The organism is Pseudomonas sp. (assembly GCF_030147005.1).
In the GTDB taxonomy this organism is placed as follows: Bacteria; Pseudomonadota; Gammaproteobacteria; order Pseudomonadales; family Pseudomonadaceae; genus Aquipseudomonas.
This window is the reverse complement of sequence record NZ_JASLAW010000169.1, coordinates 1-55387: the sequence shown is the minus strand read 5'-3', so window position 1 is coordinate 55387 and position 55387 is coordinate 1. Positions and strand designations below refer to the sequence as shown.

Below are 55387 nucleotides of genomic sequence, written 5' to 3'. Positions count from 1 at the left end.
CTTATTTCTGGTTCATTGAGCGAGGATTTAATGCGATGAGATCGCGCGCCAGCAGCATCAAACGATCGTAATTCAGCATCAGCGTTGTCAGGGTCACAGCCACAAGCATGCCGATATGCCATTGCCCGCTGACCACGGACTGCATCACGAAGGCCAGCATCGGTATCAACGAATTCATAAAGGTAAACACGGTGACGCCGACCCATTGCAGGCAGGTTTGCGACAAAAAAGAAGGCAAAACCATATTGGCCACGATGAGGATAAGCAGGTTGCGCAGGGTTTCCGGGGCTACCCATAACGCGCCGAACTCGTTATGGGCGAACAGATAGGCGGCGCTGCAGGCCAGCAACATATAACAGCGCAAAGAAACGACCGAGACGGGGCCAAGCCCGCTCTGCAGACTGAAACGCAACGAGCTGACGTAATAAAAATACATCATGGCTCCCGCCAGCATCGAGGTGTACAGCACCTTTAGCGAGAAGGCAGACAGCGCATGAATACACAGGATCGCCATCAGGATAAACAGCGACTTCAGCCAGCGTTTTTCTCGTAAGCAACTGCACAGTGCCGAGGAAAGGAAAAATACGCCGATGAAAAAATCCGCTGAGGCGTGGGTCACGCTGTAGTAGGAAAATATCCAGTTCAGTACAAAGGTGACGGAAAGCGTGAGCCACATACGCCAATGGCGGAGCAGCGCGCTGTGGTTGCGCCGCAGGCGACGGAACTCCCACAGGTTAAACACCACGCATGCCGCCAGAGCCATATAGAAGAGGCTGATCTGGATCGGTATACCGCCGCCGACATGGCTTAAAAACACCTGTGAGGCCGAGGTGAGGGCGATATAGAGCAAGGTCAATAATTGCCCGCGCGCCAACTGTGTCGAGGGTTTCTCAAGGGGCGGGACGGCAGGGGACACCGGCATGTCAAGCCACCTCCGATGAGTACAGGGCCGAATACAACGGCTGGGATTGGCAACCCAAACGCGTTTTGATCCGGGCATTGGTCCGGCCCGCTTCAATCCGACGGATACCTTGCGCGAACGCATATTGCACGCTGGCCGCGATCATGACCGTGTAAGGGCTGAAGCTGGTAAGCCCATAGTCGACGCCGCCGGCCCAGAGATGCAGACATTGCGGGTCGTTCAGGCAGATGATGGCAGCCACCAATTGGCCTTCGTATTCAACCTGGACCACCGTCACCAGATCGCCGCAGGTTTCCAGGAAATGTATAAACGTTTCTATCGGATAATAGTGAGGCGTGCCGTTTCGGGCACTGGTGGCGTGGCACAGTTTGACCGCCGCGGCAAGGTCGGCATCTCGGCCTGAGAGCACGCGGTAAGTACCGTGGTCGTTATCGAATTTGCGCAACTGGCGCTTCATTTCTTGTCGACCGTCGCGTGGGAGAGCTGCCAGGTAATCATCGAACCGGTCGAACGGCATCAGATCGATAAAGAAGCGCTCATGCATGAAATTACAGCGGTAACCCGCCATTTCCGCAGCGATCAATGATGGCCCGGCGCTTAGGTTGAGCAGGCCGCAGCCTGGAATGCCCTGTCGACCGGCAAGCGCTACGAGTTCGGTCATCAAGCACTGCGCGGCATCTTCTGAACCCGGCCGATGCAGGATTTGGGTGTCGTAGCAATGCGCTATGTGCCCCAATAGTCCGCCGGTGGGTGCGCAAAAATGAACGCCGGTACTTTTCGCCAACGTACCAAAGGGATCAGGTTGCGATTGCTGATAGACCACTAACAAAGCGTCAAGCCGCTCGCCTTGCCATGCTCCCAGGTAATGAGTGGCTAAAATCGGCAGCAGGGGGTGACGTTCGGCAGCCGTCAGCAGGGCGGGATGATAAAAGGCCGGTTGCGCGCACGCCGCCCACAAATCGGCATAGGCCTGGGCGTTGAGTTGTGCCAATTGTTGATGGCAAGACAGGTCGTAACTCATTGCATAAGCCTTAGCGAAAGGATGTTCGGAGGGGCGCGGCGGCGGCCTGGGCGGTAAATTCAGCGAATGCCGCCAGCAAATCATCGATATCCTGGAGGCTGAGCTCTCCCATGACCCCAATGCGGAATGAATTTACCGCCCAGTGTTTGGTGGGATAAATCACCAATCCGCGCTGGTATAAAAAGTCGTTCAGCTGGTCAATTTCGCATTGCGTTCCTGGGTTGGGCGCCAGCGTGACAATCAAGGGCGCGCAGAACTGCGGTTCAATCATCGGGCTGAAACCCAAACGCGCCATACCGCTGAGCAAGTGCGCCATACGTTGGGAATACGCATGGTGACGCGCATGCCTTCCGCCCTGTTGACGGTACTCGTCAATAGCTTGTTTGAGCGCAAGCATGATCTGTAGCGGCGGCGTGAAACGCCATTGGCCATTGTCATCCAGCGCTTTTGCATGCGCCTTGATATCCAGGCTGAGCGTGCGTGGGGTGACGTGGCTTGCAAGCGCGTCCTTGCGTGCCAACACGAAGGCGAGGCCAGGCAGCCCGTGCAGGCACTTGTTTGCCGAAAGCGCGACGGCGCAAAGCGAGGGGGCGCTGTAGTCCAACGGTAGTACGCCAAAGGTGCTGACAGCGTCAATCAGCAACAGGCAACCGTACCCCTCGGCCAGTTGCGTCAGGCCGTCAATATCATTGAGCACACCTAACGCGGTTTCGAAATGCACGGCGGCGATATGGGTTACCAAAGGCGTTTGTTTCAGGGCTAGTTCTACCTGCGCCAGGTCAAAACTCTGATCCGACGGCAACCTCAATACTGAATGCGAAATACCGTGGATGCGGCAGATGTCCAGCATACGAGCGCTATAGACGCCATTTTCGATGATCAGCAAATGGTCATCGTCTCCAAGCAGAGAACAAAGCATCGCTTCGACGGCAAAAGTGCCACTGCCCGATAGCGGCACAGCGCTCCAGTTCGCGTCGCATTCTGCGATATCCACTATGTCCTCACGCAACTGCGCGCTCAAGTGAACGGCGATCGGGCTGCGCGACCCTAGATCTTTGCCCGCGGCCTGGCGCACCGTTGCCGAGGTATTCAGCGGGCCAGGCGTGAATAAGCGAAATTCCTTTGATTGCATCGTTGTCACCCTTCAACCGGATTGGGGCACTGGGCCGGCGCAGGTTGCCGGGCGCTATGCAATGTCGGAGTGGAAACGTGAAAGATGGGATTGTCCGGCGTGGCCCATTTGGTACGGTAGTAGTGATGATAAAAATCGCCCTCACAAGCCAGATTGAACGTAAAGAACAGAATGCGCCGGGTCGAGGACGAGCGGTTTTCGCTGGAGCGGTGGGGGACATAGGAATCGAACAGGATCACGTCGCCGGGCGCGGCATCGATTCTTTGCCAGCGCATGCCTGCGCAGAGGAGATCGTCGATATCCCCATTGCGCGTCCCTCCCTGGTAGCTGGGCAACTGGGGCAGGGGCCCCCGCGGAGTTTCCACCAACTGCGCGCCTTCTGGCGCCAGGTCCCAGTGAGTGGCAACTTCCAGCGCCCCGTTTTCTTTCACGGCGGCATCGAGCAGCACGGCGGCGGTCACTTGGTAATTCGAGCCGAAATGACGATAGGCCGTAATGTCCTGGTGAGGCGTGAATGCGCCACCGCCAGGGTGTTTAAAGTTGCATTTGTCTTTGAACAGGTTCACGGGGTGGCCCAGATGCTGCTCTATCAATTGCGCTAGAGAGGGCACCAGCTCTTGCGCGTAATAAGGCGAGCTACCCGTAAGGTACTCGAGACGGCAGAGTTGTTCGGCGTTGCTGGCTTCGGTGACCACCACCAGGCCTGGCACGTTGTCGGCTCTGTGCGATAGCGCACGTTGGCTGATCTCGGCCAATGCGGACTCAATACGGCTCAGATCGAGATTGGCCCGCGTTTTGTCCAGATGGGCAAAGCCCTGCTGTTGAAACTGAGTACGTGAAGTGTCCATCACAGCCTCCTTCTGCGTTGGTGGTCACCGCGCGCGGCGGTTTACACCATGCGTTCCATCGCAAGGTTGAAAACGTCGTCCGGCATGCAGAGCACCAGCCGGATATGGCTATTGCCTTGAGGGCCATAAACAGAGCCGGGAACAACGGCAACGCCACGCTCTTCAAGAAGGTAATTGGCCACAGCGTCACCGACAGGCTGGCCCGGTTGCCGGTATTTCTCAGGCATCTGTTGGTAAACGCCGCTCACTTCCGGAAAAAGGAACATCGCACCGAGCGGCTTACGAGGCCAGCGGTATCCACGTTCTTCCGTCAGCGTATTCAGCGCAGTGTCGCAGCGCTGGGCGATGGTCGAGGACATGTTCTCCAGCCAGTCAAATTTGCGCTCATCGCTAAGCAAACGGTGTGCGATGCGCTCGTACTGGATGTTGACGCCCAGGTAGAGGTAGTCATGCGCTTTGGCGGCCTGTTCGATCACCTGCGGCGGGGCTATCATCCAGCCGATGCGCAGGCCAGGCAGGCCGAATTTTTTTGAGAAGCTGTTGATAATAATGGAGTTGTCAGCAAGCGATTCGATGGCCCGCGCCGGTTGATGTGAGCGTTTAAAGTGCATGGCGTCGTACACTTCGTCATGGATGATCCAGCAACCGCTGCGTGCAGCGCGTTCGCCAATTACCACCCAATCCTCTGGGCTGGCCACATAGCCGGTCGGGTTTTCCGGGGAGTTGACAATCATCGCCTTGACCCCTTCCAGCGCGCCGTCCTGAGCCAGCATTTGCGCATATTCATGGTTGCCGGCAGGGCGCGCGATTCGGAGCGGAGTGCGCTCAAGCGTCTTCAACGTGCGCGCATAGAGCATATAAGAGGGATCGCTGATGGCGACTTTATCGTGTGCGGACGTTGTCACAAGCAGAGCCAGCGTGATGGCTTCCACGCCACCATGCGTCACCATGATTTCACGCTCGGGATCGAAATTCAGGTCGTAGCGGTCGCGATACCAGGCGGCAATCGCTTGACGCAGCGCCAGGCTCCCTCTGGGGTCTTCGTAGCGTTTCGAACCGTCCATAAACGCCGATAATGACAAATCCTGCTCTTCTATCGCCTGCAACAGATGTTCCGGCGGGCCGAAAACCGGCTCGCCAAAACTCAGATTTGCAATGGAGGGGTCGGCCTTTGCTTTGAGCGAAATGGCTTTTGAAGCATAAATATCCATGTCCGTCAGAACAGCATTGAGGGCGTTCGGTTGGGTCGTTTCATGAATGTTCATGAGTCTGTTCTCGGTTGCAGGCAGTGAGTGAGAAGTGCGCCCGACGGCAAGTTGCGGGCGAGTTGTCATGACGTTATCCAGCGGTGAAGCGGACGCTATCGTCCCGAGATGGGTTCGCAGGCGGCGCGCGACGTCATACGGCGAAAGCGTCGGACGGCCCAATTGCGCCATCGAACCGATGCGGATCGGAACGTGCAACAGCCGGGGGCCAGCTAGATCCGTTTGGCACAGCGCTTTGGCGAAGCTGTCCGCATCGTTGCAATGCTGGGCATGGGCATAACCCGCGGCGTAGGCAATGGCGACAAAATCCACGCCGGGAGACGCGGTGGGTTGGGCTCCCGTTGAGTCATAGCTCCCGTTATCCAAAATAATATGGATCAGGTTGTCAGGCTTGCTGGCCCCAATACCGGCGAAATTTCCCAGATGCATCAGTGCGGCGCCGTCCCCGTCGACCACGTAGACCGGCAGCCCAGCGCAGCCCAAAGCAATACCGTGAGCGATTGCGCTGGCATAGCCCATCGAACCGACGCAATAAAAATGCTCGGGGCGGTCAGACAACGTAAACAGTTCCCGGCCGGTTTTACCCGTTGTAGCGATGATCACCCCGGCGGGGTCAGCGTGAGCCAGCAGCGTCGCCAGCGCTTCTTCGCGGCTTGCAAACACCGATTGCGGTGCAGGCATTTGAGGCTGCGCGGCGCAAAATTGATTGCCTGTCAGCACCAGTGCATAAGGGCGTTGCTCCGAACGAATATAGTTGCAGGCATGCTGAAGGCTGGCTAACGCTTCGGTTTCGTCGTCGGGAAGCAGCGCCCACTCGACCCCCGCAAGACTCAGCAATTGAGGCGTGATTTCACCCATTAGCCGGTGCTGTGGTTCATCGCTGGTGCCGGGCTGACCGCGCCAGGTTACCAACAGCAAGACCGGAATCGAGAAAGGCTCGTTAAGCGAAGTCAGTGGGTTTATCAGGTTACCCAACCCTGAATTTTGACACAGGACCACGGCCGTTTTATTGGCAAGCCAAAGCCCGGAGGCCAGAGACAGCGCCTCCCCCTCGTTGGAAGCCAATACGTAGTGGGTTTCCTCACGAGCAATTACTTCATTGATCAAGGGGGTTAAATAAGAGCAGGGGACCCCGGTAAAATAATGCGTGCCTTGCTCAATCAGTTCATCAACAAAATCGCGGACATTAATCATCTAACCGTTACCTTACGAATGAATAGATACGCTGGCGCTGTCGCACTACAGGCTTAAGTATTTTTGTTCGGCCAGTTGCACTTCATATTCATTGGTGAGTTTGAAAATATCGTCCAGGGAGGCAATGTCGCGCTCAATCTGTGCAACGCTGTTATGTTGCCTGATATTCTGGGTGACGGCACGTATCGCGGCGATGGAAGCACGCAGGCTATGATTAGCCCATATAACCGTGGATATACCGGCCTCACGGAAGGCATCGGTGGCGGTGTTGTAGTATTTCGTCGGCACGATGACTATCGGGCAATCGTTTTTCCACTGGCGGCAAAATTCCATGATTTCAGCGCCGTCTGACTTTTTAGAGTGGATTAATACTGCATCGGCACCCGCACTTGCGTAAGCGTCAGCACGTTTCAACGCTTCTTCCATGGGGCAGCCACTGATAAGTGCTTCCACGCGGGCAACCACGCAAAAATCACTGTCTACCTGGCTGTCCTTCGCCGCTTTTATTTTTCCCGAAAACTCACTGATTGAAGCCAGGTCCTGCCCTGCGCCAATAAAAGAATTTATTTTGGGAAATAATTTATCTTCCAGGCACACCCCGGCGACGCCACGTTGCGACAACTTCTTGACCAAACGGCGAACATTATTGAAGTTGCCAAACCCAGTATCCCCATCCAATAAAATAGGCACAGCGGTGTTATCGACCATGAAATCCACAACGTCCATAACCTGAGTCCAGGACGCTTCATTTCTGTCGCTAAGTCCCATAGAGGCGGAAATAGACAATCCGGAAGCCCACAGTGCCTCAAAGCCGCTTTCTTCAGCTATTTTTGCGCTCATGGCATTATGGGCCTCCATCAGGAAAGAGAGTTCTTTCTTCTGGAGTATGTTTTTCAAAGCTGATGTCTTTCTCATGGCGCTACCTCAATGAGTATTGATGCGTTGATGAATCAATGATGCTTCATAGGAGTGTTACCTAGTACAAACAAAGCAAGCATAAGACGCATTGACTACATCTGTCATAATCAAGGATGCCTGCTACAGCAGAGTAATCATTTACCTTTAGGCTGAGGACACGGACTGGTTTTCTGGCGTTTAATTATTCCCTTGAAAATAATGACATTACTTAATGCGTGGCAGGATGATTATCCAGCGTATTAAAAACGAAAGTTTGCGCCCCCTAATAGTGTGTCATTGGGAGTGGCTGTTCTTTCATAACGGTAGTGTTGAACTGCGGTAATAGCCTGCTGCAGCGAGCACATTAACTTCGGATGTGCCCACGGTAGAAGCTTATTCCAGCAGACAATGCCGATAATGGCTGGGTTGAAGTGCTGGGCAAAAACTTGATGAGTTTTTCGCGCAGCTTTTTCGGCCGTCATCAATAAGCGTGATGCGATGGGCCGAGATCAGTTCAGCCACTGCCGCGGGTCGGAACTTTGCCGACTGGGTTGGATGAAGATTAAGAAATGCGCCCCAACCCTTTATGCGCAACAGTCTTGCCAGATACCCGTACAGCGTGGTGGGCACTAGACTGCGTTGCGTGATTTTTTTATTGGTTGACTCTAAGTGATCCATCACTTGTCTCCTACATATCCTGATACAAATCTAAGATCAAGAACGTCGATATTTCAAGAAAAATTCATATTATTTTTCTATTTTTTTTAACTCTTTGATTTTTTTGTGTTTTTGGCTTCAGTGCGTCGAGCTTCTGACCGCTGTTATGTCGGCCTGCCCAGTGGGGGCGGTGGCTGTCAGTAAGCGATTTGACCACCGGGATACTCTACGCGTCCCAATGCAAAGCCTCGCGACGTTCGAACATGCCCTATTCAGGTCGGCGTGTGATCCGCCGATGGCCTGCTGTTCAATGAACGCATGGGGGAATTGTTCGCGTCACTTGTGTGCAATCCCAGGGTTGTGTCCGGCTTACCGCCGGGCAATATCCGAAAAATAAAACTTATCCAACGTATGCCGCGACTCGGTGTACTCGAACTGCCGCCCGTCCTGCAAAAACGTCTGATTACTCACCACGATCACATGGCTTTGGCCGTCAAGGTCCAGATGCGCCTGGTCGTCCTTGCTGCGCGGGCGGGCTTCGATGGTGCGTTGTGCATAGCTGATCTGCAGCTGCAACGTCTGCTCGATAAACGCGTAAATCGACTGTTCGGCAATCGAGCGGTCCAGCCCGGGGATCAGGTCGGCGACGAAGTGGTTGATGTCGAGGATCACCCGTTTGCCGCCGATGCGCCGTACCCGTTTGATACGGGTGATCTGCGTGCCGGGTTCGGCCTCGATGTGCTGCAGCAATGACCCTTCCAACGGCAATTGGGTGAACTCGACCACTTCGGTGTGTATGTCATCGCCCAGGTCGGCGTGGGTTTCATGGAAGCTCACGATGCCACCCAATTGAAACTCAATCGGGTTCGGCGACAACACAAAGGTGCCCTTGCCGTGGATCTTTTGTGCGAAGCCGCGTTCCTGCAACTGCTCGATGGCCCGGCGCACGGTGCCACGGCTGGCCTGGTAGCTGTCCATCAGTTCGGTTTCGGAGGGAAGGCGCGTGCCGCGCTGCAGGCGTTCGGTGGTGATGCTGGCAAGCAGATCGGTATAGATCTGGTTGTATTTGCTCATGGGATGGCTCTATGCCCGGCTTTATGAAGGTGAACGGCGCTTTCAAGGCAGGAACCATAGTGGCAGAGGTGGGGTTTGTCCATGCGCTACCGGTGCGTGGGTGGAAATGTCTGACGGACAACTTCCAAAAGGTAAACAAATGTAACTCGTCTATACGAGCTGTTGATTTCACTCGTACAGACGAGTACGTTTGCCTTCTCGGCGTGCTGTCGATGACTGCCACCCATAAAAACAATCAAAGTGGAAAACGAGCATGAGCCACGACTATTCGATGATTGCCCGCGAGATTCTCGAGAACCTCGGGGGCAGCGACAACCTTGAGCAAGCTGCCCACTGCGTTACCCGTCTGCGCTTGGCGCTCAAGGACCCGAGCCGGGTCAACGGCAGCGCGTTGAATCAGGTCGATCTGGTCAAGGGGTCGTTCTTTACCGGCGGTTTGTTCCAGGTAGTGATCGGCCCCGGAGAGGTGGAGAAGGTCTACGCCGCCTTGCGCGAAGTCACGGGCCTTGCGGCATCGACGATTGCCGATGTGAAGCGCAAGGGCGCCGACAAGACCAACCCCATGCAACGTCTGGTGCGGGTGTTCTCCGACGTGTTCATGCCCATCCTGCCGGCGCTGATCATTGCCGGCCTGCTCATGGGCATCAACAACCTGATGGGCGCCAAGGGCATGTTCATCGAGGGCCAGACGTTGCTGGAGGCGTATCCGAACCTGGATGGCCTGTGGAGCCTGATCAACCTGATGGCCAATACCTCATTCGTGTTCCTGCCGGCGCTGGTGGGTTGGTCGGCGGCCAAACGGTTTGGCGGCAGTGAGATCCTCGGCATCGTGCTGGGCCTGATGCTGGTTCATCCGGATCTGCTCAACGCCTGGAACTATGGCAAGGCGGTCGCCGGGCTCGACGGCCAGAGCCTGCCGTACTTCGATATTCTCGGCTGGTTCCAGATCGAGAAAGTGGGCTATCAGGGCCAGATCCTGCCGATCCTGATGGCGGCCTACGTCATGAGCGTGATCGAGAAGTGGCTGCGGGCACGGGTGCCCAACGCAATCCAGCTACTCGTGGTGCCTATCACCACCATCGTCGTCACCGGCGTCCTGGCGTTGGCCATCATTGGTCCGGTTACCCGGCACCTCGGCATCCTGATTACCGAGGGCGTGGTCACGTTGTTCGACCTGGCGCCGATGGTCGGCGGCGCGATTTTTGGCCTGCTCTATGCGCCACTGGTCATCACCGGCATGCACCACATGTTCCTTGCCGTGGACCTGCAGTTGATCTCGACCCAGGGTGGCACCTTTATCTGGCCGATGATCGTCATGTCCAACCTGGCCCAGGGCAGCGCCGCGCTGGCTGTGTTCTACATGACCCGCAATGCGCGGGATAAAAGCATGGCCTCGACATCGGCGATTTCCGCCTACTTCGGTATCACTGAGCCGGCGATGTTCGGCGTGAACCTGCGCTTCAAATTCCCTTTCTACGCCGCGTTGCTGGGGTCGGCCCTGGGCAGCATTTTCCTGTCGCTGAGCAAGGTGCAGGCCTCGGCCATAGGTGTCGGTGGGTTGCCCGGTTTTATCTCGATCATCCCGCAGTTCATCCCCAGTTTTGTGATCGGGATGGTCATCGCGATTGTCGTGCCCTTCGTTGTGACCTGTGTGTTGAGCATGAAAATCGTGCGGCCTGGATATCGGGTTGCCTGAGCTAATGCTTTCGCGAGCAAGCCCGCTTCCACCTTTGAAATGCATTGCAACCTGTGGGAGCGGGCTCGCTCGCGTAGAGGCCCTGAAGGTCGACCCAGAATTAACTGAAGGAACCCACCATGCAAACCTGGCAACGCTCGGTGATCTACCAGATCTATCCCAAAAGCTTCCACTGCCACGCAGGCAATGCCACCGGTGACCTGCTGGGCATCGTGGACAAGCTCGACTATCTGCAATGGTTGGGTATCGATTGCCTGTGGATCACCCCGTTCCTGCGCTCACCGCAACGCGACAACGGCTATGACATCAGCGACTACTACGCCATCGATCCCAGCTACGGGACCATGGCCGATTGCGACCTGCTGATCAGCGAAGCGGCCAAGCGCGGTATCAAGTTGATGCTCGACATCGTGGTCAACCACACCTCTGTCGAGCATGAGTGGTTTCAGCAGGCGCGCAGCAGCCTCGACAACCCCTACCGCGATTTCTATATCTGGCGCGACCAGCCGAACAACTGGGAATCCAAGTTCGGCGGCTCGGCCTGGGAGTACGAGGCGCAAACCGGCCAGTACTACCTGCACCTGTTCGACCACACCCAGGCCGACCTCAACTGGGATAACCCCAAGGTGCGCGCCGAAGTATTCAAGATGATGCGCTTCTGGCGTGACAAGGGCGTGGGCGGCTTCCGCCTGGACGTGATCAACCTGATCTCCAAGCCCGCAGATTTCCCCGACGACAATACCGATGGCCGGCGCTTCTACACCGACGGCCCGAACGTGCACGAATACCTGCAGGAAATGCACTGCGAAGTCTTCGAGGGCCATGACCTGATCAATGTCGGCGAAATGTCCTCCACCAGCCTGGAACACTGCATCCGCTACTCGAATCCGGCGTCGAAAGAACTGTCGATGACCTTCAATTTTCATCACCTGAAAGTCGATTACCCGAACCTGCAGAAGTGGGTGAAGGCCGAGTTCGATTTCCTGCAACTCAAGCAGATTTTCTCCGACTGGCAGTCGGGCATGCAGGCCGGCGGCGGTTGGAACGCGCTGTTCTGGTGTAACCACGACCAGCCCCGGGTGGTCTCGCGGTTTGGGGATGACGGCGAATACCGCGTGGTCTCGGCCAAGATGCTCGCCACCGCATTGCACTTCCTCCAGGGCACTCCCTATGTGTACCAGGGCGAAGAGCTGGGCATGACCAATCCGGGTTTCAACAGGATCGACCAATACCGTGACGTGGAGACCTTGAATATCTTCCGTCTCAAGCGCGATGCCGGTGAGTCCGAGACGTCCAGCATGGCGGCGATCATGCAGAAATCCCGTGACAACGGCCGTACACCGATGCAGTGGAACAACCAGGCCAATGCCGGCTTCAGCAGCGGCGAGCCGTGGATTGGCATCCCCGCCAACGCGGCGCAGATCAATGTCGAGCGCCAACTGGATGATCCCGATTCGGTGCTGCATCACTACCGCGCGTTGATCGCCTTGCGTCGCCTTGAACCCCTGATCCAGGAAGGCGTTTATCGCCAGTTGCTGCAAGACCATCCCCAGGTCTGGGCGTACCTGCGCGAAGGCCGTGGCGAACGATTGCTGGTGCTCAACAACTTCTACGGCACGCCGTGTGAAATCCAGTTGCCCGAGCACGTCATCAACGCGGCGAGCGAGCAACGCCTGCTGATCAGCAACTACCCCGACTGCCCGGTGCGTACGAGCGCGGTAGCGCTGCGCCCTTATGAATCGTTTGTGCTGCACCTCAAGGACTGAGACCCGTTGTAACCCCCGCATAGGAGTGCGGGGGCGCTTTACAAAAACATAATAAAAATATCGGAGTGCTTTATGAAAACAACAATAAAGCTGGGCCTCGTTGCATCGTGTCTTAGCCTGCCCTTTGGTGCTCAAGCCTTGGAGTTTGCCGGTTACCTGCGCAGCGGCGCCGGGACTTCTACCGGCAGTGGCAAGCAACAGTGTTTCCAGTTGCCAGGCGCGCAAACCAAATACCGCCTGGGCAACGAATGCGAGCAGTACGGCGAACTTGAATTGCGCCAGGACCTGCTGACGTTCGACGATGGCTCGGTGCTCAGCGTCGATGCCATGGCGTCCCTCTATAACCAGTACGACCGCGCCCTGAAGTTCCAGGGCGAGAACAACGGCTCTGCGCGTATGCCGCAGATGTACGCGCAATGGTCCAACCTGCCCAGCCTCAATGGCGGTTCGCTGTGGGCCGGGCGGCGTTACTACAAACGTAACGACATCCATATCTCCGACTTCTACTACTGGAACCAGAGCGCCACCGGCGGGGGTATCGAGGACGTGTTGATCGGCGGCTTGAAATACAGCTACGCACTGTCACGCAAAGACAACCTGTACCAGAAGGAATACGCCACCCGTCACGACTTCAATGTGGCCGGTTTCAACACCAACCCTGGCGGCGAGCTGGAGCTTGGCTTGAGCTACATCCAAAAGGCTGGCGGGCGTGACACCAACAGCGGTTGGGCGCTGACCGCGCAGCACGTGCAAACCTCCTTCCTGGGCGGCAAGAACAAGTTCGCCCTCCAGTACGGCGAAGGCCCCGGCACCGGCCTGGGTTACACCGGCAATACCCGGTTGGACAAGAGCAGCAAAAGCTACCGTGCCGTGGAATTTTTCGACTGGCAGGTCACCCCGCGTTTTGGTGGGCAGGTTCAGGCGGTGTACCAGAAGGATGTGCGTCCGGGGCGTCAGGACCAGAACTGGCTATCGCTCGGCGTGCGCCCAGCGTATGCCATCAGCGAGCAATTCAAGCTGGTCACCGAGCTGGGGCACGATCAGGTCGAGGCCACCGGGGGTACACGCAAGCTGAGCAAATTTACCTTCGCCCCGACCTGGTCGCCCAAGGGCCCGGAATTCTGGGCGCGGCCGGAAGTGCGCTTGTACTACACCTATGCCAGCTGGAACCAGGCAGCCAAGCGCGCAGCCAATGAGCTGGCGGCAGGTTCGGCGTTGTCCGACACCGGTGCCTACGGCACGGCGCGGCATGGGTCGAATATGGGTGTGCAGGTCGAATACTGGTGGAAATAGCCCTTGGGTATGTGGAAGCGGGCTTGCTCGTGAATGCGGTGTGCCGTCAGCACAAGTGTCGTCTGATGCAGCGCGTTCGCGAGCAAGCCCGCTCTCACATGTTTGATCTTCGTCACCCCGCACATTTGCATCCACCCACGACTTTTAAAGAACAACACAACAGGTGAAGCCATGAACCCCTCTCAACCCCTGGAATTGCTGGCGCCCCTGTCCGGGATGCTGCTGGCGTTGGACCAGGTTCCAGACCCGGTATTTTCCAGCCGCATGATCGGTGATGGCGTGTGTATCGATCCCACTTCGCAAACCCTTTGCGCGCCGCTGGCCGGGGTGATCAGCAATATTCAGGACTCCGGCCATGCCGTCAGCGTCACCGACGACAACGGCGTGCAGGTGCTGATGCATATCGGCCTGGACACCGTGACCCTGGCAGGCAAGGGCTTCACCCGTCTGGTCGAAGAAGGCCAGCGCGTGACGGCCGGGCAACCGTTGATCGAGTTCGACGCCGACTATGTGGCGCTCAATGCGCGCAGTCTGCTGACCTTGATGCTGGTGGTCAGTGGCGAGCCGTTTGTGGTGCTGGCGGCGCAACGCGGGATGATTGAAGAAGGTCGGCCAGTGTTGCGACTATCGCCCGGCGAGACGGCAACAGAATCCGATGAGCAGCAAGGCTCGGCGCTGTTCTCCAAACCGGTGACCTTGCTCAATGCCCATGGCTTGCACGCTCGCCCTGCTGCGGTGTTCGCCCAGGCGGCGAAAGGCTTCAGTTCAAGCATTTACCTGCACAAGCAAACCGAGAGCGCCAATGCCAAGTCGTTGGTGGCGATCATGGCGCTGCAAACCGTGCAGGGCGATAGCTTGCAGGTGAGTGCGGCGGGTGAAGACGCCGAGGCCGCGATCCGGGCACTGGCGGCGTTGTTGGCCGAGGGCTGTGGCGAAGCGGTGGTGGCAGCGGCTGAGCGGCTTGAGCCCGTCGCGCCGGTGTCGTCGGCTACGCTGCTGCGCGGCGTGTGTGCGTCACCGGGCACGGCGTTCGGCCAGGTGGTCCAAGTGGCCGAGCCTGCGCTGATCATCCCTGAAACCGGCATGGGCGGAGCTGCCGAGCGTGATGCACTGACGCGTGGCCTGCTGGCGGCCAACGAGGCGTTGCGAGACTTGCAATCGAGCGCCGTCGGCAGTGCCCAGGCTGATATCTTCCGCGCCCATCAGGAGTTGCTTGAAGACCCGACATTGCTCGAGCAGGCCCACCTGTTGCTGGCCAAAGGCAAGAGCGCGGCATTTGCCTGGAACAGCGCCACCGCTGCCACCGCTAAATTGTTCCAGGGCCTGGGCACCACGTTGCTCGCCGAGCGTGCGGCAGACCTGGCCGATGTCGGCCAGCGCGTGCTTAAGCTGATTCTCGGTGTTGAGGATCGCGCCTGGGTTCTGCCGGAGCGGGCGATCCTGATCGCCGAGCAACTGACCCCCTCGCAAACTGCGAGCCTCGATACCAGCAAGGTGCTGGGGTTTGTCACGGTCGGCGGTGGGGCCACCAGTCACGTCGCCATCCTTGCTCGCGCGCTGGGCTTGCCGGCCCTGTGTGGTGCGCCTGCTGAAGTAATGGCATTGGCCGATGGCAAACACGTGCTGCTCGATGCCGACAGGGGAGAACTGCACCTGGAGCCGGACCCGGTCGACATTAAGCATTCGCAGGCTGCCCGTGAGCAGCAAGGGCTGCGACGTCAGCGCGAAGTGGCCGACGCCGCCCAGCCCGCCGTCACCCGCGACGGTCATCACGTCGAGGTCACGGCCAACGTCGCCTCGTTGCAGGAAGTGGAGCAATCCCTGACCCTGGGTGGCGAAGGCGTCGGCCTGTTGCGTTCGGAATTCCTCTATTTGGATCGCAACCGCGCTCCGAGCCCCGCCGAGCAGGCCAGCACTTATCGCGCCATTGCCCGTGCCCTGGGCACCGAGCGCAATCTGGTGGTGCGTACCCTGGATGTCGGCGGCGACAAACCGCTGGCCTATGTACCGATGGACGCCGAGACCAACCCATTCTTGGGCTTGCGCGGTATTCGCCTGTGCCTGGAGCGGCCGGAACTGTTGCGCGAACAGTTGCGCGCGATCCTTGCCAGTGCCGGGCTGGCGCGGCTGCACATCATGTTGCCGATGGTCAGCTTGCTTTCGGAACTGCATCTGGCGCGCAAGGTGCTTGAAGAGGAGGCGCAGGCGCTCGGGCTCAGCGAGTTGCCCAAGCTGGGCATCATGATTGAAGTGCCGTCCGCAGCGTTGATGGCGGATGTGTTCGCGCCCCATGTGGATTTCTTTTCCATCGGCACCAATGACCTGACCCAATACACCCTGGCCATGGATCGCGATCACCCCCGGCTGGCCAGCCAGGCCGACAGTTTTCACCCGGCGGTACTGCGCCTGATCGCCACCACGGTCAAGGCCGCCCATGCCCACGGCAAGTGGGTGGGCGTATGCGGTGCGCTGGCCTCCGAACCCCTCGCGGTACCGGTGTTGATCGGGCTGGGGGTGGATGAACTCTCGGTCAGCGTACCGTTGATCCCGAGCATCAAGGCCACCGTACGTGAACTGGACCTGGCCGACTGCCAGATCATCGCCCGCCAAGTGCTGGGCCTGGAAGAAGCCGGCCAAGTGCGTGAGGCCTTGCGCCTGTACCACGCCGCCACCGTTGAAACCTCATCTGTCGTGGAGCTCTGAGCATGTTCGAGAAATTGCAGCGCGCGTTCTGGAAAGCCCTGACGCCGGATTTGATTGCGGAGACGGTCGCCGCGCCGGCGGGGGAGAGCCTGTTACCGGTCGATGTGCTGAGTGCATTGGGCGGGGAGGAGAACCTCACGTCGCAACAGCGCGTGGCATTGACGCGGGTACGGGTGCAACTGAAGGATGCGGGGCGGTTGGATGAGTCAGCGCTGAAAGCGGCGGGCGTGCCGGGCGTCATGGTGTTGGCGGGTGGCGTCGTCCATCTGCTCACAGGCCTCCAGGCCGGGTAGAGATGAAAATGTGGAAGGGGCTTGGCCCTCCCACATTTATTTTGTGGTGTTTGGATAAACGGGTTTACAACTGCGGGCTATTTTCCGGCGGCTTGGTCTTGTCCACGCCCGGCACATGCAGGTTGCCTTCCACCACTTGGTTACCTTCCAGCTGCGGCTGGGTCACCCAGGTCAGAATGTCGTAGTAACGCCGGATGTTCGCCACAAAATGTACCGGCTCGCCGCCCCTGGCATAACCGTAGCGCGTCTTGCTGTACCACTGCTTCTGCGACAGGCGCGGCAGCATTTTCTTCACGTCCAGCCACTTGTTCGGGTTCAGGCCTTCCTTCCTGGCCAGAAGGCGCGCGTCCTCCAAGTGGCCGGTGCCGACGTTGTAGGCGGCGAGGGCAAACCAGGTGCGGTCGGGCTCGGCGATCTTGTCGTCCAGCTCGTCCTTGATCTTGGCCAGGTACTTGGCGCCGCCCATGATGCTTTGCTTGGCGTCCAGGCGGTTGGACACGCCCATCGCCTGGGCGGTGTTCTGGGTCAGCATCATCAAGCCGCGCACGCCGGTCTTGGAGGTGACCGCCGGTTGCCACAGCGATTCCTGATAGCCGATGGCTGCCAATAGTCGCCAGTCGACCTTTTCTTCCTTGGCGTAGGCGCGAAAGTGCTTCTCGTACTTGGGCAGGCGCTGTTGCAAATGCTGGGCGAAGGTATAGGCGCCGACGTACCCAAGTACATCGACGTGCCCGTAATAGCGATCTTTCAGACGCTGGAGGGTGCCGTTCTTCTCGACCTTGTCCAGGTAGCTATTGATTTCGTTGAGCAGACTGTTGTCTTCGCCTGCGGCGACCGCCCAGCTCTGGTTGCTGGCATTGCCCAGGTCGAACGCTACCCGCACGTTGGGGAAGTACACCTGGTTCATCGCGACTTCGTTGGAGTCCACCAGGGTCAGGTCAATTTGCCCTTCGTCAACCATGCGCAGCAGATCGACCACCTCAACGGCGTCGGATTCTTCATATTCGATGGCAGGGTTCTGCTTTTTAAGCGCCGCCAACTGCTCGGAGTGGGTGCTGCCCTTGAGCACCATGATCTTCTTGCCGACCAGATCCGCCGCATTGGTTGGCCGCGATTGGCCGTTGCGGTAGATGATCTGCGGCGTAACTTCGAGATACGGGTGGGAAAAACGCACTTGCTGCCGGCGCTGATCGCTGCTGACCAGGCCGGCGGCGGCGAGCACCGGACCGTTGGGTTTGCCCAACTGGCCGAACAAGTCATCGAGGTTGTCGGCGGTTTCGATTTCCAGCTTTACCCCCAGGTCATCGGCAAAACGCTTGACCAACTCGTATTCGAAACCGGTTTCACCGTTGCGGTCCTGGAAATACGTGGCCGGGCTGTTCCGGGTAACCACCCGCAATACGCCATCCTCCTTGATTCGCTCGAGCGTGCTGGGTTTATCAACACAGGCGCTGAGCATCAGGAAGAGTCCGGTGGCGATGAGCCATTTGGCGCATCGCGGGCGCAAAACAGTTGGGGAGAACATCTGCGCAGTATACGCAAACGGCCCACGGCGCCATATCTCGACAGCGGCACACTTGTCTGCTAGTCGCTGCAAAACTGTGCTGCATCCCGCAGAAACGCGGCCTGGCGCGTGATTGTGACGGTTAAAATATCTGCGCCCGATGCCGTGGATTGCCCCTCGACACCGCGCAAACCGTGCCAACTGACGTTCGGCAGCGGCCAACGGTAGCGTTTCGGGTGCCGTTGGCGAAGGTTTACGCTAGAATGCACGGCCTCAAAGCACACCCCCTTCCGAGGCTGTCCCGAAGATGTTGATCCTGCGCGGCGCTCCTGCCCTTTCTGCCTTTCGCCACAGCAAACTCCTTGAACAACTGAGCCAGAAGGTTCCAGCGGTTACAGGCCTGTATGCTGAATTTGCTCACTTCGCCGACGTAACCGGCGTCTTGACCGCCGACGAACAGCAAGTGCTCGCACGCCTTCTGAAGTACGGCCCAAGCGTTCCCGTTCAAGAGCCGACCGGCCGCTTGTTCCTGGTTCTGCCGCGGTTCGGCACCATCTCGCCGTGGTCGAGCAAGGCCAGCGACATCGCCCGCAACTGCGGCCTGGATAAAATCCAGCGCCTGGAACGTGGGATCGCGTTCTACGTCGCCGGCCAGTTCAGCGATGCCGACGCCGAGTTGATCGCCAGCAACCTGCACGACCGCATGACCCAAATCATCGTCAGCCAGCTGGAACAGGCTGCCGGCCTGTTCAGCCACGCCGAGCCCAAGCCGCTTACCGCGATTGACGTGCTCGGCGGTGGCCGCGCCGCCCTCGAGAAGGCCAACACCGAATTGGGCCTGGCTCTGGCCGAAGACGAGATTGACTATCTGGTCAACGCCTTCAACGGCTTGAAGCGTAACCCGCACGACATCGAACTGATGATGTTCGCCCAGGCCAACTCCGAGCACTGCCGTCACAAAATCTTCAACGCCAGTTGGGACATCGACGGCCAAAGCCAGGAAAAAAGCCTGTTCGGCATGATCAAGAACACCTACGTGATGCACAGCGAAGGCGTTCTGTCGGCTTATAAGGACAATGCCTCGGTCATCGTCGGCTCCGTCGCCGGCCGTTTCTTCCCGGACCCGCAAACCCGCCAGTACGGCGCGGTGCAGGAACCGGTGCACATCCTGATGAAGGTCGAGACCCACAACCACCCGACCGCGATTGCCCCGTTCCCGGGCGCAGCCACCGGTTCGGGCGGCGAGATCCGTGATGAAGGTGCAACCGGCCGTGGCGCCAAGCCCAAGGCGGGCCTCACCGGTTTCACCGTGTCCAACCTGCAGATCCCGGGCTTCGAACAACCGTGGGAAGTGCCGTACGGCAAACCCGAGCGCATCGTTACCGCGCTGGACATCATGATCGAAGGCCCGCTCGGCGGCGCCGCGTTCAACAACGAATTCGGGCGCCCGGCACTCACCGGTTACTTCCGTACTTTCGAACAGTCCATCACCACCCCGCGTGGCGATGAAGTGCGCGGTTACCACAAACCGATCATGTTGGCCGGCGGCATGGGCAACATCCGTGAAGAACACGTCAAGAAAGGCGAGATTCTGGTCGGCTCCAAGCTGATCGTCCTCGGCGGCCCGGCCATGTTGATCGGCCTGGGCGGCGGCGCGGCGTCCTCCATGGCCACCGGCACCAGCTCGGCCGACCTGGACTTCGCTTCGGTACAGCGCGAAAACCCGGAGATGGAGCGTCGCTGCCAGGAAGTCATCGACCGTTGCTGGCAACTGGGTGACAAGAACCCGATCAGCTTTATCCACGACGTCGGCGCCGGCGGTTTGTCCAATGCCTTCCCGGAACTGGTCAACGATGGCGAGCGCGGTGGCCGTTTCGAACTGCGCAACATTCCAAACGACGAGCCGGGCATGGCCCCGCACGAAATCTGGAGCAACGAATCCCAGGAACGTTACGTGCTGGCTGTGGGCCCTGAAGACTTTGCGCGCTTCCAGGCCATCTGCGAACGTGAGCGTTGCCCGTTTGCCGTGGTCGGCGAAGCCACTGCCGAGCCGCAGCTGACGGTTACCGACAGCCACTTCGGCAACAGCCCAGTCGACATGCCGCTCGAAGTGCTGCTGGGCAAAGCCCCGCGCATGCACCGTTCGGCGGTACGTGAGGCCGAGCTGGGCGATGATTTCGACCCAAGCACCCTGGAGCTGGCTGACAGCATCGAGCGTGTGCTGCACCACCCGGCTGTGGCGAGCAAAAGCTTTTTGATCACCATCGGCGACCGCACCATCACCGGCCTCGTGGCACGTGACCAAATGGTTGGCCCCTGGCAGGTTCCGGTGGCCGACGTTGCCGTCACCGCCACCAGCTTCGATGTTTACACCGGTGAAGCCATGGCCATGGGCGAGCGCACGCCGCTGGCCTTGCTGGACGCTCCGGCGTCGGGCCGCATGGCCATTGGCGAAACCCTCACCAACATCGCGGCCTCGCGCATCGGCAAGCTGTCCGACATCAAACTGTCGGCCAACTGGATGTCCGCTGCCGGCCACCCCGGTGAAGACGCGCGCCTCTACGACACCGTCAAGGCTGTCGGCATGGAGCTGTGCCCGGAGCTGGGTATCACTATTCCAGTGGGCAAGGACTCCATGTCCATGGCCACCCGTTGGAACGAAGACGGCGCCGACAAGAGCGTCACCTCGCCGCTGTCGCTGATCGTTACCGGTTTCGCGCCGGTCACCGACATCCGCCAGACCCTGACCCCGCAGCTGCGCATGGACAAGGGCACCACCGACCTGATCCTGATCGACCTGGGCCGTGGCCAGAACCGCATGGGCGCCTCGATCCTGGCGCAAACCCACGGCAAACTTGGCAAACACGCGCCGGACGTCGACGACGCTGAGGACCTCAAAGCCTTCTTCGCCGTGATCCAGGGCCTCAACGCCGACGGCCACCTGCTGGCTTACCACGACCGTTCCGACGGCGGCCTGCTGACCAGCGTTGTCGAGATGGCGTTTGCCGGTCACTGCGGCCTGAACATCGTGCTCGACAGCGTTGCCGAGGACGCCGCCGAGATCAACGGCATCCTGTTCAACGAAGAGTTGGGCGCCGTGATCCAGGTGCGCCAGGACGCTACACCGGACGTGCTCGCCCAATTCAGCGCCGCCGGCCTGGACGACTGCGTGGCGGTGATCGGCCAGCCAATCAACAACGGTGAAGTCAATATCTCCTTCAACGGCGACACCGTGTTTGCCGGCCAGCGCCGTCTGCTGCAACGCCAGTGGTCCGAAACCAGCTACCAGATCCAGCGTCTGCGCGACAACGTCGACTGCGCCGAGCAGGAGTTCGACGCGATCCTGGAAGAAGACAACCCGGGCCTGAGCACCATGCTCAGCTTCGACGTCAACCAGGACATCGCTGCGCCTTACATCAAAAAAGGCATTCGCCCACAGGTCGCCGTACTGCGTGAGCAGGGCGTCAACGGCCAGGTGGAAATGGCCGCCGCGTTCGACCGCGCCGGGTTCAATGCGATCGACGTGCACATGAGCGACATTCTCGCCGGTCGCGTTGACCTCAACGAGTTCAAAGGCCTGGTGGCCTGCGGTGGTTTCTCCTACGGCGACGTGCTGGGTGCCGGTGAAGGCTGGGCCAAGTCGGCTCTGTTCAACAGCCGTGCCCGCGATGCGTTCCAGGGCTTCTTCGAACGCAACGACAGCTTTACCCTGGGTGTTTGCAACGGTTGCCAGATGATGTCCAACCTCAGCGAACTGATTCCCGGCAGCGAGTTCTGGCCGCACTTTGTGCGTAACCGTTCCGAGCAGTTCGAAGCCCGTGTCGCCATGGTGCAGGTGCAGGAATCCAACTCGATCTTCCTGCAGGGCATGGCCGGTTCGCGCATGCCGATCGCCATCGCCCACGGTGAAGGCCACGCCGAGTTCGCCAGCGAAGAGGCACTGCTCGAAGCTGACCTGTCCGGCACCGTGGCGCTGCGTTTCGTCGACAACCACGGCAAGGTCACCGAGGGCTACCCGGCCAACCCGAACGGCTCGCCGCGCGGAATCACCGGCCTTACCAGCCGCGACGGTCGCGTGACCATCATGATGCCGCACCCGGAACGCGTTTTCCGCGCCGTGCAGAACTCGTGGCGCCCGGAAGAGTGGAACGAAGACGGCGCCTGGATGCGCATGTTCCGCAACGCCCGCGTTTGGGTGAACTAAGGCCATGTACAAACTCGCCTTCTTCGTTCCCGCCAGCCACGTGGAGACGGTAAAAACCGCCGTCTTCGCAGCCGGCGGCGGGCGCATCGGCAGCTACGACAGCTGCGCCTGGCAAGTGCTGGGCCAGGGCCAATTCCGCGCGTTGGACGGCAGCCAGCCGTTTATCGGGCAGGTGGGTCAGGTTGAAGTGGTTGAAGAGTGCAAGGTTGAGTTGGTGGTGGCGGATGAGCTGATCGTGGCTGTTGTGGCTGCGCTCAAACTCAGTCACCCGTATGAGACACCGGCGTATGAGGTGTGGCAGTTGGCGGATTTTTGATTCGCATACTGCATTAACAAGAAACCCGCTGGGCCAGTATGGTCAGCGGGTTTTTTGTTGGCCGTAAGGACCCATTCGCGAGCAAGCCCGCTCCACATTTGGATAGCGTCGGGCACACCGTCTCTGTTCTACGCAAAATTGCTCACTTATGCACAACGAACCCACTCCACGCTTGACGCGATTTCTTTTACAGTTCACTGTATGAATGTACAGTATTTGAGTCGGCGGTAGTGTCTGACGTGCAGTCGGTTGCTCCGCCACTCATCTCACTGTGCACATGACCAGGACGGTCATGTTTCATTCTTGACCCGAAAACCGGGTCCCATGTTGCAAGAGAGGGAACTCATATGTCTTATCCAGAAAGCAAACTCACCGGCATGGCCGGCTTCGCCAAGGCCGCCAAAGTTACTGGCGGCTGGTCCGGTCCGGTTGTAAGCATCACCAACCTGGATCAGCTCAAAACCAATATTGCCGATTCCACTCCCCGCGTGCTGGTGATCAACAGTAATATCTCGGCGTCCAGTTTGACCAAGGTCTCCATGGGGTCCAACAAAACCCTGGTCGGTTCGTTCCAGAACCGTACGCTTAACAACATCCACTTGCGTGCGACACCCGAGTCGCAAAACATCATTTTTCAAAACATCGTTTTCCAGCATTCGGCCGGCATCAAGGCCAATGATGACATCCAGCTGTACCTCAACTACGGCAGCAAGTACTGGATCGATCACTGCTCTTTTGTCGGCCATGACTGGTCCGCCAACGACGGCAGCCTCGATAAGCTGCTGTACATCGGCGACAAGGCTGACTACGCGACCATCAGCAACTGTTTCTTCGGCAACCACAAATACGGCCTGATCCTCGGCCATCCAAGCGATGACAACAACGCAGCCTTCAATGGCTTTCCACGGCTGACCATTTGCCATAATCGTTTCGAGAATATGGAAGTGCGCGCACCGGGGCTGATGCGTTATGGCTACTTCCATGTCTATAACAACTACATCAACAAGTTTCATCTCGGCTTTACCCTGGCGCAAAACGCCAACATTCTTTCCGAGAGCAACAACTTTGGCGAAGGCAGTGCAAGCAACGGCATGCTGGATGATAAAGGCAACGGTACGTTTACCGATGTCGGCAGCGTGCCTGCTATCACTAATCAGAAATCGCCCAAAGCGCAGTGGACCGCTTCGTCCAATTACAGCTACACCTTGAAAACTCCCGCGCAGGCAAAGGACTTCACCGTTAAGAATGCCGGGGCCCAGTCGGTGAGCTTGGTGTTCGGTGGCTAAAGCCTGTCGAAGGTGCCGGATGTCGGGTTTGTATAAGGTGGCCGAGTGCTAGCGGCTGGATGCTCAGCCATCTCTATCAGACACCGGCGCGAGGTGCGGCAGTTGGCGCACTTTTGAGCGGCTGGCTGCATAAACAGAAAACCCGCTGGGCCAGTTTGGCCGGCGGGTTTTTGTCCCACAATGGACCGAGTTCCAACGTTGGAATGCCGCCCAGTGTGGGAGGGCGCTTGCCCCCGATGGCGTCCACCTTATGGCAGACCTCTGATGTGAAGTAAGAACTACCAGCATCACTTGCAGATGATGGGGGGCAGCTGTGTGCGGGCCTGCAAGCCCGAGAGTCACCAGCAAGTCTCGGTAGACCCGAAGGTCTCCCGCACACAGCCGCCATAAAGCCTGCTTCCACATTGATCTGTGAATACGTGATCGTTCCCACGCTCCTGCGCGAGAGCGATCAATCAAAAACAAGAAATCCGCTGGGCCAGTTTGGTCAGCGGTTTTTTTGGATGACCGTTTGTCGAACTCAGGTGCTTACCTGTTAATACTGACAGTTATGTCGATTGTTTTCATGATGTTTCATAAGCGCTCATTCATGGGCAATTCGAGGATGGAACATCATGGCAATTATAATCGTAAGTGTTGTTGACGGAGGCGGGAATTCAGTCGGCAATGGTGGTGAAACGTCATCTGATCGAGTGACGCTTAAGGGGATAGCGTCCCGTCCTGCTCAACAGCTGCGTATCATTGATGGCGCTAATTTGCTTACCCAGACAACCTCGAATAGTGATGGTCGATGGGAGGCTCTGGTGAGGGGGCTTGTGGCAAAGCGTTATATTATTCAAGCGTCTTCAGAAGATGGACAGGAAGTATCTGAAGAGTGGAAAGTAGTGAAAATTTGACTTGGCTGGTTTCCTTGCATACTCAAAGCCAATTTGCGCGTCTGGATGTTGGCAACTGTCATGAACTCTGTGACTTTGGTCAGCGGGGTTTTTGTTGCCTTTGAAGGCCTCATCGGGGGCAAGCCCCCGATGGCGTCCGCACCGGCACCTCAGAACGTTTTGATCGTTCCCACGCTTCTGCGTGAAAGCATCCCATGACGCTCCGCGTCACCATCGCACAGGGCTTGAATGGTGCGATCGGTCAAGCGCTGATTGGCCGGGCAACGAGACGCTCTAACGCCTCACCCAATCCTGACGCGTTGTCACCAATCAACAAGTGCCAAACACCGCCATCAAGCTGGCTCACACCTTGGCATCCGAGCGCAGTCAGGTCCGCTTCGGACAACACCGAATCATCGCCCAATTCCACCCGCAGCCGGGTCATCGCCACCGCTTTCAGTTGGCGTACATTCGTGCGACCACCCAAAGCGCTCAGCCATTTTTCGGCCTCCTGCACATTCACCGCCACCGGCTTGTCCACAGGCGCTGCGACGGCAGCAGTGGCGACAAATGAAGGCATCGCCAAGCGAATCTCGTCAGCAATGCTGTCCGCCATCGGCCCGACCACCACCTGCAAACTCCCGCCATTACCCGGCCGCACCACGGCCATGGCACCCAGCGCTTTCAACTCCGCGTCCACCGCCTTGTTACGATCAACCATGTCCAAGCGCAGACGCGTGGTGCAGGCGCCGACACTCAGCAGATTCTGCGCGCCTCCCAACGCTTGGATATAAGCCGTCGCACGCTGGTTATCAGTCATCGCTTCGGCCTGCACCACCTGGATATCTTCACGACCCGGCGTCTTCAGATTGAAGCGGCGGATGCAATAGGTGAAGACCGAGTAGTAGATCAGCGCGTAAGCCAGGCCCACCGGGAACACCAGCCAACCATTGGTCGACTTGCCCCAACCGAGCACCATGTCGATAAACCCGCCGGAGAAGGTAAAGCCGAGGTGGATATTCAGCATATTGGTGACAGCCATCGACAGGCCGGTGAGCACCGCGTGAATCAAATACAAAAACGGTGCCAGGAACATAAACGCAAATTCAATCGGCTCAGTCACCCCGGTCAGGAACGAGGTCAGCGCCATCGACAGAAAAATCCCGCCCATCACTTTGCGGCGCTCCGGCAAGGCGTTGCGGTACATCGCCAAGCATGCAGCAGGCAGGCCGAACAGCATCACCGGGAACATACCGGTCATGAACTGGCCGCCCTTCGGATCGCCGGCGAAGTAGCGGGTCAGGTCGCCGGTGACCACCGCGCCGGTTACCGGGTCGGTAAAGCTGCCGAACACGAACCACGCCATGTTGTTAAGGATGTGATGCAGGCCGGTGACGATCAGCAGGCGGTTGAACACACCAAACACGAACGCACCGAGGCTGCCGCTTTCCATCAGCAACACGCCAAAGCTGTTGATGCCATGCTGGATCGGCGGCCAGATCAAACCGAAGATCACGCCCAGCCCAACCGCCGAGAACCCCGTGACAATCGGCACAAACCGCCGCCCGCCAAAGAACGCCAGGTACTCCGGCAGCTTGATGTCCTTGAAGCGGTTGTACAGTCCGCCGGCCATCAGGCCACTGGCGATACCGGCGAGCATGCCCATGTTGATGGAGGTGTCCATCACCTTGAGCGTCGAGATCATCACCAGGTAGCCGATCGCCCCGGCCAGGCCGGCGGTACCGTTATTGTCGCGGGCAAAACCCACGGCAATGCCGATGGCGAAGATCAGTGCCAGGTTGGCGAAGATCGCCTGCCCGGCATCGTGCATCACTGCGATGTTGAGCAAATCGGTGTCGCCCAGGCGCAGCAACAGGCCGGCGATCGGCAAAATCGCAATCGGCAGCATCAGTGCACGGCCCAGGCGTTGCAGGCCTTCGATGAAATGTTGGTACATGGCGTGTCTCCCTATTCTTGTTGTTTTCAGCTCAGCGGCCAGTGGTGTTGACAGGCTTGGCGAACGGCCTTGGCGCTGCTCAGGTCGAGCAGGCTTTGGCTCAGTTGCCGGCATTGCGCCGCGTCCAGGTGGCGGACACGGTCCTTGATTTCGCCGATTTGCGGCGGGCTTACCGACAGCTCGCTGACGCCCAGGCCGACCAGCACGGGCGTGGCCAATGGGTCGGAGGCCAGGGCGCCGCACACGCCGACCCAGCGCCCGTGTTTCGCGGCGCCGGCGCAGGTCTGGGCGATCAGCCGCAGCAACGCCGGGTGCAGTGCATCGACGCGGGCGGCAAGGCCCGCGTGGTCGCGGTCCATCGCCAGGGTGTACTGGGACAGGTCATTGGTGCCGATGGACAAGAAGTCCGCGTGCTCGGCCAATTGCTCAGCCATCAGCGCGGCGGCGGGCACTTCGATCATCACGCCCAGTTCGGGGCGCTGGCTCAAACCCAACTCGGCGCACAGTTCATCCAGGCGCTGGCGGATCTGCAGCAGCTCGTCCACTTCGCTGACCATCGGCAACAGGATGCGACAACGCGCCAGCGGCGAGACTTGCAGCAGGGCGCGCAGTTGATGGTCGAGCAGTTCCGGGCGTACCTGGGCCATGCGAATACCGCGCAGACCCAACACCGGGTTGGCTTCGACAGGCAGTGGCAGGTAGTCCAGTTGCTTGTCGCCGCCCACGTCGATGGTGCGGATGATCACCGACTTGTCGCCCATGGCATCCAGCACCGCTTGATAGGCGTGGCGCTGCTCTTGTTCATCCGGCGCGGTGCGGCGGTCGACGAAGAGGAATTCGGTGCGCAACAGGCCGACGCCATCGGCGCCATTTTCAAACGCCAGCCGGGCTTCGGCGCTGGAGGCGACGTTGGCGGCGATTTCAATGCTCACGCCGTCGCGGGTGCGTGCCGGCAATTGGGCCTGGGCCTGTTGCTGCTGGCGGCGGGCTTTCTGTGCGTCGCGAATCTGGTGGACTTCAGCATGGCGGGCGTCGCTGGGCTGCAGTTCCAGGCGACCATTCACGGCGTCCAGTACCACGCGCTGACCTTGGGGCACATCAAGCACTTCGGCGCCCAGGGCCACCACACAGGGTAAGCCCTTACCCCGCGCAAGAATGGCGACGTGGGACGTGGCGCCGCCTTCGGCCATGCAGATACCCACGGCCTGTTGTTCGCTCAGTTGCAGCAAGTCTGACGGGGTTAATTCATGGGCACTGACGATCGACCCGGCGGGCAGTTCGAAGTGCCAGGCTTCACCCAGCAGCGCCCGCAATACGCGTTGTTGCAGGTCGCGCAGGTCGTTGGCGCGCTCGGCAAACAGCGGCTTGCCCAGCGCCAGCAGCACGGCGCACTGGGCCTGGATCGCATCACGCCAGGCGTGAGTGGCGGCGCTGCCGTGTGCAATGGCGTCGGTTGCCGCGTCCAGCAGCGCCGGGTCTTCCAGCAGCGCAAGGTGGGCGGCGAAGATCTCTTCTTCCTCGACGTTCTTGCGTTGGCGGGCATGGTCCAGGGTGGTGCGGATTTCCTCGCGTACCTGTTCCAGTGCCGTGTCGAGGCGCTGCTTTTGTTCGTCGGCCGAATGCTGGCCGGTGTCTTCCGACAGCTCGATGCCGGTCAGGCGAAACAGCGGCCCGCATACCAGGCCGGGTGCTGCGCAAACGCCTTGCAGCACATCGGCTTGCGCACTGACGCGACGTGGCGCAGCAGCCGCTGCCGGCGCGTGATGGTCTTCACTGACCGCCACCGACAACGCCGCGATCAATGCCTGCAACGCCCCATCGGCATCGCTGCCACGGCAACTCACGCGTACTTCGTCGCCCTCGCCGATACCCAGGCCCATCAAGCCAATCAGGCTGTCGCACGACGCCGACTTGTCACCGAAATGCAGGTGCGCCTGGCTGCTGAAGCCCTGGGCCGTCTTGCGAACCAGTGCGGCGGGGCGTGCATGCAAGCCGCCACGGTGGGTGATGCGCACGCTGGCACTGGCTTCGGCGCTTGAGTTATCCACAGCTGTTTGAGCGGTGGCGGTGGAACGTACCGCCAGTTGTATCAACGGCTCACCGACCTTGACGGTTTTCGATGCGAGCGGCGTCAGTTCGAAGCGATCACTGTTGGTCAGAATGATCAGGCTCACCAGGCTTTTGCACTGGCGCGCGATACGGTCCAGATCAAACTGCACCAGTGGTTGGCCCTGCTTCACGTGTGCGCCTTCCTTGACCAGCAAGGTAAAGCCTTCGCCATTGAGTTCTACGGTATCGATGCCTAAATGCATCAACACCTCGGCACCGTTTTCGGCACGAATGGTCAGCGCATGCGCGGTGCGGGCGACGTGGATGATCACCCCGTCACAGGGCGCGTGCAGGCAATCATTCAGCGGGTCGATGGCAATACCGTCGCCCATGGCGCCGCTGGCGAACACTTCGTCCGGGACGCTGCCCAGGGCCAGCACCGGCCCACTCAAGGGGGCGCTAAGGGTCAGTCGATTATTGTTGTTGGGCATGGGCACGGTACTCATCAGGAAAACGCCACTCAGTGAGTGCGGGTGACTTTGCTTAGGTGACGCGGCTCGTCAGGGTTCATGCCGCGCGCTTGGGCTAAACCTGCCGCCATCACGTAGAAACTCTGGATAGCCAGGATCGGGTCCAGGCTTGGGTGTTCGGCGCGGCTCAGGGTCAGGTCGCGCTCGGCGATATCGTCCGGCGCGGCCAGCAACACGCGGGCGCCGCGCTGGCGCATATCGGCGGCCAGGGTCAGCAGGCCGGCCTGTTCGGCACCGCGCGGGGCGAACACCAGCAAGGGGTAGTCTTCGCCGATCAAGGCCATCGGCCCATGGCGCACTTCGGCGCTGCTGAAGGCCTCGGCCTGGATCGCCGAGGTTTCCTTGAGCTTGAGCGCGGCTTCCTGGGCGATGGCGAAACCGGCGCCACGGCCGATCACCATCAAGCGCTGGCTGCCTTTGAGGGCCTCTATGGCCGCGCGCCAATCCTGTTTGGCGGCGTCACGCAGGCCGTCGGGCAGGGCCTGGCAGGCGTGCAGCAGGTCCGCTTCCTGGTTCCAGTGGCCGACCAGCAACGCGCTGGCGCTGAGCGTGGCGATAAAGCTTTTGGTGGCGGCCACGCTGAGTTCCGGGCCGGCGCACAGCGGTACGTGAAACTCGCAGGCGGCTTCCAGCGGCGAGTCTTCGGCATTGACCATCGAGATGCTCAAGGCGCCGCGCTTGCGCAGCAGGCGCAGGCTGTTGACCAGGTCCGGGCTTTGCCCCGATTGGGAAAAACCAAACACCACCTGGCCGCTGACCTTCATCGGTGCCTGCAACAAGGTCACCACCGACATCGGCAGCGACGCCACCGGAATCCCCACGTGCTGCATGGCCAGGTAGGCGAAGTAGCTGGCGGCATGGTCCGAACTGCCACGGGCAACGGTCATTGCCACTTGCGGCGGCTGGCGGCGCAGGCGACCGGCGACGTCTTCCAGCAGCGGGTCCAGACGTTGCAGTTGCGCCGCGACGGCGTCGCAGGAGGCCAGAGCCTCTTCAAGCATTTTTGAAGTCAATGGTTTCTCCTTCGACCATTACGTCGGTGAGTGTCAGGGAGCGGTCCAGGCGCACGCAGTCGGCAAAGCTGCCGGGCTGCAGGCGACCGCGTTCTTCCAGGCCCAGGTAGTCCGCGGGAAATTGCGACAGGCGTTGTGAGGCTTCGCTGATCGGCAGGCCGATTTTCACCAGGTTGCGCAGCGCCTGATCCATGGTCAGCGTGCTGCCGGCCAGGGTGCCGTCAGCCAGGCGTACGCCGCCCAGGCATTTGGTCACGGTGTGGCTGCCCAGCTTGTATTCGCCATCGGGCATGCCGGCGGCGGCAGTGGAGTCGGTGACGCAGTACAGGCACGGGATCGAGCGCAGGGCCACGCGGATCGCGCCGGGATGTACATGCAGTAGATCCGGGATCAATTCCGCGTACTTGGCATGGGCCAGCGCGGCGCCGACGATGCCCGGCTCGCGGTGATGCAGCGGGCTCATGGCGTTGTATAAATGGGTGAAGCTGGTGGCGCCGGCGGCGAGGGCGGCGACGCCTTCTTCGTAGCTGCCCAGGGTGTGGCCGATCTGCATGCGCACGCCGCGTTCGCTGAGGGCGCGGATCAGGGCGTCGTGGCCGGCGATTTCCGGGGCGATGGTAATGACGCGGATCGGCGCCAGGCGCAGGTAGGCTTCAACTTCGGCCATTAATGCGGTGTGGGCGAAGTTGGGTTGGGCGCCGAGTTTTCCCGGATTGATGTAGGGGCCTTCCAGGTGTACGCCGAGCACGCGGGCACTGCCTGAAGGGCGCTGCTCGCAAAAGCTGCCGAGCTCGCCGAGCACGCGGGAGATTTCATCCACCGGCGCGGTCATGGTGGTGGCCAACAGCGAGGTGGTGCCAAAACGCACGTGGGTACGGGTGATGGTTTCGAAGGCGGCCGCACCTTCCATGATGTCCGCACCGCCACCACCGTGCACATGCAGGTCGATGAAGCCTGGCAGCAGGTAGGGCAGGTCGTTGTCGACCGGGTCGCAGGGCGCGCCTTCGACGGCGACGACCTTGCCGTGCTCGTGCACCAGGCGGCCGCGCATCCAGCCGCTGGGCGTGAGGATATTGTCTTCGGACATGGGCAGTTCTCTAAATTCGCAGTTCGGCGGAGTAGTCATGGCGACGCAGCTCTGCGACAAAGTCGTAGTAGTCGTTGCGGCAGTAGGTGTCGGTGATTTCAATCGGCGTGTTGTCGGCGGTGTAGCCCACGCGGGTCATCAGCAGCATGGCGGTGCCGGGGGCGATGCCCACCAGCTTGGCGAACTCGTCCGACGCGTTGATCGCCTGGATATGCTGCAGGGCGCGCACGATGGGCTTGCCGATACCTTCCAGGTATTCGTACAGCGAATTGCCGATGGCTTGCGGATGGGGCAGCACCGAGGCCGGCATGGCGGTCATTTCAATCGCCATCACCGTGTCGTCGGCTTTGCGCAAACGCTTGAGGCGCGCCACTTTGTCGGTGGGCGACAGGCCCAGGCGGATCAACTCTTCGTGGGTCGGTGGGGTGATGTCGCGCTCCAGCCACTGGGAGGTGGGCACAAAACCCTTGAGCCGGAGCATTTCACTGAACCCCGACAAGCGCGACAACGGTTGCTCCAGACGCGGCGTGATAAAGGTGCCCGAGCCCTGGCTGCGACGAATCAGGCCTTGGGCGAGCAGCACTTCCAGCGCTTTACGGGCGGTGACCCGCGAGATGCTCAGCTGTTCGCTGAGGGCGCGTTCCGAGGGCAGGGCCTGTTCGGATTTCCACTGGCCGGCATGGATCGCTGCTTCAAGGCTGCGAGCCAGTTGCAGGTACAGCGGCGTGGATTGCTTGTCGTCGGGGCGCAGGGCCAGGATGGGATTCATCTGTCGGGTTTCCGATGCGTTATTGGAATGTTGTCGCCCGGTAATGGCCGGAAATTAATACCACTTAAATACCATGTCAATGCTGCCAACACGGTGCGAGCCCCGGTTTCAGGGCTTATTAACAGTGCGTGGTATCAAGTGGTATTAGAAAGGTTTTTGTTGCGCGCACACATGCGCAGCCCGCACGGTGAACTGGTATTCACCGGCAGGCGCTGCTTGGGGCAGGAAATATTTTCGAATTATTTTACGAGTGGTCGACGATCAGGGACGAATCTCGATCAGGGTGCCGTCCTTGACCAGGCTCCAGACCTCCCGCATATCCACATTGCGCATGCCGATGCAGCCGTCGGTCCAGTCCAGGGTGTGGAACAGCTGTTCCGGATAATCTTCGGTGTCCGGGGTGCCGTGGATCATGATCATGCTGCCCGGTTTTACCCCTTCGCGGCGGGCACGTGCGGCGTCGCTGATATTGGGATAGGAGATGTGCATGGCCAGGTTGAAACGCTCGCTGGTCTTGCGCCAGTCGAGCCAGTAGAAGCCCTCGGGCGTGCGGCGGTCGCCCTCGATCAGCTTGTGGCCTTTTGGGTTTTTGCCCAAAGAAATGCGATAGGTCTTGAGGGGCTTGCCGTCGTTGATCAGTTGCAACTGGTGGGCGGATTTGAGCACCAGGACTTTTTCGACGGGCTTGCCGCCGAGGGTTTCCACCGTGGAGGCCGAGGACAGGGCAGCGAACGACAGGCAGATAAGAGCAAGCAACCAACGCATTGAAACGACTTCCCTTTGGCGACGATTGGCCGGCTTGTTATTCGGCGGGCTTGGACATGGGGGGCACGGACTCGCTGCGCACCGGGAACAGCTGCTGTCGACGGTCAGCGAAGAAGCATTCTAAGGTACGCCCGACCGTGCGGAAAGCCAGCTCGGACCAAGGGATATCGGCTTCAGCGAACAGTTTCACCTCCAGGCTTTCGATGCCGGCGGCGAAGTCCAGGTCGACCAGTTCGGCGCGGTAGAAAATATGCACCTGGCTGATGTGCGGCACATCGATCAGGGTATAGATGTTCAGGTTGCGCACGCGGGCGCAGGCTTCTTCCAGCGTCTCGCGCATGGCGGCCTGTTCCACGGTTTCGCCGTTTTCCATAAAGCCTGCGGGCAGGGTCCAGTACCCCAGGCGCGGCTCGATGGCGCGCCGGCACAGCAGCACTTTGTCGCCCCATACCGGCAGGGTGCCGGCAACGATATTGGGGTTCTGATAGTGAACGGTCGAGCAGTGATCGCATACGTAGCGCAGGCGTGCGTCGCCTTCGGGGATGCGTTGGTTAACCGGTTTACCGCACTGGCTGCAGAAGTTCATGCTCGGGTTCCTGGAGAGTGCGCCTATCTTGGCTTGGCAGGCGGGGGCCTGCAAGTTGTCGTTTAGCGACACGCCGGTGGTTTTGGGGTTGGGCGCCCGCCTGCTTTGGTGCATGATGCAAGGTAGCCAACAGACCGAGATGACTCATGCTGGACGAGCTACTTCGCCGGGTAAGCAACCACATCCCCCACACGCTGGAGACCGACGGGCGTTTCCCCGAGGCCGCAGTGCTGGTACCGATTACCCGCAGTGACGAACCCGAACTGATCCTGACCCTGCGCGCCAGTGGACTGTCGACCCACGGTGGCGAAGTGGCCTTTCCCGGCGGGCGCCGCGACCCCGAAGACCCGGACTTGATCTTTACCGCCCTGCGCGAAGCCGAAGAGGAAATCGGCCTGCCGCCGGGGCTGGTGGAAGTCATCGGGCCGTTGAGCCCGTTGATCTCACTGCACGGCATCCGCGTAACGCCGTACGTGGGCGTCATCCCCGATTACGTCGAGTACCTGGCCAACGATGCCGAAATCGCGGCTGTCTTCAGCGTACCGCTGGATTTTTTCCGCCAGGACCCACGCGAGCACACCCACCGCATCGACTATCAGGGCCGCAGTTGGTACGTGCCCAGCTATCGGTTCGGCGAATACAAGATCTGGGGGCTGACGGCAATCATGATCGTCGAGCTGATCAACCTGCTTTATGACGATGCCAAGATCAGCCTGCACCAGCCACCCAAGAGCTTCATCAATATCTGAGCCATCGTTTGAGTGGCGAGCCGTGAGGGATAACCATGAAATACCGCCTGGGCGATGCCCGCGTCGAGACGCATCCACACAGCTGGGTGGCGCCCAATGCCACGCTGGTGGGCAAGGTCAAGCTGGAGGAGGGCGCCAGCGTCTGGTTCAACGCGGTGTTGCGTGGCGACAACGAACTGATCCTGATCGGCAAGAACAGCAACGTGCAGGACGGCAGCGTGATGCACACCGACATGGGCTACCCACTCACCCTCGGCACCGGCGTGACCATCGGCCATAACGCCATGCTGCACGGTTGCACCGTCGGCGACTACAGCCTGATCGGCATCAACGCGGTGATCCTCAATGGCGCCAAAATCGGCAAGCATTGCATCATCGGCGCCAATTCGCTGATCGGCGAAGGCAAGGAAATTCCCGATGGCTCGCTGGTGATGGGTTCGCCGGGCAAGGTGGTGCGCGAGCTGACCGAGGCGCAGAAGCGCATGCTCGAAGCCAGCGCCGCCCACTATGTGCATAACTCGCAGCGGTATGCGCGGGACCTGATCGAGCAGGAAGAATGACGGCAGTTGAACGTCCGGTCGCCTCGCCCTGTGTGAGTATTTGCGCGTTGGACGATGATGATATTTGTACCGGCTGCCAGCGCACGGTGGACGAAATCACGCGCTGGAGCCGCATGGACAATGCCGAGCGCCGGGTGGTGTTGGGGTTGTGTCATGAGCGGGCGGTGGCGGGGGGGATGGTGTTTATGATTGCCGGGAAATCCGGCGTCTGAAATTCCGCTTTTCGCGAGCACGTCCGCGCCCACATTCGACCGCGTTTAACCTATTTGAATACGGTCAAAACATGGGCGTGGGCTTGCTCGCGAAGAGGCCCTCCCAGACGACATATATTTGATTGTGAAGTACCCTGTGCGGCATCACCCACAGGTCCATCCCCACCATGCTCTTCCTGATCGCCTATATCAGCAGCGTCGTGCTGATCAATTTCGCCTTCTCCACCGCCCCGCACCTGGATATCATCTGGTCCGCCTGGGGCGGCCTGGTGTTTATCCTGCGCGACATGGTGCAAACCCGTTTCGGTCACGGCGCGATCATTGCCATGCTGGCGGCGCTGGTGCTGTCGTATATCACCTCCGACCCGTCCATCGCCCTGGCCAGCGCCACGGCCTTTGCGGTGTCCGAATGCATCGACTGGCTGGTGTTCAGCATCACCCGGCGCCCGCTCCACGACCGCCTGTGGATAAGTTCGGCGCTGAGCATTCCCCTCGATACCTTTATCTTCTTCGGCCTCATTGGCGCGCTGACCCCGGCGGTGGCGGGCACCGCGCTGGTATCGAAATTCGCCGGGGTCACCGTGGTGTGGCTGATCATGGCCTGGCGCATCCGCAAGCGCGCTGTCGCCAACTGAGGCCAATTTTTGCAGTTCATGTAAAATGCCGGCTTTTCTCCCCACGATCCGCTCCCCTGAGGACCTGAGATGACCCGAATCGGAACTCCATTGTCGCCAACCGCGACCCGCGTTTTGCTGTGTGGCTGCGGTGAGCTGGGCAAGGAAGTGGTAATCGAGCTGCAACGCCTGGGCGTTGAAGTGATTGCCGTGGATCGCTACGCCAACGCGCCGGCCATGCAGGTGGCGCATCGCAGCCACGTGATCAATATGCTCGACGGCGCCGCGCTGCGTGCCGTAATCGAAGCGGAAAAACCGCACTTCATCGTGCCGGAAATCGAAGCCATCGCCACCGCCACGCTGGTCGAACTGGAAGCCGAAGGCTTCACCGTGATCCCGACCGCGCGCGCCACCTCGCTGACCATGAACCGCGAAGGTATCCGTCGCCTGGCCACCGAAGAGCTGGACCTGCCGACCTCGCCGTATCACTTCGCCGACACCTTCGAAGACTACAGCAAGGCCGTGCAGGACCTGGGCTTCCCATGCGTGGTCAAGCCGGTGATGAGTTCTTCGGGCAAGGGCCAGAGCCTGCTGCGCAGCGCGGACGATGTGCAGAAAGCCTGGGATTACGCCCAGGAAGGCGGGCGGGCGGGCAAGGGCCGGGTGATCATCGAAGGCTTTATCGACTTCGACTACGAAATCACCCTGCTGACCGTGCGCCACATCGGCGGCACCACCTTCTGCGCGCCCGTCGGCCACCGTCAGGAGAAGGGCGACTATCAGGAATCCTGGCAGCCCCAAGCCATGAGCCCGATCGCTCTGGCCGAATCCGAGCGGGTTGCCAAAGCGGTGACCGAAGCCTTGGGTGGCCGTGGTCTGTTTGGCGTGGAGTTGTTCATCAAGGGTGACCAGGTGTGGTTCAGCGAAGTCTCGCCGCGCCCGCATGACACGGGCCTTGTGACCTTGATTTCCCAGGACTTGTCGCAGTTTGCGCTGCATGCGCGCGCTATTCTCGGCCTGCCGATCCCATTGATTCGCCAGTTCGGGCCTTCGGCTTCGGCGGTGATCCTGGTGGAAGGGCAATCGACCCAGACCGCGTTCGCCAACCTCGGCGCGGCGTTGAGCGAGCCGGACACGGCGTTGCGTCTGTTCGGTAAACCGGAAGTTAATGGCCAGCGTCGGATGGGTGTGGCGTTGGCGCGGGATGAGTCGATTGAAGCGGCTCGGGCCAAGGCGACCCGTGCTTCGAAGGCTGTTGCAGTCGAGCTGTAACCGAGGCGCGCCCTTCGCGAGCAAGCCCGCTTCCGCATTTTGACCGCATTTATCCTGTAGGAATGCGGTCGATATGTGCAAGCGGGCTTGCTCGCGAAGGCGACCTATCAGGCGACGCGATTCAAATCATTATCCCGCGTCTCTTTCAGGCACAGCACCGCAATCAAGCTGAGCAACGCCGCCGCCGACACATACCCTCCGACATAACTCAGCCCACCCATCGCCACCAGCTTGGTCGCGAAGAACGGTGCCGCTGAAGCGCCCACGATTCCCCCCAGATTATAGGCTGCCGAAGCCCCGGTATAACGCACGCGGGTCGGGAACAATTCCGGCAGCATGGCGCCCATCGGCGCGAAGGTCACGCCCATCAGGAACAACTCCAGCGCCAGGAACAGTGCCACGGCCCAGGTTGAACCGTGGGTCAGCAGCGGCTCCATGGTAAAGCCCGACAGCATCGCCAGGATCGCGCCGACAATCAGCACCGGCTTGCGCCCGTAACGGTCGCTGGCCAGCGCCGCCAGAGGCGTTGCCAGCCCCATGAACAGCACCGCGAAGCACAGCAGGCCGAGGAAGGTTTCGCGGCTGTAGCCCAGGGTTGAAACGCCGTAGCTCAGTGAGAATGCAGTCGTGATGTAGAACAGCGCATAGCACACCACCATCGACATTGCGCCCAGTAATACCGGCAACCAATGTTGGCTGAACAGCTCGATCAGCGGCACTTTCACCGGCGCTTCTTTGGCGACGGCGTTGGCGAATACCGGGGTTTCATGCAGCTTCAGGCGTGCGTACAGGCCCACCATCACCAGCGCCGCGCTGAGGATGAACGGAATGCGCCAGCCCCAGCTGCGGAACTGCTCGTCGTTCAGGCTCATGGCCAGGATCAGGAACAAGCCGTTGGCCGCCAGGAACCCGATCGAGGGGCCCAGTTGCGGGAACATGCCGAACCAGGCGCGCTTGCCTTTGGGCGCATTTTCGGTCGCCAGCAATGCCGCGCCGCCCCATTCCCCGCCCAGGCCCAGGCCTTGGCCGAAGCGCAATACACACAACAGAATCGGTGCCCAGGCGCCAATGCTGTCATAGCCGGGCAGCAAGCCGATCAGGGTGGTGCACACGCCCATCAGCAACAGGGAGGCCACCAATGTCGACTTGCGGCCGATACGGTCGCCAAAGTGACCGAACAGTGCCGAACCCAGTGGGCGCGCTATGAAAGCGATGCCGAATGTCAGGAACGACGCCAGCATCTGTGCGGTGCCGGACGTTTGCGGGAAGAACACCGGGCCGATGACCAGTGCCGCGGCCGTGGCGTAGATATAGAAGTCGTAGAACTCAATGGCGGTGCCGACGATGCTCGCGGTCGCCACGCGGGCCGTCGAGTTGGTCGGGGCGGCGGTCGCGGCCTCGTTATACGTGGTGCTCATGGCGGTAATCCCTGACGGTTATTGCGCGTTTGGACGCGGATTATTATTGGTCGAACACCCATGGGTCAGGGTTGTGCTCGGGGCGGCTCGGGATGGGAGCAGACACCGGCCAGACATGGTAAAGCGCTGCCTGGACGCGCTGAGTGCGGGTAGCACGCGGTCGGGCGGGGCTTGGGTAAGCCGCAGGATTATAGGAAGGGGTTTGAACATACAACAAGGGGTTGGCGGCGATCTGTTGAACACAGACGATCCAGTGTGGGGGCAGGCTTGCTCAAGAATGCGGTGGATCAGTACCAGATATTTTGACTGACCCGCCGCATTCGCGAGCAAGCCGCCCCCACATTGGATTGAGTTGTGTCAGATAGTCAGGCGGCGACGGGCATACGGCTGGTATGCCAGATCAGCACCTTGCTCACCCGGTTGTCCTCGGTTTCGAGAATTTCCAGGCGGTAGCGGCCGATTTTCAGGCATACCGCGCAGTCGGGGATGGTTTCCAGCGCCTCGGTCACCAGCCCATTGAGCGTCTTGGGCCCGTCGCTGGGCAGGTGCCAGTTGAGGCTTTTGTTCAAGTCGCGGATCGAGGCGGCGCCGTCGATGATGTAGCGGCCATCGGGCTGCGCTTCGATATGCGGGTTGTCGCCACTCTGCTCGCTTTCGAATTCGCCGACGATTTCTTCCAGGATGTCTTCCAGGGTCACGATGCCCAGCACTTCGCCGTACTCGTCCACCACCATGCCCAGGCGCCGTTGCTGCTTGTGGAAATTCAGCAGTTGCAGCTGCAGCGGCGTGCTTTCCGGCACGAAGTAGGGTTCGTGGCAGGCGGCCAGCAGTGCTTCTTTGGTCAAGCTGCCATCGGCCAGCAGATGCTGGATCTGGCGTGTGTTGAGCACCGCTTCGACCTGGTTGATATCGCTGTGGAACACCGGCAGCCGCGTGCGCTGGGAGGTGCGCAGTTGCTCGATGATGTCTTCGATCGCGTCGTCCAGGTTGATGCCGTCCACTTCACTGCGCGGCACCAGGATGTCGTTGACGGTGATGTTGTCCAGGGCATGGATGCCAGGCATGCCAGGCATAGGCTCTTCATCGGCGTCATGTTGCGGTTCATCGTGGTGGTCGGACGAGGGTTCGTCGCTCTTTCTAACGATGCCCGCCTTGCGCGCGAACGGGCGCAGCAGCATCAGGCTGATGCCATTGAGCAACCATGCGGCGGGGTAGAGGATTTTCAGCGGCACGCCCAGCAGGGCGTTACCGAAACCCAGTACGGCATGTGGATAGCGAGTGGCCAAGGCGCGGGGCAGGTAGTCGGCGAGGATCAGCAGCAACCCACACGAGATCAGCCAACCGAGCCACGGCCCATTCTGCGCCCAGGCATAAATCGCCAGCAGTGTGCAAAGAATGACCACGGCCGCGCGACACAGGCTGTTGCACAGGATCAGGCTGTGCCGTGGAAAGTTCAGGCGTGCGGCAGCCTTGTCGCCCTGGCGTGTGCCCGGGCGCAGCGCCATCAAGTGTTGTTGCGCGGCTTCGATGGCGGTAAACAGTGCCGCCCACAGAATCAGCAGGGCAATTACGGCGAGCATCGGCCCAAGGGGCAAGTTGTCCATGATCGCCGCTCGTCAGATATGCAGGATGTATTCGCGAACCAGCTTGCTGCCGAAATAGGCCAGCATCAGCAGGCAGAAACCGGCCAGGGTCCAGCGGATGGCTTTGTGCCCGCGCCAGCCGAGGCGGTTGCGACCCCACAGCAACACGCTGAACACGACCCAGGCCAGGCAGGCCAGCAAGGTTTTGTGCACCAGATGCTGGGCGAACAGGTTCTCGACGAACAGCCAGCCGGAAATCAGCGACAGCGACAACAAGCTCCAGCCGGCCCACAAGAAGCCGAACAGCAGGCTTTCCATGGTTTGCAGCGGAGGGAAGTTCTTGATCAGCCCGGACGGGTGCTTGTGCTTGAGCTGGTGGTCTTGCAACAGCACCAGCAGCGACTGGAACACCGCGATGGTGAACATGCCGTAGGCGAGGATCGACAACAGGATGTGCGCGAGGATGCCCGGTTCTTCATCGATCACCTGTACGGTGCCGGTGGGCGCCAATTGCGCCAGCAGCACCGTGAGCATGCCCAGCGGGAATAGAAGAACGAGCAGGTTCTCGACCGGAATCCGGTAGCACGCCAGCAGTGTCAGTGCGATCACGGCGGCGGCGATCAGGCTGGCGGCGCTGAAAAAATCCAGGCCCAGGCCGACCGGGGTCATCAGGTGGGTAAACAGACTGGCGGCATGGGCCAGCAGGGCAAGGACGCCAAGGCCGGCCAGCAGACGTTTGTCCACTTTGGTGCCTTGGGCCAGACGGGTGCCCTGATAGAGGGTCGCAGCGGCATACAAAATGGCGGCGGCGAGACTGGGTAGCAAACTGGGTGACAAGGGGAGCATAAATCCTGATAGACAAGCCCGAAAGGCGCTGAGTTTGGCACACACCCGCGCTGCACGAAAGACTCCCGCGCCAGACAGCGGGTGTGCATGGGCGCAGTCTTCGCTATAATCCGCGACCTGCCCACGCCGCAGGCTCGACGAGCGCTGTTTTTAATAGCGATTTACCACAGCCTCGGCCGCCATTACCTCGGTCTACCGATGCACTTCGATGAATAGGGCCTGAAAGGATCGCGCATGTTTGAAAACCTGACTGACCGTCTCTCGCAGACGCTGCGCCACGTAACCGGCAAGGCCAAGCTGACCGAGGACAATATTAAAGACACCCTGCGTGAAGTGCGCATGGCGTTGCTGGAAGCCGACGTGGCCTTGCCGGTGGTGAAAGACTTCGTCAACTCGGTCAAGGAGCGTGCGGTCGGCACTGAAGTGTCGCGCAGCCTGACGCCGGGCCAGGCGTTCGTGAAGATCGTCCAGGCCGAACTCGAAAGCCTGATGGGCGCGGCCAACGAAGATTTGAACCTCAGCGCCGTGCCACCGGCCGTCGTGCTGATGGCCGGCCTGCAAGGTGCGGGTAAGACCACCACCGCCGGCAAGTTGGCGCGCTTCCTTAAAGAGCGCAAGAAAAAGTCGGTAATGGTGGTATCGGCCGACGTCTACCGTCCGGCAGCCATCAAACAGTTGGAAATGCTCGCGGGCGAAGTGGGCGTGACCTTCTTCCCGTCCGACCTGAGCCAGAAGCCGGTCGACATCGCCAACGCGGCTATTAAAGAAGCAAAGCTCAAGTTCATCGACGTGGTCATCGTCGATACCGCGGGCCGCCTGCACATCGATGAAGAGATGATGGGCGAGATCAAGGCGCTGCACGCCGCGATCAACCCGGTCGAGACGCTGTTCGTGGTCGACGCCATGACCGGCCAGGATGCGGCCAACACCGCCAAGGCCTTCGGTGATGCACTGCCGCTGACCGGCGTGATCCTCACCAAGGTCGACGGCGACGCCCGTGGCGGCGCCGCGCTGTCGGTACGCGCCATCACCGGCAAGCCGATCAAGTTCATCGGTATGGGCGAGAAGAGCGAAGCGCTCGAGCCGTTCCACCCGGAGCGTATCGCTTCGCGCATCCTCGGCATGGGCGACGTGCTCAGCCTGATCGAGCAGGCCGAAGCCACGCTCGATAAAGACAAGGCCGACAAACTGGCCAAAAAGCTGAAGAAGGGTAAGGGCTTCGACCTCGAAGACTTCCGCGATCAGCTGCAACAGATGAAGAACATGGGCGGCCTCGGCGGCCTGATGGACAAACTGCCGAACATCGGCGGTGTGAACCTGGCGCAAATGGGCAACGCCCAGGGCGCGGCAGAGAAGCAGTTCAAACAGATGGAAGCCATCATCAACTCCATGACCCCGGCCGAGCGCCGCGACCCTGAGCTGATCAGTGGTTCGCGCAAACGCCGGATCGCCATGGGTTCCGGCACCCAGGTGCAGGACATCGGTCGCTTGATCAAGCAGCACAAGCAGATGCAGAAAATGATGAAGAAATTCTCCGCAAAAGGCGGAATGGCCAAGATGATGCGCGGCATGGGCGGTATGTTGCCCGGCGGCGGCATGCCGAAAATGTAAAGTATTCGAGCGCAAGCCCAGCTTGCGCTCCGACCCACAGGGATGTGGGATCTCCAGCAAACCCGCCGTTGGCGGGGGCTGACCTGCCGTTTTTACCGACGGCTCTATAGCAGATCTGAATGGCACGCGGGTAGGCGCCGGAAAAAGACATTTGCAAAAGTCCGGATATTCCTTAGAATATGCGGCCTTTCGGGCACCTATGCCCGCTGTGCATTTAGATTTGCAGCACCGACTACAGGAACGATGTTCACATGCTAACAATCCGTCTTGCCCTTGGCGGCTCCAAAAAGCGCCCGTTTTACCACTTGACCGTAACCGACAGCCGCAACCCGCGCGACGGTTCGCACAAGGAACAGGTTGGTTTCTTCAACCCTGTTGCTCGTGGTCAAGAAGTTCGTCTGTCCGTGAACCAAGAGCGCGTAGCCTACTGGCTGAGCGTGGGTGCACAGCCATCCGAGCGCGTTGCAAAGTTGTTGAAGGACTCGGCTAAGGCCGCAGCCTGAGCAATATGAACGCGACGCCAACTGTTGCTGATGATTTGATCGTTATCGGCAAGATTTACTCTGTTCATGGCGTTCGCGGCGAAGTGAAGGTGTATTCCTTTACTGATCCGACTGAAAACCTGTTGCAGTACAAAACCTGGACGCTCAAGCGCGAAGGTAGTGTGAAACAGGTCGAGCTGGTCAGTGGACGCGGGAGCGACAAGTTCCTGGTCGCAAAGCTCAAGGGTCTTGATGACCGTGAAGAAGCTCGTCTTCTGGCCGGTTATGAGATCTGCGTGCCGCGCAACCTGTTCCCTGAATTGACCGACGGCGAGTACTACTGGTACCAGCTGGAAGGTCTGAAGGTTATTGATCAACTCGGGCAATTGTTCGGGAAAATCGATCATCTTCTGGAAACCGGCGCCAATGATGTAATGGTGGTCAAGCCTTGCGCTGGCAGCCTGGATGATCGCGAACGCCTGTTGCCTTATACGAAGCAATGCGTGTTGGCTGTTGACCTGGAAGCGGGCGAGATGAAGGTGGAATGGGACGCGGACTTCTAAGCGTGGCTAATTTGCGTATTGAAGTGATCAGTTTGTTTCCCGAGATGTTTTCCGCCATCAGCGAGTACGGCATCACCAGTCGGGCGGTGAAACAGGGGCTGTTGCAGCTTACCTGTTGGAATCCGCGAGACTACACGACGGATCGACATCACACTGTGGACGATCGCCCATTTGGCGGTGGCCCGGGCATGGTGATGAAGATCAAGCCCCTGGAAGATGCGTTGGCTCAGGCCAAGGTCGCCGCCGGGGAGAAGGCGAAGGTAATTTACCTGTCCCCTCAAGGCCGTCAGCTGAAACAGGCTGCGGTACGCGAACTGGCGAATGAGGAAGCACTGATCCTGATTGCCGGTCGCTATGAAGGCATTGACGAGCGTTTTATTGAAGCTCATGTCGATGAAGAGTGGTCGATTGGGGACTATGTATTGTCTGGCGGCGAGCTGCCGGCGATGGTCCTGATAGATGCGGTTACACGACTGCTGCCTGGAGCTTTAGGGCATGCGGACTCTGCGGAGGAAGATTCCTTCACGGATGGTTTGCTGGATTGCCCGCACTACACCCGCCCGGAGGTGTATGCGGATCAGCGTGTTCCCGACGTATTGCTAAGTGGCAATCACGCACACATCCGGCGTTGGCGTTTACAGCAGTCCCTTGGTCGGACCTATGAACGACGCGCCGATCTTCTGGAAAGCCGCTCGCTTTCTGGAGAAGAGAAGAAGCTGCTCGAGGAATACATCCTCGCGCGGGACGATAGTTAACAACGTATCGATGGTAGGTCCATTGACTTACCTTAGGAGCACAGCATGACTAACAAAATCATCCTTGCACTCGAAGCAGAGCAGATGACCAAAGAGATCCCTACCTTTGCCCCGGGCGACACTATTGTCGTTCAGGTGAAAGTGAAGGAAGGCGACCGTTCGCGTCTGCAAGCGTTCGAAGGCGTGGTAATCGCCAAGCGTAACCGTGGTGTGAACAGTGCTTTCACTGTTCGTAAAATCTCCAACGGTGTTGGCGTAGAGCGTACTTTCCAGACCTACAGCCCGCAAATCGACAGCATGGCTGTGAAACGTCGCGGTGACGTACGTAAAGCCAAGCTGTACTACCTGCGTGACCTGTCCGGTAAAGCAGCTCGCATCAAGGAAAAACTGGCTTAAGTCCAGCTTCCCGATGCAAAAAAAAGCAGCCTACGGGCTGCTTTTTTGTGCCTGCGATTTGTGCAGTGCGCCCCTTGACCTGGCCAGCTGGATGACCGCCAGTAACGTCCACCCCGCCACTGGTTTCAAATCGCTCTCTGGCGTAACCACATGCCCCCAGGCGCTGTTATCGCGGGCAAACAACAGCGTCGCCCGTTCCCCATGCAATGCCTGATAGTCGCGCCAGCCAAATCCATCGGTCAGGTGGGTGGTATACAGTTCGGCGCCTTGCCCCAACAGGCTGGCAAGCTTGGTGTAGCTCAGCTGCTGGCTGCCCAGCAAGTGCCCACGGTGCTCGTCGCTGGCCCTGTGCTTGTCCGTGCGACGGCTTTCCTGGCTGTTGGCCAAGACAAACAGGTGATGCCCGAACTCATGACGAAAGTGCATGATGGCCAGGGTGTTCAATTCGCCGGAGGGGGAAAGCGCGAGCAAATGCCCGAGACCGACAGGTCCAGGCGCGCCGCCAGCAGGATAACAAGCCGGGAATCAACAGAACGCTGAGGTTTTCTTTGAAGTGCAGGATGTGACGCACGTCCAGGCCCTTCATGTTGGCCATCCACATGCCCATCAGCGTATTCGCCAACAGACCGGACTCATGCATGACGCCGGGACAGAAACAGAAACGCCGGCAATTTCAGACGCCAGGCCAGCCATTGGCAGCCGAGCGCGGCCACACCGATACCGCCGAAAGCCAACAAATCTGTTATTCGTTCATTAAAGCTTCCTGTTCCTAGAAGTAGCGGGCTATGAAAGACTAATGGCCCTTGCCACAGTTCACTGAATAAATGACGTCGAGCCCGTGCCGCGTCGCTTGAGTAATCATGCCTGCCATTGACCATCCCCTGATCGACCGATTCCTTGACGCCCTTTGGTTGGAGAAGGGCCTGTCGGACAACACCCGCCAGGCTTACCGCAGTGACCTGGCCCTGTTCAACGGCTGGTTGCAGGAGAAAAACCTGGAACTGATCAATGCGGGGCGTGAGTTGATCCTCGATCACTTGGCCTGGCGTCTCGAGCAACATTACAAGCCGCGTTCGACTGCGAGATTTCTCTCCGGTGTACGTGGCTTTTATCGCTATTTGTTGCGTGAAAAACTCATTGCTACCGATCCAACTCTACAAATCGATATGCCGCAATTAGGTAGGCCTCTTCCTAAATCTTTGTCGGAAACTGACGTGGAGGCTCTGTTGGCCGCTCCGGACCTCAGTGAAGCCATCGGCCAACGCGATCGCGCCATGCTGGAAGTGCTCTACGCCTGTGGGCTGCGGGTGACCGAGTTGATCAGCCTGACGCTGGAGCAGGTCAACTTGCGTCAGGGCGTGTTGCGGGTGATGGGCAAGGGCAGCAAGGAACGCCTGGTGCCCATGGGTGAGGAGGCGATTGTGTGGGTCGAGCGCTACATGCGCGATGCGCGCCACGAGCTGCTCGGCGGGCGCCCCAGCGATGTGCTGTTCCCCAGCCTGCGCGGCGAGCAGATGACGCGCCAGACCTTCTGGCACCGTATCAAGCACCAAGCCAAGGTGGCCGGGATCGGCAAGGCCTTGTCGCCGCACACCCTGCGCCATGCATTCGCCACGCATTTGCTCAACCATGGGGCGGATTTGCGTGTCGTGCAGATGTTGCTCGGGCACAGTGACTTGTCCACCACTCAGATTTACACCCACGTGGCACGGGCGCGCTTGCAGGATATGCACGCCAAGCACCATCCACGAGGCTGAAAAATCCCAATTTGCCCCGCCACGGGCTGCCCTGCGGCCCAACTGTGGTAGGCTTTGCCGGTTAGTAAAGGGGGCGGCCCAGAGCTGTGTATCCAAGCGGTGTTCTCCCCGTCCCTGCATCTGCCTTCAGGAGTTCCCATGCGCTTGACCCAGATTATTGCCGCCGCAGCCATTGCGATGGTTTCCACCTTTGCCGTCGCCAATGATGCGGCCGAGCAGGCCATTCGCAAGAGCCTGGTCAATCTGCAGCTCGACACCCCTATCGAAAGCATCGGCGCCAGCCCCATGGCCGGGCTGTACGAGGTCAAGCTCAAGGGCAGCCGCGTGCTGTACGCCAGTGCCGACGGCCAGTACATCGTTCAGGGCTACCTGTTCCAGCTCAAGGACGGCAAACCGGTCAACCTGACCGAGAAAGCCGAACGCCTCGGCGTGTCCAAGCTGATCAACGGTATTCCTGTGGCTGAAACCGTGGTGTACCCGGCCATCGGCGAAACCAAGACCCACATCACTGTGTTCACCGACACCACCTGCCCGTACTGCCACAAGCTGCACGCCGAAGTGCCTGCGCTGAACAAGCTGGGCGTGGAAGTGCGCTACGTAGCGTTCCCGCGCCAGGGCCTGGGCTCGCCGGGTGATGAGCAGTTGCAGGCGGTCTGGTGCTCGGCCGACAAGAAAGCGGCCATGGACAAGATGGTCGACGGCAAGGAAATCAAGGCGGCCAAATGCGCCAATCCGGTTTCCAAGCAGTTCGCCCTGGGCCAGTCCATCGGTGTGAACGGCACACCGGCCATCGTTTTGGCCGACGGCCAGGTGATTCCGGGCTACCAGCCGGCACCACAAGTTGCCAAACTGGCACTGGGTGCCAAGTAAGCATTAATCGTCGAGCCTTTGACGAGCATGGCCCGCCGAACCGTCGGCGGGTCATTAATTGAGAGCCGCAGTTGTGCGGCTGTGTTCCACGGCCGACCTTGAGTCGGCCGTTTCATGGGGAGTTTTCAGTGAAACCGGTCAAAGTAGGCATCTGTGGGTTAGGGACCGTCGGTGGCGGCACCTTCAACGTACTTCAGCGTAATGCTGAAGAAATTTCCCGCCGTGCAGGGCGCGAAATTGAAGTGGCGCAGATTGCCACGCGTTCGCCAAAGCCTCAGTTCGAAACGACCGGTATTGTGATTACCAACGATGTCTTCGCCGTGGCCACCAACCCTGAAATCGATATTGTCATCGAGCTGGTGGGCGGCTACACCGTCGCCCGCGAGCTGGTGCTCAAGGCCATCGAGAACGGCAAGCACGTGGTCACCGCCAACAAGGCACTGATCGCCGTGCACGGCAACGAAATCTTTGCCAGGGCGCGTGAGAAGGGCGTGATCGTGGCGTTCGAAGCGGCGGTGGCCGGCGGTATTCCGGTGATCAAGGCGATTCGTGAAGGCCTGTCGGCCAATCGCATCAATTGGGTGGCCGGCATCATCAACGGCACCGGTAACTTCATCCTTACCGAGATGCGTGAAAAGGGCCGCACCTTCGAAGACGTGTTGGCCGAAGCCCAGGCCCTGGGTTATGCCGAAGCCGACCCGACCTTTGACGTGGAAGGCATCGATGCGGCCCACAAACTGACCATCCTGGCCTCCATCGCCTTTGGTATTCCGCTGCAGTTCGATAAGGCCTACACCGAAGGCATCACCAAACTGACCACCGCCGACGTGAACTACGCCGAAGCCTTGGGCTACCGCATCAAGCACCTTGGCGTGGCACGCAGCACCCCGGCCGGTATCGAATTGCGTGTGCACCCGACGCTGATCCCGGCCGATCGCCTGATTGCCAACGTCAATGGCGTGATGAACGCAGTGATGGTCAACGGTGACGCCGCCGGTTCCACCCTGTTCTACGGCGCCGGTGCCGGCATGGAGCCGACCGCTTCATCGGTGATCGCCGACCTGGTGGACGTGGTTCGCGCCATGACCAGCGACCCGGAAAACCGCGTACCGCACCTGGCCTTCCAACCGGACTCGCTGTCGGCCCACCCGATCCTGCCGATCGAAGCCTGCGAAAGCGCCTACTACCTGCGCATCCAGGCCCAGGATCATCCGGGCGTGTTGGCCCAGGTGGCCAGCATCCTGTCGGAGCGCGGAATCAACATCGAATCGATCATGCAGAAGGAAGTCGAGGAGCAGAACGGCCAGGTGCCGATGATCCTGCTGACCCACCGCGTGCTCGAACAGCACATCAACGATGCCATCGCCGCCCTCGAAGCCTTGCAGGGCGTGGTCGGCCCGGTGGTGCGGATTCGCGTCGAACACTTGAACTAACCGATTTGTTCAAGGGGCCCCGTGCGCTCGGCGGCCTCTGTTCTGGAATGTTTTAGAGGAGCCATTCATGCGTTATATCAGCACCCGCGGCCAGGCACCGGCCCTGAATTTCGAAGACGTCTTGCTCACAGGCCTTGCCACCGATGGCGGCTTGTACGTGCCGGAAAACCTGCCACGCTTCACCCAGGAAGAAATCGCGTCCTGGGCCGGCCTGCCTTACCACGAGCTGGCGTTCCGGGTGATGCGCCCGTTCGTCACCGGCAGCATCCCGGATGCAGACTTCAAGAAGATCCTGGAAGAAACATACGGCGTGTTCTCCCACAGCGCCATTGCGCCCCTGCGCCAACTGAATGGCAATGAGTGGGTTCTGGAGCTGTTCCACGGCCCGACCCTGGCGTTCAAGGATTTCGCTCTGCAACTGCTGGGTCGCCTGCTCGACTACGTGCTGGAAAAGCGCGGCGAACGCGTGGTGATCATGGGTGCTACTTCCGGTGATACCGGTTCGGCGGCCATCGAAGGCTGCAAACACTGCGAAAACGTCGACATTTTCATCCTGCACCCGCACCAGCGTGTGTCGGAAGTGCAGCGCCGCCAGATGACCACCCTCTTCGGTGAAAACATCCACAACATCGCCATCGAAGGCAACTTCGATGACTGCCAGGAAATGGTCAAGAACAGCTTCGCCGACCAGAGCTTCCTCAAGGGCACGCGCCTGGTGGCGGTGAACTCGATCAACTGGGCGCGGATCATGGCCCAGATCGTCTACTACTTCCACGCGTCCCTGCAGTTGGGCGGCCCGGCGCGTTCGGTGTCGTTCTCGGTGCCGACCGGCAACTTCGGCGACATCTTTGCCGGCTACCTGGCGCGCAACATGGGCCTGCCGATCAATCAGTTGATCGTCGCGACCAACCGCAACGACATCCTGCACCGCTTCATGAGCGGCAATCAGTACGTCAAGGAAACCCTGCATGCCACGCTGTCGCCGTCGATGGACATCATGGTCTCGTCGAACTTCGAACGCCTGCTGTTCGACATGCACGGTCGCAATGGCGCGGCGCTTGCCGAGCTGATGAACAGCTTCAAGCAAGGCGGCGGTTTCAGCGTCGAGCAAGAGCGCTGGACCGAAACCCGCAAGCTGTTCGACTCCCTGGCGGTGGACGACGCGCAAACGTGCGAAACCATCGCTGAAGTCTATGCCCAGACCGGCGAGCTGCTTGACCCGCACACTGCCATCGGTGTGAAGGCTGCTCGCGAGTGCCGTCGCAGCCTGGATATCCCGATGGTGATCCTTGGCACTGCGCATCCGGTCAAGTTCCCGGAAGCGGTGGAGAAGGCCGGTGTTGGCAAGGCTCTGGAGCTGCCGGCGCACCTGGCTGATCTGTTCGAGCGCGAAGAGCGTTGCACGGTGTTGGCTAACGACCTCAAGGTGGTGCAGGCGTTTGTGAGCCAGCATGGCAACCGGGGCAAGCCGTTGTAAGGCACACCGCGTAGACAACAACGCCGCTTTCCCTTCCCTGGGTCAGCGGCGTTTTTTGTTTCTGGGAGGCGCGGCAGGAATATCGTTTACGTGAGCAGCTTGTGCGCCAGCGCTATTACCGTACCGACAGCCGTAAAAAAGCCGATTGCGATGCCCACGGGGTACCAGAAAATCTCACGGGTTATCTTGTGGACTTCAGCATTGAACTTGCGTTGTTCGGCATAAATGCGTGTTATGTCCGCGTGAATTTTCTCGATCGACGCTTGTTGTTCATTGTGTTCCTACATCCTCTTCATCCTTCGCAATAACTGACTTATGACATGCGCTCTGCCTGCGCGGCAGCGTGATCAGCGCTTGCCGGGTATAGGATTCGCTCCTAGCCTGCGCGCCTGGCGAACCCCAAACAGCAACCCATTGCGTAAGCAGTTATGTGCCGCCGTTTTTTGCCTGTCATGTTGCAAGCGCATGCTGGATACGTCATCTCCCGCACACCCTTGAAAGACGAAAAAGCGAACTTTCCTACGTCACGACCAGTCACTTAGGATAGATGCAGCACCCGTTGAAACGATTGTTCCCGAACTATTGAGTGGTGATCGAGATGGAAAGTATCAGCCTGTTGCTCGAAGAAGCACTGAGCCCTTATCTGGTTACGCTGACCACCTCTGGTGTGCAGGGCGAATGCCTGGTGACCGTGAAGAACCCCGGTGGCGCCATCATGGTCGAGCGCGAAGTCAACCGCGCCCAACTGACCGACAAGCGCGCGCTGGTGGATGTGGTGGATTGCCTGCTGCGTGATTTGAAAATCGCCGAAGGTCGACTTGAACCCTCGGTCATCGCAGCCTTGCGTAACGCCGCCATGACACGAACCCCGGTGTGTGCATGAAGAATTATTTAATCTCCGAAACTTCCTACGGCATGGTCTGTCAGATTTTGTAACAGCAAGAGCAAGCATTGTGCTCCGGTGTTTGTGGCTTGTTGTACTGGTCTTTGTAGATCACGTTTAACCCCGAGTTGTCTCCCCACTCCTCGGGGTTTCTTTTTGCCTGGAATTCGGCGCTACGGCGTTCCAGGCCCGGCCCTGGCCTCAGATCGCGCCATCCGCCCGCAAGCGGGCGATGGTCGCCGCGTCGTAGCCCAGGGCTTTGAGCAGCACGCTGTTGTGCTCGCCCAATTGCGGCCCCACCCATTCACAGCTGCCCGGTGTGTCCGACAGCTTGGGCACGATGCCGGGCATCTTGAAATCCTTGCCATCCGGCAGTTGCGCGCTGAGAAACATTTCCCGGGCCAGGAATTGCGGGTCACCCAGCATGTCTTCGGCACTGTAGATGCGGCTGGCGGGCACTTGGGCCTGGTTCAGTTGGACCATGACCTGCTCCAGCGGCAGGCCGTTGACCCAGCGATCGATCACCCCGTACAGCTCATCGCGACGGCTGTCACGCCCGTCATTGCTGGCGAGCGCCGGGTCGTTGGCCAAGTCATCGCGGCCAATGGCGGCCATGAAGCGCTTGAAGATCGCATCGCCATTGGCGCCGATCTGCACATGCTTGCCGTCGGCGCTGGTATGGATCGAGGAGGGCGTAATGCCGGGCATGATGTTGCCGGTGCGTTCGCGAATAAACCCGAACACGTCGAACTCGGGAATCATGCTCTCCATCATGGCGAAAATGGCTTCGTACAGCGCCACATCCACCACCTGGCCCAGGCCACCGTTGACCTCGCGATGACGCAGCGCCATCAGCGCACCGATCACGGCCCACAACGCGGCAATCGAATCGCCGATGGAAATCCCGGTGCGCACGGGCGGGCGATCTTCAAAGCCTGTGATATAGCGCAAGCCGCCCATGGACTCGCCCACCGCGCCGAACCCCGGCTGGTCTTTCATCGGCCCGGTCTGGCCGAAGCCCGACAGGCGCACCATGACCAGCCTGGGGTTCAGTGCGTGCAGCGTTTCCCAGCTCAGGCCGAGCTTTTCCAGCACGCCAGGGCGGAAGTTTTCGATCAGGATGTCGGCGTCGGCCAATAACTGCTTGAGGATCGCCAGGCCATCCGGATGCTTGAGGTTAAGGGTCAGCGACTGCTTGTTGCGCGCCTGCACGAACCACCACAGCGAGGTGCCTTCATACAATTTGCGCCATTTGCGCAGCGGGTCGCCGCCGTCGGGAGATTCGACCTTGATCACCTCGGCACCGAATTCAGCGCAGATGCGTGAGGCAAACGGGCCGGCGATCAAGGTGCCGAGTTCGATGACTTTCAGGCCGGCAAGCGGTTTGGCATTAAGCGACATGGGGATCCTTACACGCGCGGGACGATGACGTACTGCTTTTTAACATAGGCGAGGGGCTCGGATGCAGCGCAGTATTCGTGGATTGACCTCGCCATCGGTTAGACTGGCCGCCTTTCCCTGTCTCTAGAAGCCCGTTCATGGCCCAGCCGTCCACGACCTACAAATTCGAACTCAACCTCACCGACCTTGACCGTTCGGTGTACGAGAGCGTCAAACAGACCATCGCCCGCCACCCTTCGGAAACCGAAGAGCGCATGACCGTGCGCCTGCTGGCCTACGCCCTCTGGTACAACGAGCAATTGGCGTTCGGCCGTGGCCTGTCGGATGTCGACGAGCCGGCCCTGTGGGAAAAGAGCCTGGATGATCGGGTGTTGCACTGGATCGAAGTCGGCCAGCCGGATGCAGACCGCCTGACCTGGTGCTCGCGCCGTACTGAACGTACCAGCCTGCTGGCGTATGGCAGCCTGCGTGTGTGGGAAGGCAAGGTCGTGCCGGTGGCGAATAACTTGAAGAACGTGCACATCGCTGCGGTGCCGCAGGAGATCCTGGAGGTTTTGGCCAAGGACATGCCTCGCGTGATCAAGTGGGATGTGATGATCAGCGAAGGCACAATCTTCGTCACCGACGACCGTGGCCAGCATGAAGTGCAACTGCAATGGCTGGTTGGCGAGCGCGGTTGAAACACGTGTGGGAGGGGACTTGCCCCCGATGGCTGCGTGTCAGCCACTGATGTTGTGATTGATCCACCGCTATCGGGGGCAAGCCCTAATGCCAGTCAGTTAAGGAGGAGCGCTTTACCGTGGCGAGGGAGCTTGCTCCCGCTGGACTGCGCAGCAGTCCCATTTTCTGGGGTCGCTTCGCGACCCAGCGGGAGCAAGCTCCCTCGCCACAGGCCGACGGTTGCCTGCTCTAGCGCTTAACTGACTGGCATTAGGGCAAGCCCCCTCCCATAGTGATTTGTATTGTTTGAAGAATTGTCGTTAACCGTTGTATCAGTAGAGAAGTTATCCCCACCGTATGCGTATCGATCCTCGTCCCTTGCCCGCCGTCCTGCCATTCCTCGGTGAACTGCCGCCGCTGTTGACTCGCCTCTACGCCGCACGCGGGGTGCAATCGGAAGCCGAGCTGGACAAGAGCCTGGCGCGGTTGATTCCCTATCAGCAGCTCAAAGGCATCGATGCCGCCGTCGACTTGTTGGTGACGGCGCTGGAGCAGCGCCAGCGCATTCTGATCGTCGGTGACTTTGACGCCGACGGCGCCACCGCCAGCACCGTAGGCACACTGGGCCTGCGTCTGCTCGGTGCGGCCCATGTCGATTACCTGGTGCCCAACCGTTTCGAATACGGCTACGGCCTGACGCCGGAGATTGTTGCGGTGGCGCTGCAGCGCGAGCCGCAGTTGCTGATCACCGTGGACAACGGCATCTCCAGTGTCGAAGGCGTGGCAGCGGCGAAGGCGGCGGGGCTGAAGGTGCTGGTGACCGATCACCACTTGCCGGGCGATGAACTGCCGGCGGCGGACGCGATCGTCAATCCGAACCAGCCAGGCTGTGCGTTTCCGAGCAAGGCGCTGGCCGGTGTGGGCGTGATTTTCTACGTATTGATGGCCTTGCGCGCGCGTTTGCGCAGCCTGGGCTGGTATGACAACAGCCCTCAGCCGAACATCGGTGAACTGCTCGACCTGGTGGCCCTGGGCAGTGTCGCCGACGTGGTGCCATTGGATGCCAACAACCGCATCCTGGTGCATCAAGGGTTGGAGCGTATCCGCGCCGGCCGTGCGCGTCCGGGGATCAAGGCGATCCTGGAAGTGGCCAAGCGCGACCATGCCCGAATCACTTCCACCGACCTTGGCTTCATTCTCGGCCCACGGCTCAATGCCGCCGGGCGCCTGGATGATATGAGCCTGGGCATCGAATGCCTGCTCACCAGCGACGTTGCCGCGGCGCGGGAAATGGCTGCACAACTGGACGGCATGAACCAGGACCGCAAATCCATCGAGCAAGGCATGCAGCGCGAAGCCCTGGCTCAACTCAAGGATTTGCCGGTGGAGTCGATGCCGTACGGTTTGTGCCTGTTCGACCCGCAGTGGCACCAAGGCGTGATCGGGATTCTGGCCTCGCGCATGAAAGAGCGCTATTTCCGTCCCACCATTGCGTTTGCCGATGCCGGAGATGGCCTGCTCAAGGGCTCCGGGCGCTCAGTGCAGGGCTTTCATATCCGTGACGCGCTGGCGGTGGTTGCCAGCCAGCACCCCAACCTGATCGCCAAATATGGCGGTCACGCGATGGCGGCTGGCCTGACGTTGCCCGAAGCGAATTTCCCGTTATTTGCCGAAGCCTTTGATGCCGAAGTGCGCCGGCAACTGCGCGAAGAAGACCTTACCGGTCGCCTGCTCTCCGACGGCACCCTGGCGGTGGAAGAGTTTCACCTGGAACTGGCCCGCGCACTGCGCCATGCCGGCCCGTGGGGGCAGCACTTTCCCGAGCCGTTATTTCACGGCGTGTTCCAGTTGGTGGAGCAGCGGGTGGTCGGCGAGCGGCACTTGAAGGTGGTGCTCAAGAGCGAATGCGGGTCAGTGAAACTCGATGGCATTGCGTTTGGGGTAGACCGTGAGGTCTGGCCAAACCCGACGGTGCGTTGGGTGGAGTTGGCCTACAAGCTGGATGTGAATGAGTTTCGTGGGAATGAAACGGTGCAGTTGATGATTGCCCACATCGAGCCACGTTAGGATTCCATCACTGCCCCAGGCAAATGTGGGAGCGGGCTTGCTCGCGAAAGCGGTGATCAGTCACAGCAGTAGTGAC

The 55387-nt window shown here is 59.9% G+C and carries 47 protein-coding genes and 1 pseudogene; 26 read left to right on the top strand and 22 right to left on the bottom strand.

Going from position 1 to position 55387, the window contains the following annotated elements:
• Window position 1: 1 nt before the first annotated feature.
• The 8 genes from Q1V60_RS15825 to treR form a co-directional block, all read right to left on the bottom strand.
• Entirely contained in the window at window positions 2-922 is a 921-nt protein-coding gene (locus Q1V60_RS15825; protein WP_300632055.1) for a hypothetical protein, read from the bottom strand.
• Window position 923: 1 nt separating this feature from the next.
• The gene (locus Q1V60_RS15820) at window positions 924-1943 is read right to left on the bottom strand and encodes a GNAT family N-acetyltransferase (protein WP_300632052.1); all 1020 of its coding nucleotides are present in this window, start codon (window positions 1941-1943) and stop codon (window positions 924-926) included.
• Between the two features lie 10 nt (window positions 1944-1953).
• Window positions 1954-3075 carry a 2-aminoethylphosphonate--pyruvate transaminase gene (locus Q1V60_RS15815; protein WP_300632049.1) on the bottom strand — a complete coding sequence of 374 codons (1122 nt, stop codon included), beginning with the start codon at window positions 3073-3075 and terminating at the stop codon, window positions 1954-1956.
• 5 nt (window positions 3076-3080) lie between these two features.
• Window positions 3081-3923, bottom strand: a complete 843-nt coding sequence (locus Q1V60_RS15810) for a phytanoyl-CoA dioxygenase family protein (RefSeq protein WP_300632047.1) — start codon at window positions 3921-3923, stop codon at window positions 3081-3083.
• 41 nt (window positions 3924-3964) lie between these two features.
• Window positions 3965-6382 (bottom strand): phosphonopyruvate decarboxylase, encoded by a 2418-nt coding sequence (gene aepY, locus Q1V60_RS15805; protein ID WP_300632045.1) that lies wholly within the window; start codon window positions 6380-6382, stop codon window positions 3965-3967.
• 45 nt (window positions 6383-6427) lie between these two features.
• Entirely contained in the window at window positions 6428-7297 is an 870-nt protein-coding gene (gene aepX / locus Q1V60_RS15800; protein WP_300632043.1) for a phosphoenolpyruvate mutase, read from the bottom strand.
• A gap of 375 nt (window positions 7298-7672) precedes the next feature.
• The gene (locus tag Q1V60_RS15795; RefSeq protein WP_300632040.1) at window positions 7673-7957 is read right to left on the bottom strand and encodes a hypothetical protein; all 285 of its coding nucleotides are present in this window, start codon (window positions 7955-7957) and stop codon (window positions 7673-7675) included.
• Between the two features lie 348 nt (window positions 7958-8305).
• Entirely contained in the window at window positions 8306-9010 is a 705-nt protein-coding gene (gene treR, locus Q1V60_RS15790; RefSeq protein WP_300632037.1) for a trehalose operon repressor, read from the bottom strand.
• 253 nt (window positions 9011-9263) lie between these two features.
• Between treR and treP the strand changes: the two genes are divergently transcribed.
• From treP to Q1V60_RS15765, 5 genes are all read left to right on the top strand, one after another.
• Window positions 9264-10706: a PTS system trehalose-specific EIIBC component gene (gene treP / locus Q1V60_RS15785; protein ID WP_300632033.1), complete on the top strand. Its 1443-nt coding sequence runs from the start codon at window positions 9264-9266 to the stop codon at window positions 10704-10706.
• 119 nt (window positions 10707-10825) lie between these two features.
• Window positions 10826-12472 carry an alpha,alpha-phosphotrehalase gene (gene treC / locus Q1V60_RS15780; RefSeq protein WP_300632031.1) on the top strand — a complete coding sequence of 549 codons (1647 nt, stop codon included), beginning with the start codon at window positions 10826-10828 and terminating at the stop codon, window positions 12470-12472.
• Between the two features lie 72 nt (window positions 12473-12544).
• A complete protein-coding gene (locus Q1V60_RS15775; RefSeq protein ID WP_300632028.1) occupies window positions 12545-13765 on the top strand; it encodes a carbohydrate porin in 1221 nt (406 codons plus the stop codon).
• A gap of 171 nt (window positions 13766-13936) precedes the next feature.
• The gene (gene ptsP / locus Q1V60_RS15770; protein ID WP_300632026.1) at window positions 13937-16468 is read left to right on the top strand and encodes a phosphoenolpyruvate--protein phosphotransferase; all 2532 of its coding nucleotides are present in this window, start codon (window positions 13937-13939) and stop codon (window positions 16466-16468) included.
• A gap of 2 nt (window positions 16469-16470) precedes the next feature.
• Entirely contained in the window at window positions 16471-16761 is a 291-nt protein-coding gene (locus tag Q1V60_RS15765) for a PTS transporter subunit EIIB (RefSeq protein WP_300632023.1), read from the top strand.
• Window positions 16762-16825: 64 nt separating this feature from the next.
• Here the strand turns inward: Q1V60_RS15765 and mltF are convergent, their stop codons facing one another.
• Entirely contained in the window at window positions 16826-18286 is a 1461-nt protein-coding gene (gene mltF, locus Q1V60_RS15760) for a membrane-bound lytic murein transglycosylase MltF (RefSeq protein ID WP_300632021.1), read from the bottom strand.
• Between the two features lie 286 nt (window positions 18287-18572).
• On the opposite strand from mltF, the gene purL reads away from it, so the two are divergent.
• The 4 genes from purL (at window position 18573) to Q1V60_RS15740 (ending at window position 24967) form a co-directional block, all read left to right on the top strand.
• On the top strand, window positions 18573-22469 hold the full coding sequence (gene purL / locus Q1V60_RS15755) for a phosphoribosylformylglycinamidine synthase (RefSeq protein ID WP_300632018.1): 3897 nt from the start codon (window positions 18573-18575) through the stop codon (window positions 22467-22469).
• A 4-nt stretch (window positions 22470-22473) separates the two neighbouring features.
• Window positions 22474-22785, top strand: coding sequence for an NGG1p interacting factor NIF3 (locus tag Q1V60_RS15750; protein ID WP_300632015.1), 312 nt, complete (start codon window positions 22474-22476; stop codon window positions 22783-22785).
• A 347-nt stretch (window positions 22786-23132) separates the two neighbouring features.
• A complete protein-coding gene (locus Q1V60_RS15745) occupies window positions 23133-24071 on the top strand; it encodes a pectate lyase (RefSeq protein WP_300632013.1) in 939 nt (312 codons plus the stop codon).
• A 614-nt stretch (window positions 24072-24685) separates the two neighbouring features.
• Window positions 24686-24967 carry a hypothetical protein gene (locus Q1V60_RS15740; protein WP_300632011.1) on the top strand — a complete coding sequence of 94 codons (282 nt, stop codon included), beginning with the start codon at window positions 24686-24688 and terminating at the stop codon, window positions 24965-24967.
• A gap of 241 nt (window positions 24968-25208) precedes the next feature.
• Here Q1V60_RS15740 and nagE read toward each other — a convergent pair whose 3' ends face one another.
• The 7 genes from nagE to Q1V60_RS15705 all read right to left on the bottom strand — a co-directional run bounded on the left by nagE (window position 25209) and on the right by Q1V60_RS15705 (window position 33702).
• Window positions 25209-26903, bottom strand: a complete 1695-nt coding sequence (gene nagE, locus Q1V60_RS15735) for an N-acetylglucosamine-specific PTS transporter subunit IIBC (RefSeq protein ID WP_300632009.1) — start codon at window positions 26901-26903, stop codon at window positions 25209-25211.
• Between the two features lie 26 nt (window positions 26904-26929).
• Window positions 26930-29443 carry a phosphoenolpyruvate--protein phosphotransferase gene (gene ptsP / locus Q1V60_RS15730; protein ID WP_300632057.1) on the bottom strand — a complete coding sequence of 838 codons (2514 nt, stop codon included), beginning with the start codon at window positions 29441-29443 and terminating at the stop codon, window positions 26930-26932.
• Between the two features lie 29 nt (window positions 29444-29472).
• Window positions 29473-30495, bottom strand: coding sequence for an SIS domain-containing protein (locus Q1V60_RS15725; protein WP_300632006.1), 1023 nt, complete (start codon window positions 30493-30495; stop codon window positions 29473-29475).
• Window positions 30476-31582 (bottom strand): N-acetylglucosamine-6-phosphate deacetylase, encoded by a 1107-nt coding sequence (gene nagA / locus Q1V60_RS15720; RefSeq protein ID WP_300632004.1) that lies wholly within the window; start codon window positions 31580-31582, stop codon window positions 30476-30478. The genes Q1V60_RS15725 and nagA overlap by 20 nt, the downstream gene beginning before the upstream one ends.
• A 10-nt stretch (window positions 31583-31592) precedes the next feature.
• The gene (locus Q1V60_RS15715) at window positions 31593-32351 is read right to left on the bottom strand and encodes a GntR family transcriptional regulator (RefSeq protein ID WP_300632002.1); all 759 of its coding nucleotides are present in this window, start codon (window positions 32349-32351) and stop codon (window positions 31593-31595) included.
• A gap of 261 nt (window positions 32352-32612) precedes the next feature.
• Window positions 32613-33116: a L,D-transpeptidase family protein gene (locus Q1V60_RS15710; protein ID WP_300631999.1), complete on the bottom strand. Its 504-nt coding sequence runs from the start codon at window positions 33114-33116 to the stop codon at window positions 32613-32615.
• 37 nt (window positions 33117-33153) lie between these two features.
• Window positions 33154-33702 (bottom strand): NUDIX hydrolase, encoded by a 549-nt coding sequence (locus tag Q1V60_RS15705; RefSeq protein ID WP_300631996.1) that lies wholly within the window; start codon window positions 33700-33702, stop codon window positions 33154-33156.
• Between the two features lie 146 nt (window positions 33703-33848).
• Between Q1V60_RS15705 and Q1V60_RS15700 the strand changes: the two genes are divergently transcribed.
• The 5 genes from Q1V60_RS15700 (at window position 33849) to purT (ending at window position 37109) form a co-directional block, all read left to right on the top strand.
• The gene (locus Q1V60_RS15700; RefSeq protein WP_300631994.1) at window positions 33849-34451 is read left to right on the top strand and encodes a CoA pyrophosphatase; all 603 of its coding nucleotides are present in this window, start codon (window positions 33849-33851) and stop codon (window positions 34449-34451) included.
• A gap of 35 nt (window positions 34452-34486) precedes the next feature.
• Window positions 34487-35011, top strand: a complete 525-nt coding sequence (locus tag Q1V60_RS15695; RefSeq protein ID WP_300631992.1) for a gamma carbonic anhydrase family protein — start codon at window positions 34487-34489, stop codon at window positions 35009-35011.
• A complete protein-coding gene (locus Q1V60_RS15690; protein WP_300631989.1) occupies window positions 35008-35223 on the top strand; it encodes a DUF1289 domain-containing protein in 216 nt (71 codons plus the stop codon). Before Q1V60_RS15695 ends, Q1V60_RS15690 begins: the two co-directional genes overlap by 4 nt.
• A gap of 167 nt (window positions 35224-35390) precedes the next feature.
• Window positions 35391-35858: a preQ0 transporter gene (locus Q1V60_RS15685; RefSeq protein WP_300631987.1), complete on the top strand. Its 468-nt coding sequence runs from the start codon at window positions 35391-35393 to the stop codon at window positions 35856-35858.
• Between the two features lie 69 nt (window positions 35859-35927).
• Complete coding sequence (purT, locus tag Q1V60_RS15680; protein ID WP_300631984.1) at window positions 35928-37109, top strand: formate-dependent phosphoribosylglycinamide formyltransferase; 1182 nt, start codon at window positions 35928-35930, stop codon at window positions 37107-37109.
• Window positions 37110-37216: 107 nt separating this feature from the next.
• Here the strand turns inward: purT and Q1V60_RS15675 are convergent, their stop codons facing one another.
• From Q1V60_RS15675 to ccsA, 3 genes are all read right to left on the bottom strand, one after another.
• Window positions 37217-38527: an MFS transporter gene (locus Q1V60_RS15675; RefSeq protein ID WP_300631981.1), complete on the bottom strand. Its 1311-nt coding sequence runs from the start codon at window positions 38525-38527 to the stop codon at window positions 37217-37219.
• A gap of 365 nt (window positions 38528-38892) precedes the next feature.
• Window positions 38893-40131: a transporter associated domain-containing protein gene (locus Q1V60_RS15670; RefSeq protein WP_300631978.1), complete on the bottom strand. Its 1239-nt coding sequence runs from the start codon at window positions 40129-40131 to the stop codon at window positions 38893-38895.
• A gap of 12 nt (window positions 40132-40143) precedes the next feature.
• Window positions 40144-40947, bottom strand: a complete 804-nt coding sequence (ccsA, locus tag Q1V60_RS15665; protein WP_300631975.1) for a cytochrome c biogenesis protein CcsA — start codon at window positions 40945-40947, stop codon at window positions 40144-40146.
• Between the two features lie 243 nt (window positions 40948-41190).
• Here ccsA and ffh point away from each other — a divergent pair, with 243 nt between their 5' ends.
• From ffh to rplS, 5 genes are all read left to right on the top strand, one after another.
• Window positions 41191-42567: a signal recognition particle protein gene (gene ffh, locus Q1V60_RS15660; RefSeq protein ID WP_003193965.1), complete on the top strand. Its 1377-nt coding sequence runs from the start codon at window positions 41191-41193 to the stop codon at window positions 42565-42567.
• A 251-nt stretch (window positions 42568-42818) separates the two neighbouring features.
• The gene (gene rpsP, locus Q1V60_RS15655; RefSeq protein ID WP_003175899.1) at window positions 42819-43070 is read left to right on the top strand and encodes a 30S ribosomal protein S16; all 252 of its coding nucleotides are present in this window, start codon (window positions 42819-42821) and stop codon (window positions 43068-43070) included.
• 5 nt (window positions 43071-43075) lie between these two features.
• Complete coding sequence (rimM, locus tag Q1V60_RS15650) at window positions 43076-43612, top strand: ribosome maturation factor RimM (RefSeq protein WP_076949830.1); 537 nt, start codon at window positions 43076-43078, stop codon at window positions 43610-43612.
• A complete protein-coding gene (gene trmD / locus Q1V60_RS15645; RefSeq protein WP_176156668.1) occupies window positions 43594-44367 on the top strand; it encodes a tRNA (guanosine(37)-N1)-methyltransferase TrmD in 774 nt (257 codons plus the stop codon). The genes rimM and trmD overlap by 19 nt, the downstream gene beginning before the upstream one ends.
• Before the next feature lie 45 nt (window positions 44368-44412).
• Complete coding sequence (gene rplS / locus Q1V60_RS15640) at window positions 44413-44763, top strand: 50S ribosomal protein L19 (protein WP_003175895.1); 351 nt, start codon at window positions 44413-44415, stop codon at window positions 44761-44763.
• Window positions 44764-44793: 30 nt separating this feature from the next.
• On the opposite strand, the gene Q1V60_RS15635 is transcribed toward rplS, so the two are convergent.
• Both Q1V60_RS15635 and Q1V60_RS15630 read right to left on the bottom strand, forming a co-directional pair.
• Complete coding sequence (locus tag Q1V60_RS15635) at window positions 44794-45234, bottom strand: hypothetical protein (RefSeq protein ID WP_300631939.1); 441 nt, start codon at window positions 45232-45234, stop codon at window positions 44794-44796.
• Between the two features lie 11 nt (window positions 45235-45245).
• Window positions 45246-45425, bottom strand: a pseudogene (locus tag Q1V60_RS15630) (hypothetical protein); the annotation flags it as partial.
• Window positions 45426-45623: 198 nt separating this feature from the next.
• On the opposite strand from Q1V60_RS15630, the gene xerD reads away from it, so the two are divergent.
• The 5 genes from xerD (at window position 45624) to Q1V60_RS15605 (ending at window position 51183) form a co-directional block, all read left to right on the top strand.
• Entirely contained in the window at window positions 45624-46520 is an 897-nt protein-coding gene (xerD, locus tag Q1V60_RS15625) for a site-specific tyrosine recombinase XerD (protein ID WP_300631934.1), read from the top strand.
• A 138-nt stretch (window positions 46521-46658) separates the two neighbouring features.
• A complete protein-coding gene (locus Q1V60_RS15620; RefSeq protein ID WP_300631932.1) occupies window positions 46659-47390 on the top strand; it encodes a thioredoxin fold domain-containing protein in 732 nt (243 codons plus the stop codon).
• A 128-nt stretch (window positions 47391-47518) separates the two neighbouring features.
• Window positions 47519-48823: a homoserine dehydrogenase gene (locus tag Q1V60_RS15615; RefSeq protein ID WP_300631930.1), complete on the top strand. Its 1305-nt coding sequence runs from the start codon at window positions 47519-47521 to the stop codon at window positions 48821-48823.
• Window positions 48824-48890: 67 nt separating this feature from the next.
• Entirely contained in the window at window positions 48891-50300 is a 1410-nt protein-coding gene (thrC, locus tag Q1V60_RS15610) for a threonine synthase (protein ID WP_300631926.1), read from the top strand.
• Between the two features lie 598 nt (window positions 50301-50898).
• A complete protein-coding gene (locus Q1V60_RS15605; protein WP_065896367.1) occupies window positions 50899-51183 on the top strand; it encodes a DUF3509 domain-containing protein in 285 nt (94 codons plus the stop codon).
• Between the two features lie 201 nt (window positions 51184-51384).
• Here the strand turns inward: Q1V60_RS15605 and Q1V60_RS15600 are convergent, their stop codons facing one another.
• Window positions 51385-52584 (bottom strand): CaiB/BaiF CoA-transferase family protein, encoded by a 1200-nt coding sequence (locus Q1V60_RS15600; protein ID WP_300631917.1) that lies wholly within the window; start codon window positions 52582-52584, stop codon window positions 51385-51387.
• A 137-nt stretch (window positions 52585-52721) separates the two neighbouring features.
• On the opposite strand from Q1V60_RS15600, the gene Q1V60_RS15595 reads away from it, so the two are divergent.
• Together Q1V60_RS15595 and recJ are read left to right on the top strand one after the other, a co-directional pair.
• Window positions 52722-53264, top strand: coding sequence for a YaeQ family protein (locus tag Q1V60_RS15595; RefSeq protein WP_003238901.1), 543 nt, complete (start codon window positions 52722-52724; stop codon window positions 53262-53264).
• A gap of 337 nt (window positions 53265-53601) precedes the next feature.
• Window positions 53602-55311, top strand: a complete 1710-nt coding sequence (gene recJ / locus Q1V60_RS15590; RefSeq protein ID WP_300631912.1) for a single-stranded-DNA-specific exonuclease RecJ — start codon at window positions 53602-53604, stop codon at window positions 55309-55311.
• Window positions 55312-55387 lie beyond the last annotated feature (76 nt).

Excerpts from the sequence above, each read along its gene's own strand:
- Q1V60_RS15825 (WP_300632055.1), bottom strand. The coding sequence starts at position 922 with ATGCCGGTGTCCCCTGCCGTCCCGCCCCTTGAGAAACCCTCGACACAG.
- Q1V60_RS15820 (WP_300632052.1), bottom strand. The coding sequence starts at position 1,943 with ATGAGTTACGACCTGTCTTGCCATCAACAATTGGCACAACTCAACGCC.
- Q1V60_RS15815 (WP_300632049.1), bottom strand. The coding sequence starts at position 3,075 with ATGCAATCAAAGGAATTTCGCTTATTCACGCCTGGCCCGCTGAATACC.
- Q1V60_RS15810 (WP_300632047.1), bottom strand. The coding sequence starts at position 3,923 with ATGGACACTTCACGTACTCAGTTTCAACAGCAGGGCTTTGCCCATCTG.
- aepY (WP_300632045.1), bottom strand. The coding sequence starts at position 6,382 with ATGATTAATGTCCGCGATTTTGTTGATGAACTGATTGAGCAAGGCACG.
- aepX (WP_300632043.1), bottom strand. The coding sequence starts at position 7,297 with ATGAGAAAGACATCAGCTTTGAAAAACATACTCCAGAAGAAAGAACTC.
- Q1V60_RS15795 (WP_300632040.1), bottom strand. The coding sequence starts at position 7,957 with ATGGATCACTTAGAGTCAACCAATAAAAAAATCACGCAACGCAGTCTA.
- treR (WP_300632037.1), bottom strand. The coding sequence starts at position 9,010 with ATGAGCAAATACAACCAGATCTATACCGATCTGCTTGCCAGCATCACC.
- treP (WP_300632033.1), top strand. The coding sequence starts at position 9,264 with ATGAGCCACGACTATTCGATGATTGCCCGCGAGATTCTCGAGAACCTC.
- treC (WP_300632031.1), top strand. The coding sequence starts at position 10,826 with ATGCAAACCTGGCAACGCTCGGTGATCTACCAGATCTATCCCAAAAGC.
- Q1V60_RS15775 (WP_300632028.1), top strand. The coding sequence starts at position 12,545 with ATGAAAACAACAATAAAGCTGGGCCTCGTTGCATCGTGTCTTAGCCTG.
- ptsP (WP_300632026.1), top strand. The coding sequence starts at position 13,937 with ATGAACCCCTCTCAACCCCTGGAATTGCTGGCGCCCCTGTCCGGGATG.
- Q1V60_RS15765 (WP_300632023.1), top strand. The coding sequence starts at position 16,471 with ATGTTCGAGAAATTGCAGCGCGCGTTCTGGAAAGCCCTGACGCCGGAT.
- mltF (WP_300632021.1), bottom strand. The coding sequence starts at position 18,286 with ATGTTCTCCCCAACTGTTTTGCGCCCGCGATGCGCCAAATGGCTCATC.
- purL (WP_300632018.1), top strand. The coding sequence starts at position 18,573 with ATGTTGATCCTGCGCGGCGCTCCTGCCCTTTCTGCCTTTCGCCACAGC.
- Q1V60_RS15750 (WP_300632015.1), top strand. The coding sequence starts at position 22,474 with ATGTACAAACTCGCCTTCTTCGTTCCCGCCAGCCACGTGGAGACGGTA.
- Q1V60_RS15745 (WP_300632013.1), top strand. The coding sequence starts at position 23,133 with ATGTCTTATCCAGAAAGCAAACTCACCGGCATGGCCGGCTTCGCCAAG.
- Q1V60_RS15740 (WP_300632011.1), top strand. The coding sequence starts at position 24,686 with ATGGCAATTATAATCGTAAGTGTTGTTGACGGAGGCGGGAATTCAGTC.
- nagE (WP_300632009.1), bottom strand. The coding sequence starts at position 26,903 with ATGTACCAACATTTCATCGAAGGCCTGCAACGCCTGGGCCGTGCACTG.
- ptsP (WP_300632057.1), bottom strand. The coding sequence starts at position 29,443 with ATGCCCAACAACAATAATCGACTGACCCTTAGCGCCCCCTTGAGTGGG.
- nagA (WP_300632004.1), bottom strand. The coding sequence starts at position 31,582 with ATGTCCGAAGACAATATCCTCACGCCCAGCGGCTGGATGCGCGGCCGC.
- Q1V60_RS15715 (WP_300632002.1), bottom strand. The coding sequence starts at position 32,351 with ATGAATCCCATCCTGGCCCTGCGCCCCGACGACAAGCAATCCACGCCG.
- Q1V60_RS15710 (WP_300631999.1), bottom strand. The coding sequence starts at position 33,116 with ATGCGTTGGTTGCTTGCTCTTATCTGCCTGTCGTTCGCTGCCCTGTCC.
- Q1V60_RS15705 (WP_300631996.1), bottom strand. The coding sequence starts at position 33,702 with ATGAACTTCTGCAGCCAGTGCGGTAAACCGGTTAACCAACGCATCCCC.
- Q1V60_RS15700 (WP_300631994.1), top strand. The coding sequence starts at position 33,849 with ATGCTGGACGAGCTACTTCGCCGGGTAAGCAACCACATCCCCCACACG.
- Q1V60_RS15695 (WP_300631992.1), top strand. The coding sequence starts at position 34,487 with ATGAAATACCGCCTGGGCGATGCCCGCGTCGAGACGCATCCACACAGC.
- Q1V60_RS15690 (WP_300631989.1), top strand. The coding sequence starts at position 35,008 with ATGACGGCAGTTGAACGTCCGGTCGCCTCGCCCTGTGTGAGTATTTGC.
- Q1V60_RS15685 (WP_300631987.1), top strand. The coding sequence starts at position 35,391 with ATGCTCTTCCTGATCGCCTATATCAGCAGCGTCGTGCTGATCAATTTC.
- purT (WP_300631984.1), top strand. The coding sequence starts at position 35,928 with ATGACCCGAATCGGAACTCCATTGTCGCCAACCGCGACCCGCGTTTTG.
- Q1V60_RS15675 (WP_300631981.1), bottom strand. The coding sequence starts at position 38,527 with ATGAGCACCACGTATAACGAGGCCGCGACCGCCGCCCCGACCAACTCG.
- Q1V60_RS15670 (WP_300631978.1), bottom strand. The coding sequence starts at position 40,131 with ATGGACAACTTGCCCCTTGGGCCGATGCTCGCCGTAATTGCCCTGCTG.
- ffh (WP_003193965.1), top strand. The coding sequence starts at position 41,191 with ATGTTTGAAAACCTGACTGACCGTCTCTCGCAGACGCTGCGCCACGTA.
- rpsP (WP_003175899.1), top strand. The coding sequence starts at position 42,819 with ATGCTAACAATCCGTCTTGCCCTTGGCGGCTCCAAAAAGCGCCCGTTT.
- rimM (WP_076949830.1), top strand. The coding sequence starts at position 43,076 with ATGAACGCGACGCCAACTGTTGCTGATGATTTGATCGTTATCGGCAAG.
- trmD (WP_176156668.1), top strand. The coding sequence starts at position 43,594 with ATGGGACGCGGACTTCTAAGCGTGGCTAATTTGCGTATTGAAGTGATC.
- rplS (WP_003175895.1), top strand. The coding sequence starts at position 44,413 with ATGACTAACAAAATCATCCTTGCACTCGAAGCAGAGCAGATGACCAAA.
- xerD (WP_300631934.1), top strand. The coding sequence starts at position 45,624 with ATGCCTGCCATTGACCATCCCCTGATCGACCGATTCCTTGACGCCCTT.
- Q1V60_RS15620 (WP_300631932.1), top strand. The coding sequence starts at position 46,659 with ATGCGCTTGACCCAGATTATTGCCGCCGCAGCCATTGCGATGGTTTCC.
- thrC (WP_300631926.1), top strand. The coding sequence starts at position 48,891 with ATGCGTTATATCAGCACCCGCGGCCAGGCACCGGCCCTGAATTTCGAA.
- Q1V60_RS15605 (WP_065896367.1), top strand. The coding sequence starts at position 50,899 with ATGGAAAGTATCAGCCTGTTGCTCGAAGAAGCACTGAGCCCTTATCTG.
- Q1V60_RS15600 (WP_300631917.1), bottom strand. The coding sequence starts at position 52,584 with ATGTCGCTTAATGCCAAACCGCTTGCCGGCCTGAAAGTCATCGAACTC.
- Q1V60_RS15595 (WP_003238901.1), top strand. The coding sequence starts at position 52,722 with ATGGCCCAGCCGTCCACGACCTACAAATTCGAACTCAACCTCACCGAC.
- recJ (WP_300631912.1), top strand. The coding sequence starts at position 53,602 with ATGCGTATCGATCCTCGTCCCTTGCCCGCCGTCCTGCCATTCCTCGGT.